Below are 57,671 nucleotides of genomic sequence, written 5' to 3'. Positions count from 1 at the left end.
TACATTTTTTGTGGATGGTTGTTTATTACCACTTGCACTTGCAAAATTCCCAAAAGGAATAAACCCAATGAACATTGTCAAAACGATCATTTGAGCTACTATTTTCTTAAGCAAATTTATTTCCTCCTATAATTTATTGACTTTAAAACCTTTTCAATTCTACATTTTATTACTTAAAAGTAAAAATGCCGAACTGTTTATAATAAATAACACATTTAGGAAATAAATATACCAAAAGACTCATATGTGCCCCTAAAGGAACCCCCCGTGGGACTTGCTCTCAAGCGATTTAGGTGTCCATTGTTCAATTAAACTGCTCCGTTAAAAGTTCAATAAGATCATTGGGTTGCATATGCAACTCAATGATCTTCAAATTGGAATGGCAGCAGATTTAGACAACTTTTATAAGGTGGTTAGGGATATTCGTAGTTTAACTATCTTCTTCACGAATAGTCACTTTATTTTTACCTGTTCTTTTAGAGATATACATACGTTCATCCGCCAATTTAATAGTATCTAGCTCTAATCTTGGACGATACACCTTCGAAATTTCCTCCGAATTGGCAACACCTAAACTCATTGTGACTCCCACTTCTTTTTCTACGGCTGCTCGGAATTGTTCAGTTAATTTTGCTGTATCTTCTAAATTCGCCATAACGACACCCACAACTTCTTCTCCACCATATCGGAATGCTGTACCTTGTTTTTTCTTTAATACGTTTTTGAAAACGGATGCCACTTTGATTAACACTTCGTCACCATACTCATGGCCTTTTGTATCATTTAAATTTTTGAAGTTATCAATGTCACCAAAGATAACAGAGACTGGTTGCTTTTCTACAAGTTGAGCGGATTTTTTCAATAAGTAGCCTTTGTTAAAGAGTTTCGTTAGCGGGTCGGTCATTGAGTAAGTACCCACATTTTTTAATAAACCAATTAATCGGTCCATATAGCGTAGCATTTCATAGAGCATTAAACATAGTAATGCTAACGAATAAATCATAGCGAATGCACTAGTTTTAAAAAGCTGTAATTTTGATTTACTGCTCAATTTGCATGAAGTAAGTAAACATTACCACTTGAAGATGATAACTGACGAAGACACAATTCCTTGTACAAGAATTGCGCCCGATTGTTGAAAATCAAATATCATTAGTTTTCTCGTTCACGATCTTTCATAGAAAGGAATATTCGATCTCAAAATATAAAGTTTTTTTACTGATATTAAACAGAATTTCATTAATAAAGATCATCATACTTTGAACAGAATCTTTCTATCTGCTTATCCGATAGCTTAAAGAATGTATTCTGAGATACCTCTAAAACTAATGATTGTTCTTTTGTTAAACCTAGATATAAACCTCTTATTATTCTTCCAGTAAGTCCATGTGACATCACTATTACTTTTTCTTTATTTCGTATAGAATGTAGCCATCCTGATACTCTCTCTATAACTGCATCATAACTTTCTCCATTAGGAGAATTAAAATACCAGTTGTAATTATTAGTGTTTTTCATGAGTTCTGGCCAATACTTTTCAATTTCTTTTATGGTTAAACCAGCCCATTTACCCACAGAGACTTCTTTTAATCTGTTGTCCGTAATTACTTTACTTTTATCGAAACCTAAAATTCCACATATTATATCTGTACTTTGTTGTGCTCTTCCTAATGGACTGGAAATAAACTCCCACTCCCTAGGGTTGTCTATAAGCATTTTTAGGATTTTAGCATTATTTTCTACTTGTTCAATGCCGTTGGAAGTTAGTGTTGAATCAAGTTCTCCCTGATAACACCCTTTTACATTTAATTCGGTTTCTCCATGTCTAAGTAAATAAATGGTTTGTTTCAAGGGCCTAACCTCCAAAGATTTAGAATCTGATTCCTATTCTTAAATAAATTAAACAACCACTAGTCTAATATTAAACTAAAGCCCACCTGTAAAATTGCAATTTTGCCAATAACTAACTCGGTCTCATAAGGATCGAGTGTTAGGGGGTTATCCGTTAAGGGGCAAAAAAAAGTGAAATTTTCTTAGTTCAAATTCTGCTTATTTTGGCTGTTAAGCTATCCGTTACTTGTACATTTCTTAAAATATATTAGCATATAACATAAATGTTTGCTCCAAAATCTGGCTCTATAATTGAATAAAGCACTTTTCTTATTTCCGTAGTGTTTTATTAATAAATTAGTTAATAATAAAACACTACATACTTTACGCGAAAGTGTATAAAAAATAATTATTATTTAGTATTTTGGAGAACTTAGAGCAAAACCAATATAATAAAATGATTAGTTGTGGACTGTTATAAAACTTTATACAACAATCGGGCCATATTGTTGGTGCGACACGTTCTTAGCTTAAATGAGATGTGGTTAACACAATCTCGGTAAAGGCTAGGCAATTTATATTAAATTGAAGGATATTATCAAGGAGTCGAATGATGAGGTAACGCTCTGAAAGGCTCCCCTTGCGTCGAATAGCACGCTGTTTAGTAAGGAAAAGTGTGTTATAAGCTCGGCTAATAGGCGCAAGAATTTACCGTAACAGTTTGGCTGACGAAATCCTACCCGATGGGGTGGTGTAAATCATAGTGCTTGGGTTGAACGAATAAGGTGAGAATGCAACATAATAGGATAATAAACTACTTTGCTGACGAACCTCTGAATGTACGGGTCTAGAATGGCAATACATAGAAATGTGTATATCACTAAATGTGAGGTTAGCTATGGATGAGTAAGAATCAACAATATAAAAGTCCATCTTGTGTTACAGGCACATGCAATGCTAACAGGCTCATAGGAGGCACCTAAGCTTGTTCCATAATAGTTAATATTCAACGTGGTAAGCTGATAACGTGGAGAGCTTACTCTCGATGAAACGTTGGAAAGGAAAATAATCGTGAGATTAGCGAATATATAACTTTCCTTTATATCAGTGAAAGTGGTGGCACAGTACCGTTGAAGCGTGTAATGAACGTGGAGGGATCGCCACTAGATTAATACAAGATTTATTCACCATGAAAGGCAGTTCTTCAACGATTAATAAGGTTCTTGTGAGACTAATAGAGGTTCAGCTCCAAAAGGAGCCACCGACTTGTTAAAACGAAAGAAACTGAGACATAACGAGTACTATGACATGCAAAAACAATTTGATATGTTATATGCTCGCAGTGTTGATGGTCAAAATTTTTATGATTTATTAGATATAATACAATCACGTGAAAACATTCAATTAGCGTACCGTAATATCAAGAAAAATACGGGTAGTAAAACGGCTGGGTTTGATGGCCAAACAATTGAAGATATTAAGCAATTACAAATATGTGAAGTTGTATCAACGATACAGAAGATGTTTGCACTCTATCGCCCCCAAGCAGTACGACGTGTATTTATTCCGAAGGCAAATGGGAAAACACGTCCACTAGGTATCCCGACAATCTGGGATAGGTTATTTCAACAGTGTATTTTACAAGTATTAGAGCCAATTTGTGAGGCAAGATTCTATAAACATAGCTATGGTTTCAGACCAAATCGCAGTACACATCATGCTAAGGCACGTTTCGAAACATTGATAAATCGAGCGTGTCTATATCATTGTGTAGACGTTGATATTAAAGGATTTTTTGACAATGTTAATCATTCAAAACTGCTTAAACAATTGTGGACAATGGGTATTCGGGATAAAGCTCTTCTTTCCATTATTTCTCGCCTTTTAAAAGCAGAAATCTTAGCTGAAGGTTTTCCAACAAAAGGAACGCCTCAAGGCGGAATACTATCACCACTCCTATCGAACATTGTACTAAATGAACTTGATTGGTGGGTTAGTAATCAATGGGAAAACTTTGAAACAAAGAAGGCTTATAAAAACAAGGCGAATATGAATCAGGCATTAAAGAAATCGAACTTAAAACATTGCTATATTGTGAGGTATGCTGATGATTTTAAAATCATCTGTCGTACACGTTCACAAGCAATACGAATGTTTTATGCAGTTAAAGATTTTCTCTCTACACGTTTGCATTTAGAAATTAGCGAAGAGAAATCGAAAGTTGTGAATCTGAAGAAAAATTCTTCCGAATTTCTAGGCTTTCGTATAAAAGCTCATCCTAAGAAAACAACGAAGCGTAACCTATATGTTGCGCATTCACATATGACCAAGAAGGCTCTAAACAATGCACAAATAAAATTGAAAAAAGCCGCAAAGACAATACAAAAACATCAATGTATTGAAAATGTTTGGCGATTTAATACAGTTGTCATGGGTATTCAAAACTATTACGCCGCAGCGTCACACATAACAGATGATCTAACTGAGCTGAACTACCGTATCCATAGAACGCTACACAATCGTTTAAAAGGCATTAGAAAAGAAGCGACGTCTCAAGACCTCACGAAATCTTTACGAAAAAGGTATAACGGATATGAATGCAAGTTTTACAAAATTAAAGAAATGGCACTCGCTCCAATTCATGCCCAACGTTGCCGAATAAACCTAAACTTCTCACAAACCATCTGTAACTATACTACCGAAGGTAGAAATAAGATTCATCATGATTTAAGAGCTATTAATAAACACACTCTTACTGCCGTGATGAAACAATTTATTCCTCAACGCTCCATTGAATATAATGATAATCGTATCAGTCGATTTATTGCGCAATATGGAAAGTGTGCAGTAACTGGTACTGTACTTAGCTTTAATGACTGGCACTGCCATCACAAAACACCATATTATTTATCGCAGGATGATTCCTATGGTAACTTAACCATTGTACATGAATCAGTTCATAGACTAATTCACCTTAAAGACCTCGAGAAAATTCAAGTACTCATGAAAGTACTTCAACTAGATAAAAAGCAACTAATGAAAGTAAATGAATTGCGTGAGCAATGTCTGAACGAAGCAATCTAATTCCACATTACATCTTGTCCTTACATAAAAATCGAATGAATTGAATTAATTGGAACGCCGTATGCTGGGAAACTCGCACGTACGGTGTGAAGTGGGGGAAAAGCTGGAGATAACGTCAAAGGCTTACCTATCACTATTATAACATTTTTCTGGGGGATTGTTAGAACGGGTGCAGATTTATAAAGTTATGCGATTTGCTATACAAGTTTTTATGCAAATTAAAGAACAACCCCAGCAAGTATAAATGCTGCTGTATCAATTTGTTGCACCATTTGTATAAAAGGCTGTATAACCAATATTCCTCGCAAAAAGAGACAAACGTTGATTTATGAACTGCACCCCGTCAAGTAGACAGTCGAAATAATAAAAATTCATCAAGCGGCTTGAGACCTGAATTCCTTAGGACTTAAGCCGTTTAATGTTTCTTGATATCGTTCGTTGTTATAGAATTTTATGTACGTATCAATCGCATTTTTTAACTCTTCATACGTCTCAAATTTATGTAAATAATACTTCTCTACTTTTAGAGTTCCCCAAAACGCTTCTATCGGTCCATTATCAATACAGCGGCCGACTCTCGACATACTATGTGTCAGATTGGCTTTCTCCATGATTCGTTTAAATTCTTTTGATGTATATTGATATCCTCGATCACTATGTAGGATAGGAAATTCCTGTTTATTTAATTGGCGTATAGCTGGTTTAAGCGTCTTGAAAACTAAATCATTGTTATTTAATTGTCCAAATTTGTAACTCACAATAGATTTGTCATAAAGATCAATAATCGCACTTAAATAAGCCTTTTTACCGTTTCCATACTGGAATTCAGTTACGTCTGTACACCATTTTTGATTTGGCTTTTCGGCCGTGAATTCACGTGCTAATACGTTCTCAGCTGTGTAATCTGGTGTTACCTTACGGTACTTTTTGGGACGACGTCGAATAACTGCCTGCAATTCGGAAATCTGCATAAGACGATAAATACGTTTTTTATTTACTTTATTTAAGCCATTCTTTTTTCGTTGGCGATTGATTGTCATCGTGATTCTACGATAACCGTAAATACCATTTACTTGCTTATATAAATGTTCAATCGATTCGATTAACTGCTTGTTTTCTAGTTCATGTGATGTCGGTTGGCGGTTTAACCATTTATAATAAGCTGCTCGTGAAACATTCACTAATTTACAAAGTAATAGAATCGGAAATTTTTCTTTTTCTGCCAGTTCTTTAATAGCTAGATAATGACTTTGCGTACGAAGTTTACTTAACGAAGCCTCCTTTCGATTTCCTCTAACTTTTTTAAAAGTAAATTTTCAGCACGTAATCTTTCATTTTCACGTTCTATTTTTTTGATTTTTATACGTAATTTTTCTTCTGGTGTACGTTCATCTGCTGATTTCATTCGCCCACGGCGATCTTCAAGAGATGCTTCGCCACCATCTTCAAACTTACGCACCCACTGATATACTTGTTGATAAGTCACATCATATTGAACCGCTGTTGTTTTATAATCCTTTTCATTTGTTAAGCAAGCTTTCACGATTTCAATTCGTTCTTCAAAAGTAGTTTTTCTTCCTTTAGTCATAGTTTGGCTCATCCTTTGATTCGAGTCTTTTAATTCACTATGACTATTATATTTTTTTAACCAGCTATTGAATACTTTTCGACCACTGATTCCATATTTAATCATGATCTCATACTTTGAATAATTGCCTGTTAGGTAATCTTCAACGGCGTTTTTTTTCAATTCTTTAGGGTATCTTTTATTTTTAACGGGACGAAGTAATGCATCTGTGCCCCCGAATTGATATTTAGCGCGCCATTCATATAAGCGATTTGGATTCAAATTAAACATCTTGCAAATTTCTCTTGCAGAATAACGACCTTCCTCTAGGTATTTAAGAGCTGAAATCTTCGTCTCTAATGAAAATGTTTTATTAGACAAAAAAATGCCCTCCATTCGATAAACAGATTTTATTTTTTAATCTGTCTACCTAATGGGGAGCATATCATTTAATAACATTTGTCCCTTTTCACAGTGTAACCAAACTTGAACTGCACCCCATTTGTTAGACACATCTAACAAGGAGGTGCGTTTTTTCTATGGCTAAAATGAGTCCAGAAGATAAATTAGCAGCGGTTCAAAGATATATAAATGGAAAAGAAAGTTCAAGGAAAGTAGCGGCAGATATAGGGGTATCCCATCGTTACCTATTAACTTGGGTGAAACAATATGAACATAACGGTGTAGAGGCCTTTGTAAAACGATATACAAATTATACGAAGCAGTTTAAACTAGACGTACTTAACTACATGACTGAACACGGTACGTCCTTATACGAAACCGCTGCCATTTTTAAAATAGCGGCTGCTTCTACGATACGAAATTGGAAAAAACAATTCGAAGTACAAGGAAAGGATGCCCTTCAGCCAAAGAAAAAGGGGCGTCTATTCATGAAAAAAGAAACGGCTAAACAATCTAAGAAAATAGCAGTAGAAGGCTCTACTCAAGCACTCCAAGCTCGTATTAAACAGCTTGAAATGGAAAACGAATATCTAAAAAAGTTGAATGCCTTAGTTCAAGCCAAAGAAAAATCACCACGAAAGACAAAGTAAAAGTTATTTGTGAATTAAGGCATAAATATTCGGTGAAAGCACTTGTGGCATTCGCAGAAATTAAACGCAGTACGTATTACGATATAGTGAAGAAGATGAATCGACTAGATCCAAACGCTGATTTAAAGGTCGAAATCCAAGCGATTTACGATGAACATGAAGGTCGTTATGGTTATCGTCGTATTCGTGACGAGTTAGCGAATCGTGGGCGAAAAGTGAATCATAAGAAGGTTCAACGCATCATGAAAGAGCTAGGCTTAAAGTGCTTAGTACGTATGAAAAAATATAAATCATATAAAGGTAAAGTCGGTAAAATTGCGCCAAATATTTTAGATCGTAACTTTCTAGCAGAAGCACCAAATCAGAAATGGGTAACTGATATTACTGAATTTAAATTATTTGGAGAAAAGCTTTATTTATCGCCTGTTTTAGATTTATTTAATGGTGAAATTATTACGTATAAAATTGGATCAAGGCCAACCTTTTCCCTAGTTTCAGACATGTTAGAAAAGGCGTTAGAATGCTTACCAGAAGACCACCAGCTATTAATACATTCGGATCAAGGCTGGCATTATCAAATGAAACAATATCGCCACAGTCTTGAAACAAGAGGCATTGTGCAAAGTATGTCCCGTAAAGGTAACTGTTACGATAACTCCGTGATGGAGAATTTCTTTGGCATCATGAAATCTGAATTCCTCTATTTAAAGGAATTTGAAAATATCGAGCAATTCAAAAGAGAACTAGAAAAATATATCAACTACTACAATAAAAAACGGATTAAGCCAAAATTAAAAGGTATGAGCCCGGTACAATATCGAACTCATGCCCAAATGGTTGCCTGAAATTACCGTGTCTAACTTTTAGGGGTCACTTCAACTTCGATTTGGGAACGTTTATTGAATTTGTAATCAGTTATCCAAAGTAATTATCAAAACACCTAACAAAAAAATACATACTCCCTATCCCCCAAATAGTGACGCCACATATCCACCAAATTACAGCTTTAGCTTTTGATGAATTTCCCTCGTCTTCCGGATTTGCTTTTATAAAAGCGACCTTACTTTCCATACTTTTTTTCATAGAAGCGAGAACAACAAATCCGATTATTATGAAACCGATAGTTATCCAAAGTAATAGATCCACTTTTACTCCCCTTTTATATAATTGAATTTTGCAGCAATTTATTATAATAATTATATTCGACAAAGATAAAAACAACCCTTGTGTTAATTCAGATTCGTTTTAGTATATAAAATACCCTGTGAAAATAATAATCAATACGTATTAAAATGCTAAAAATTAACCTTCCCAAAGCGGGATTGGACGCTTTTATTTAAAATAAAAATCCCAAAATTTTGAAACTATTATATTTGTTATTTCGTACTATATTTAAAGAATATTATAAATTTTAAAGGAGAATTATGGATATCTTTAAAAAAATAATTGAGTTACTTAACAAAATGAAAAAATTTGATATTTGGGGAGACAAAGATGTGGAATTAACTGAGGAACAAATGAAGCATATTCGAATTCAAAATCCGTATGGTATGATAGCGGTTGTACTTAGTATATTGGCATTCCTTTTCCCGCAATACGGTCTATCCATAATTACTCTGATTTTTTGTATACTAACCTACTTTACATTTGATAAGGAAAAAGAAGATAACCCTTGGCCCTTTTATATTGGTATCTTAATTTCATTGATGAGATTAATGATGTTTTTTACAGGCGAAGTTCACAAAATTGTAGTTTGAATTTGGGATAATAGCTTATACACCTCATAATTAAATAATGTTCCCTAATGAAACTTAGGGAATATTCGAACTAGCAGCTACTACTTAGTTGCTTAGTGGGATAATAAATTGCTTCTTCTAAAGGTCTCCAATACCCTTTTGTTTCTGTATAAGAAATAACATGATCATAATTTCCGACAGTTAATATACCGATAGCATTTAACTGATTTCTTATGTCTTCTATAAATATTTCTGGTAATAAAACTTCTCCTTTCACTGTGGTGATATTCATAAAGCTCCTTCTTCCATTAAGTTACGTTTCATTTAAAATAATTACTTTTAAAATAAATGATATAACTTATATAAAATGATATTATATCTAATTTTAAAAGCTACCAAAACTTCATTTACTCCACAATCTTACCCTATAACGCAAAAAAAGAGACTTTCGTTATTCAAAAAGGTAGCTCCCCGATTGTTGAGTGTTGCAACTACTAAAATCCACAATAGATAATAATCCTTCGGGGGTTATTTCTTATTATTTTTAATATCACGAATAATCCATTGTGCTGCCTCTTTTAAATTTGGACACACTGCATCTGCTATTGGGTCACTCTCACCAATAAAAACTGTTTTTGTACCTGCTTTTTTACCTGCCTGAATATCCGTATCAGTATCTCCAACCATATATGATTTTTCAAGATCAATTTTGTATTTTTCTCCTAAATCTATGATCATTTTGCTATTTGGTTTTCTACATTTACATCCAGCCTTTGGTTTATGCGGACAATAGGCAACCTCATGAATCGTTGCTCCTTTTTTCTCCAGTTCAGCCACCATATAGTCATGAACTTTATGTAATTGCTTTTCCTTCATATAACCTAACCCAATTCCACCTTGATTCGTTACGACAAACACATAATCAATATACTCATTTAATCTTTTAATTGCTTCTTCTACCCCAGGTAAAAAATAAAATTGATTCGGTTTATTTACAAATTTCACTCGATCAGTTAGCACTTCATTTATTACTCCATCTCGATCTAAAAAAACTGCCCTTCTCAAGCCAATCACACCTTTAACTTTTATCATTACTTTTATTATGTTAAAAATTATTAGTTTTAAGCATGCATGTATCTTTTTTTCCATTGTCTCAATAAGTGCAAATAACCATACAAATAGAAGAATAATTATAATTCAGATATCTACTAGAGCCTCCGTTAGTTTAACAACCTAAGCTCTTAAAAAACCTCCTTCTGAGTTAATTATTTGTCCAGTAATCCATTGTGCCTCTTTACTGGCAAGGAACGATACTAACCTTGCTGCATCTTCAGGTAATCCAACTCTCCCTGACAAGAACTTACTTGTTAAATGAGTTTTTATCTCATCTGTCATCCAGCCTGTATCAGTAGGACCTGGATTTATTGCGTTTACAGTAATACCTAATGGTGCCAATTCTGCCGATAAAGAAAGTGTGAAAGCTGATATAGCTCCCTTTGTTGCGACATAAGCTAATTCACCCGTCATCGGTCCAAGTGCTTGTCCTGATGTCATATTGATAATTCTGCCCATCAATTTATTTTGTAGCTTTAAGCGACGAGCAAATTCAACACTCAGAAGAAAAGTTGCTCTCATATTTACTGCATAATGATCATCAAGTGTTTTTGAATCTAACTTCAAATATCCATCTCTGGTGGAGTGTGCTGCATTATTAACTAATATTGTTGGTAAGCCCAATTGGTTAGTAACCGTATCAAGTAGTTTAAATGGGGAGTTTGGTTCGGACAAGTCTATTTGTAAGTTCCCACATCTGACTCCGTTTTCTCGTATAATTTCATCTTGGAAATTTACTGCCCAATCATCATTTGAACCCCAATGTGTAAAAAATATATCTGCTCCTTCTTTTGCTAAGTTACGACAAATAGCTGTTCCAATTCCTTGATTATGGCTTGCACCAGTCACTATTGCTATAGACCCATCTAATTTCATAATCTCTCTCCCCTCATTTAACAAAACTTTAACTATTATTTCTCGTTTCGTTATAAACAAACAAGAATCTTCATTCTCCCAAGTATCTAAATATCTTTTTATCCAAATAGAGATGGAGCAGCGAGTATTAAAGTATACTTCTCTTTCTTCATCACCATTCCCTTGTACAATAAAGGAATTTGTTCGAAAAAAATATCATCACGATAGCTTCTCAAAAATTCTTTTAAGAACCCAAATTCCTCCTTTTAGAACTAAGCTGCTGCGTTAATTACTCACATGGGAAAGTAACAAAGCGTTCTTCTAACTATTCATATTTTAAAAAAACTCACAAAAAACATTTACAAATAATAACAAGTCAGGTATACTTACACAGTAATCAAAAAATTCTTAAGGAGGTCGAATAAAATGATCGTAATCAATAAATTAATGTCACTTGTAGTTACAACTTCAACAGTCACACATTCGACCAAATTGGAATGGATCGCTTAACTTTTTTTATAATTAAGTATACCCATACCGCAGGGAGAAGTGTGCCCTACGGTATTTTTGTGTCTTTTTTTACCGTAGGGAGAGTCTCTCTACGGTTTTTTTCATTTTTCAGGGGAATTTAAGGAGGTGATAATCCATGATATTAAATATTTTTTCTCTTACGATAGCTATTACAAAACGTGAGCGTGAGATCTCTATTGAGAAAGCACCTCATGATGAAAATGCGAAAAAAATCTTTGAAGAGAACCAAAGAAAAGTAGAAAATTTTGTTCGTCTTCGTCAATATTAATTTTGTTAATTCAAAAATATGAAAGGTGGGAATTGAAATGATTTATATGATTAAAAGACGTTATGCAGTTTTATGGGTGGAGAAAGATTCCACTTAGCTAACAGATGAAGTAATCTAAAGTAGTTAATTTAAAAAATCTCCGTAAAGCGAAGGGGTTGTGTGAAAAGTAAGTACTTTTCACACAACCCCACATCAAGTTTTTAATTAACTGCGTTTGTCATGGTAGTAGGAGTATAGGAACGAATGCTAAAAACTTAACATCCTGTGACAACGCTTTCGTGACCATCATCGTGTCTGCCTCCACCATCCTTGGCACAATGAACATCGCTTTGGGAAGGTTTTATATTTTTACTCCGAGTAGAATAGTACAAGCAGAAAGAATGGTTTATAATTGAATTAATGTTAATTCGAGGAGTGGTTTATTTTGCATAAATCAACGATAAAGGAATTATTAGACTGGGTTAAGTCTACAGTGATAACTTGTGTTTTTGTTATCGCTACGATGACATTTATTGTTTCCCCAACTAGAGTAGGTGGTGCTTCAATGATGCCAACATATGAAGATGGAGACTTCGTTTTAGTAAATAAAATTGGTAAGAAAATTTCTGGTATTGAAAGATTTGATGTTATCGTATTCAAAACCCCTAATGATGAGCTTTATATTAAACGTGTCATAGGATTACCAGGAGACAATATTGCTTATAAAAATGACACCCTTTATATAAACGATGAAGCCTTGGAAGAACCATATTTAGATTTGCATAAAAAACAGCTACTAGAAACTGGTACACTAACACAAGATTTCACTTTACAGTCTTTAACAGATAATTCAACGATACCATAAGGCTACTTATTTGTATTAGGTGATAACAGGAGAAATAGTATTGATAGTAGATATTCTAGTGTGGGATTAGTACCAATGGAAAAGGTATTTGGAAAAACCTCTATTAGATTTTATCCACTTGATAGTATCGGTATTGTTAAATAACCGCATTTTTCAGAGCCGATAAGTTAGATGGTTAGTGTTACAAGGATTAATAAAACATACAAAACAAAATCAAATAACTTTCTCAAATAAAAACTTTCTTTCCACTAAAAAAGGTTATGGCACGTCATTTGAATTTGTACCATAACCTTTTACTATTTACTTAGTAGGGATTTTCACAATCACTATTGTCTCTTTTTCGTTTATTGTATCAAGTGTAATCGTTCCATTGTATTTATTAATTGTTTCTTTAACAATAAACAAACCTTGTCCTCTAACTCTTCCTTTCTCTACTTTTTTCGTTGAGTAGCCTTGTTTAAAAATTTGATTTTTGTCAGGTAGCTTTCGCCCAGCGTTCGTAATCGAGAACGTATAATATAACTCGTCTGCTTTACAGCTAACTGTAATTTTACGTTGCTCCTCTGGCAACTCCATTGTCGCTTCTATCGCATTATCAATAATGTTAGATAATATATTGATTAAATCAATCGTTTTTATGTTATCAAATGGATTATCATCAACGGTTATCTGTATATCAATTTGTTGATTTTGACATGTTAATTTTTTTGTTTGCAATAATATCGCTAATCCCGGGTGATCAAAATTTAATTTAATGGTTTCAATTGCCTGTATGTCTTTAGACAAAGAATCGACATACTTTGTCGCTTGATCTACCTCACCTATATGCAGAAATCCATGTAAAACTTGGATATGATTAATATAATCGTGCCTTAATGATGAGACAGAAGCCATTAACGTTTTAATTTCCTTTTGATAAGTATACTCAGTAGTTCCAACTTCTTTTTGATACCACTTTTGTAAAAGGAAGAAAGAAATAATAACAATAATAACAAAAAGTCCACTGAGTACTAATAAAACAATATTACTATTAATAACTGTTTCTTTAATCCCGTCAAGTGTATCCGTACTAATATCAATGCTAAGGTAGCTAATGATTTCCCCTTTTCCATTCATAATAGGCGTCCCAACAGTTATATAATGATGACCATATTTCGTATCTTCTAGTATCTCTGTTACAAATTGCTTTCCTTCCTCATACGCTAATTTCACTTGGGCTTTGGGTACAGTACAAGCTTCACCTATTAGAAAATCATTTGGATTATCCTTGTTTTCAGGATAACCTACAATTAAAACTTCCGATGTAGTAGGATTGTCTATTTCCAAAGTATAGACGTATAATACACCTAGTTTTTCACGGGCATCATTCAAATAATGTCGTATTGTCCAATAATCTTCATCACGATTTTGTTTTTTTAAAAATCGCTCATACGTTTCCAGATCAATTGCCTTTGCAATGGATTTGGCAGCTTCAAGATTTTGGTTAGCAATCGCCTCTTCCACTGTATCTTCAATCTTTATATAGGAAGTATACATACTTATTCCAATAAAGAATATGACTAATACTATAGATAACACTATTATTAGTTTTAATTTAAAACGTTTCATATCAAAACAATACTTCCTTACTATTAAATACATATTTTGCTAAATTATTTCCCCAAAAATGAAATAGCCCATCCCACCGACTGATGAAATAAGGGCTATTTCATTTAATTTCTTTATTCTTTGTACCAATTAAAAACACTTTAATACTATTAAGTCCTTACCTTTAAATTAGTAATCTGTTATAAACTCTATATTTATTAATATTAATTCGATCTTTAAGGAACAAAAATCAGTATAAATGTTCTAAATCCTTTTGTCCAAAAAAAACTTCAATATTACCAATTAATAGAAGAATTTATTTTTTCCGCAAAGTTAATCCAATTTTTTTAGAATACTGCTAATTAATCTATATAATTGACAATAGATAAAGTCAAGGAAAAACCCCCTGGCTTTCACTTTTTTATATTCTCAAACATATGGTTGGTAACCTTTCATAAATAAAAATTTACAACAATAGCACCCAATTATATTTAAAATTTTTCAGCTAAAACCATTGTAATTGAAGTATAGGAACGATAAAAAGCTTTATGAATTAATATTTAAAGGAAAATCCAAGAAACGTTGGTTTAACAGCATTTCTTGGATTTCAGTTTCTTTCCAAACTGGCATTTGGGATTGTTATTTTGTTTAGACCTGTATAAAGTTATTTTTTAAAGTATTAGTTGTACATTATAACATTGAAATAGATATACTTTTATTTTCCTGATCCTCTTCTTGATTACAATATTCATCATAAATTAGTTTCATGGCATCAATAAGTATTTCATCTGCTAATTTCTCTTTAAATCGACTTGGTAATTCCTTTGCCCCCAAAACAAATAATAATGGATTTTTGGAGAACTCACCGAGCATCCCAATATCGACTACAACATTATCTAATCCACCAGTCATATGATTTAAAAAATGGCTCGGTATGCCATCTATATCACTTCGTTGCCTAACTAAACCATTTATAACTGAGATCCATAGTTCAGGATTAATTTTGTACCCTTGATAGATTAATTGTAAAAGTTCTAACAGCTCATTCAATTCACCCTTATTATCTAAATCTCTGGGGTTCTGAGTAATATTTATGTTTGTAAAATAGGATTTTAATTTTTGGTTAAACAAATCCCATCCTCCACAAAATTGAACAATCCTGTCCGCTACAAAGCTATCGTGACAGGCTACCATTACTTCCACTGCATCTCGAAGTTCCAAGTTTTCTCTATTTTGAAATTGAGGATAAATTACTTTACTATCCTCTTTTGGATTTAAAGTTATATCTTCAACAATGTCAGTCCATTTATAGTGTCTTTCATCGATCAATTTTGCGACACAAAAGGCAATTGCAACTTTTGCTGCAGAAGCAAGAGGTACTAATAAACCTGTATTTAATGATAAAACTATTTCTTGTTTTACTTGAGAAAAAATAATAATTCCAACTTCGCCAGACTCTATTTCCTTTAATTTTTCAAGAACTTTTTCCAATTTTCAACCCCACTTCACCATATTCTTTATTTCATTATTCTCTATGTATAATATTTTACAATTCTGCAGTATACAAACCTTACCTTTGCTATATATTATAATATAATTTACCATTTTTCTTTGAAATTTTTTATAGAAATAGGTAAGATTTGTCTGCCACTTCAACTCCACAGCAATAGCCATTTTATTTAATTAATTTTTTTCACAAGGGAAAATCCTTCTCCACTAAACTACTGCGATAGTTAAATAACCAGCCTTCCCAGAGCATCAATTGGGTGATTGTACAATTCCACTTCAAGAAATGTGCTCGATTGTGACCCATATTCAATAATGTTATAGGTGCTGTTGAGGTAGCTTAGATGACGGGCTTTACTCTGCTAGGTATTTAAATAATTCGCTCTGTTAAATTTCCATGTTGAAAATCATTATAAAAAATAGAACTTCTTTAATTAATCGGAAGTTCTATTTTTTATTTGCATACTACTATTAAGCTTGAATTATTTGATAAAGGTAAAACATCTCATCTTCTTTCACAATTTTCGGTACAGGATATAATGGGTTCGCTTCTTGTAATGCGCGATCTACCATTAAGGGTACATCACGGTTGACAATCCCCTCCACCTTTGTCGGAATCGCCATATGTTCATTCATTTTTTCAATTGCTTCAATAAATAATTGTGCTTTTTTTTCATCACTATCGCTAAAATTTCCGATTCCTACTAAATTAGCTAGCTCTGCTAATGGCTTGGCTGCATGATCCCCATAAAAACGTAGAACATGCGGTAAAATGATAGCATTCGCATAACCGTGCGGCACTTGGTAAAAGCCACCTAAAGTATGTGCTATCGCATGGACATAGCCGACATATGCTCGTGTAAAGGCTAAGCCTGCTAAGTATGAAGCACGTTGCATTTGCTTTCGAGCCTCGACATCTTGCCCATCGTCATATGCACGCTGTAAATATTTAAAAATTAACTTTACTGCTTCACGAGAATATTTGCGTGTTTCTTCAGTATTACTTCTTCCGATATATGCTTCTACTGCATGTGTTAAAGCATCCATCCCCGTTGTCGATGTAATATGCTTTGGTAAATTTACGGTTAATAGTGGATCTAACACTGCGTAATGTGGGATTAAAACCGGGTCACTAATTGCAAATTTTTCATGCGTATTACTATTTGTAACGACGGCTGCAACTGTTCCTTCACTTCCAGTACCCGCTGTTGTCGGTACTGCAAATAATGTAGGAATTTCTTTTCGGACTTTAAACAATCCTTTTAGCTGAGGAATCTCTTTCTCAGGACGCGCAACTCTTGCTGCTACTACCTTTGCACAATCCATAGGAGAACCACCACCAAAGGCAATAATAGCTTCACAATGATTTGTATAATAAAGTTGAAGTGCCTCTTCGATATTTGTAAACGTCGGATTAGGAATGGTCTTATCGTATATGACATAATTGATTTCCAGTGCCTGTAACTCGGCTAATAATGGATCCATCAAATTCAATTTGGCGATTCCTTCATCCGTCACGATTAATAGTTGTTTATAATGTAAACTTTTAATCAATTCTGGAAGCCTTAATAAACTATTTTCACCTTCTAGAAGCTGTGGTTTTCGCCAATTCATAAATTTCATACCTAATTTTAATGATTCTTGAAAAGTGCGACAATACGCTGTATACATCATAACACTCCGTTTCTGCAAAATAAGTAATCTATCTATATAGTAGAATAATTCGACATTATGCATGGTTTCCCTTTTTAAATACAAAAAAACGAACCCGCAAAGGATTCGTTAATGACAATTATAAACATACATTTCCATTTTTCCCCAATCATTCATTTGCAAAAAATACTTTATCGGCAAACGTAATCGGCTGTACTTCAAAGTCAATTTCACTCATCGCAATTACTGAAACATCAATATTGAGTGCTCTTAACGTATGTGTGACATCCTGTTGAATTAAATCATTAAAATCTGTAAATTGATTGTCAGTTATAATCATTAAATCCCGTTGATTGTTAATGGGATCGTTCTTAAATAGTTGGAGCGCTTTAGTCAATACAGGGACAATTGCCGCTTCTCCACCATGCTCCCCATTTAAAAAGGAATCAAATGTAGGAGTGTCCATTATGCCATTTTTAAAGTGTAATGGTGCTTTCGTTTCCTTACCAAATGGTAAAATGATTATATCGCGTCTTTGAAGTGCACATAAATTAAACAACGGTAAAATGATGCCTTTACAAAACGTATCAAACTCCTCCATCGTATTCGATTGTTGGAGAGCAATAATCATTGGCGAATAAATATGATCAAGTTCGTCAAATGGTACATAATAAACATTACCATTAACAACCATCCGTTCTTTTAAAACTTCCTTTTGTTCTTGTTGAGACAATAAAAAATCTCTATCTTGGATTTTTGGCATCGTTGCTTCAACTTCTGTAATCGTTTCTTCTAATGCGATCGATATTTCGATTATTTCTTTAAAAACATCATCCGTTTGAAAACGGAGTAAAAATTGCTGCTGTTCTTCTTCAGATAGTCCTTGAAATGAAGCTTTGCTATATAAAAAATGAAGAATTTCATCGTTTAAAAGTGTCCTGCTATCATTTGTCATGTGAAAACCCTCCATCAAAATATAAATGAATATCGTTAGTATAGCGAAAATCGTCTTGAAAAAGTAGTAATTCAAACTGTAGCGGGAAGAAATTTAAAAGGAAATGTCCCCATAAAAAAACGACACCCGAAAGCTCGGATGCCGTACCATACATATTGTATGTAATTACAGTTTTTCAGTTAAACCGTGTAAAGTATCTTTTAACTCACGGTCATGGCCAGATAGCTCGATTAAGTTTTCTAAACGTTCATGTAGGATTGGGCGCTCAATAACTAATTGCTCATCTAATACTTGAACAAATAATTCGATTAACATACGGTTTTGGATTAATAATGCTTCTTCTACACGCTCAGGAGCGATTGTATATTCTTTCTTCTTTTTCGCCATTTAAAAACAGCCTCCCTTTTGTTGATACATCGTTATTTTAGCACAGGCATGTTCAATTTTGTGAAATTATTTCACATTCTCACGTACAATCCATTATTTTTTTTATTTATTCTCTTGATTTTAGGAAGCATTTATACTTCATTATTTCATATAAGTTACAAATTCTTCTACTGGTTTACGATATCCTCTTAAATTTCGACTACTTTCTTTTTCTTTGCCAATTGTAATCATTAAGACAATCTCATCGGAACTAGGTATATCTAATATGTTACGAATTTTTTCAGGATCAAAGCCATTCATTGGGCACGTATCTAGGCCACGGTTTTTAGCAGCAAGCATAAACATCATTGCTGACAACGAGCCATTTCGAATCGCATCTTCCTTCATAAAATCTTCCCCGCGCTGCTCATAAAAATTTGTATTTTCTTGGACCATTTGCTCCAATTGCGAATCCGTCATAATTCCCAAATTTAGCATCCCTTGATTTAAACAAGCTGTATCTTTATAGGCATAACGGTTAGCCGTAACAATAATAACTCCCGCAGCTGTATGTACTTTGTATTGTCCAAAGGCGGCTTCTCGAATCTGCTCCTTTTTTTCTTCATCGAGCACTACATAATAGTTTGTATGTTGTAAATTAAATGTTGAAGGAGCTAGTTTTACATCGTCGAACACAGGTTTTAAATCGGCTTCCGTAATTACGACACCTTCAAGAAAATTATTTGCTGAACGTCTTTTTTCGATTAATTTTACAAATTCCACGATTATTCCTCCATACTTATTAATCTCGAATTCAAATATATTGAATTAAAGATAATTTTACCATAATTAATTTTTGATTTCAATTCAACGTGTGAAAGTATATGTTATAATAAATAATACCTATTTAATATAATTAAAAATAAATCTAAAAGGTTCATTTTGTAGAAAGGTTGATAGGATTTGTCCCCAGATATTATGCAAGAGGAATATGAAATTAGACTAGTCCAATATTTACTAGCCAATCGTTTTTTACGTCAATCTAACGGAAAGTTAGTTACATCACGTACAATTGCAGATGATACAATTGGCTTCGAAACAGAGGATAGTTTGTGTCGGGAATGGTTGTTATCTATATATGAAAGTTATTCATTTTATGAAGGCTTCGATACAATGGAGGACTGCATTCATTTTATAGAATCAAGTTACTACGACAATCATTTATATCGAATTGTACAATTTTCAACTATGTTCTACGCTATTATTTATGAAAACACACAATATCAACAAGTTATAGGGAAAGAAATCGCTTACTTTACACGTAATAATTTATTTTTATGTACAAAACGTCCACCATCTAATTTAACATTTAAAGAGCGTATTAAAATGCCCCCAATTCCACTAATTTATTATGAATTACATGCATTTGATCCCCATATGAAAGTTTTTAAATTGGATTCAGACACTTCTGATTCGTTTCAGGAAGTGCCAATACTTGATGCGATCGAGTATGCTGTCCTATTAGGTGTAACGTTTAAGGATATTTGGTATAGCTGTGATACGCCCCACGCAATTGCTCATAATCGCGCTATTCTAAATTTATATTTTAATCCAGGTCATAACCTTACATTATTCGGAAAATATTCAAAGGCACTTGCGATCAACCCTTTTCAACGCCTTGTCACTTTAGCAAAAGGGCGTGTTGCCCAATTTCAAATGGATGCAGACGATTTACGGGCTCAACCGCGTCTTTTACCTTACCGAGATGTCCGCCGTTACCATGAAAACATTCGAACACGCCCTGAAAACATTGAATTAGAGAGTGTAAGCGATTAATTCATCTCCTAATACATAAAAGCAACCTTCTAATATTCAGAAGATTGCTTTTTACTTTATATTTGTAATTGCTTTACTTTACCAATTATTTTTTCATATAGCGGTATCATATGGAGCTCTGAACACTTCTCCGCTATTTCTGTTATAGCAATCCAACTTACTGCACTGTTTTCATCCGCCTTTACTTGGAGCTGGGCATCATCTTGTACTTCAAATAAATAAGTTGCATTAAAGTGTAAATGTGGAGCGACATATTTACCGTTTTTCTTATGTCCGATTACTGGCAAAATATCAAGAGAAATCATCTCTTCTTGAATTGCCTTTACTTCTGTTAAGCCTGCTTCTTCCATTAGCTCTTTTTTCGCCACTTTAAATAAATCTGGCTCCCCGTCCGCATGTCCACCTGTCCAACTCCATGAATTGTAAATATTATGGTACACCATTAATACATGTGTACGACTTGGATTTAATACGATTGCTGAAGCTGTAAAGTGTAATATTTCATTATTGCGCGTTAACACATCAGATAATGTGCCCATAGCACGCAAAATCAAATCACGATCTTTTGTTTCTTGCTCGTTTGTAGGATTATACAATTCAATTTGATCATGTAAATTCATAATTATCCTCCTATGTAGCATTTGTCATCGGATAAAAACAAACCTTACATGCATCATGCAAGGATTGTCTTTATCAGCATTAAGAAATTAAAGATTTAACTGCTTTTGAAATTGCTGCACCGTCTGCTTTACCATCAAGTAGAGGCTTCGCAATTTTCATTGCTTCCCCCATATTCATTCCAGAAGTAATCCCTGCTGCTCGAAGCTCTGCAATAATTTCTTCTTCGGATAATTGCTTTGGAAGGAAGCTTTTTAAAATCGTTAATTTTGCTTCTTCTTTTTCAATTAAATCGTCACGTCCAGCCGTTTTTGCGCCATCTAGTGATTGATTAGTTTGCTTAATTTCACGGTTAATTATCGCAATTTCTTCCTGTGGTGTTAGCTCTGCACCCTTTTCTTTTTCTGCAGAATCAAGTGCTGATTTGACAAGTGTTAAAACACCTTTTGCTAATGTGTCTTTATTTTTCATTGCTTGCTTTAATTGATCAAATACAATTGTTTTTAACATTTTGTTTACTCCTTTGCTATTGGCATAAGTTAGGCGTTAACTTACACACTTATTACTACTCATTCACATTGTAGCACGTTCGTAAACTAGGAAGAAGTTACTTTGTTTTATTTTTATCCAAAATTTGTTCTAATTCACTCGTTTTTACTTGTGTCAGTTGTGTAAAGTTGTCTTCACCAAAGGGCATGATATAAAATCTTCGTTGCGATGTTTTCCAAATTTTATAGGAAGTTATTTTCGTATGCACAATGTAATAAGGTAAATCGCTATATATTCTAATCAATGAATTTGCTTCCCATTTCGCTGATTTTAACAGTTCTTCTAATCGCAAGCTATCTTCTATATTTAATGTTACCTCTTCTATATTGTTTCCATCTGATTGTCGTTGTAAAACTTCAATACTATCAGGCAATGCTAGCATAACGATTTCCCCGTTACTTTCCTCTGTATTCCAGCCTGACGCATTTAACTTCACATAGTCTCCAACTTGTAAGGAAACACTTTCATCATTAATAATCCACGCATTTAATGAGCCGTTATTTGTACTGCTTGTCGTCTGAAATTGCTCGAGTGGTATTTCATCAAGCTCTTGCGCAACTTTATTTTGCATAAAGTAAAACACATTGTCATTTACGGCCGCAACAACACCTGTTTTTGGTAATGATGTAAATGATGAAGAAGGTAAAGTCTTAATTTGTTGCTGCTCCTTAAAATACGCTAGTTGTTTCTCGTATTGCTCCTCCATATATACTATAGCTTTCCGGTTACTATAAAATTGTGCGATCGAATCGGTCATAACTGGAAACGTTTCATACCATTTGTTTTTTAATAGATTTTGATAAATTGCTTTTTCCTGTAGAATTGGTAGCACATTATTCTTATATTCCTTTTTTGAAAGCGACTCAAATGGAAATACTTCATAACTGTCCTCTATAAATTGTAATGATTCTTTTAAATCAGCATAATCTTCATCTGTCGCTTTTAACCCAATACTTTTCGCATATTCAATTATTCCTAACGTCTGTAGCATCTCCATGTAGGCATCGTAACGATATTGTTCATCTGTTCCGTCGTTCCAACTAAGTTTTTGAAATTCCATATAATAGGAGTAAAGTGATTCATTAATTGAGTTTTGTGCACTCAATTGATCAAATCCTTTAGGCACCGCCCAAAATGCAATGCCGATTGTTAAAATGATTATTACGATTGTAGGAACAATTAATAATGGCATTTTTCTTTTACGCTTTTTATTATAAAGTACAGCATTTTTTACAGCTCGTTCACTTTCCGACATATCTCCAGCCACATCGTGTAACGCCTTTTTTAGTTCATTCATGAGATAGCACCTCCCATTCGCCTTCTAACACTGGTCTTAGCTGGTCGCGTCCTCGCTTCAATCTTGTTTTTACGGTGTTTTCTGGGAGCTGTAAAATGCTAGCTACTTGCCCTACTGACATTTCTTCATAATAATACAGCAGTATTGGTTCACGGTATTTTAGTGGTAACTTTAAAATGGCCGCACCAATTTGTGAACGTTCCTCCAGCTGTACTAAATGATCTCGATCCGATGTTTTCATCCACCATTTCGATTCAAGCTGTATTTTTTTATACGCCCAGCTTTTCAAGTAATCTTTACTACGGTTGACTGTCATTGTTGTTAAATAAGCTCTTAATTGACCTCGCTCTTCGTAATCTGAGCTTGCAAACTTAATAAATACTTCCTGTACAATATCTTCAGCAGCATGGCGGTTTTTCGTATAAAAGTATGCAAGACGCAATAAATGCCCACTAAACTCATGCATGATGCTCTCAAGTTGTTCCTGCAAGTACGTCCAGCCTCCTTTCTTACACTGTAAACGACTCTCAATGTAAAAGCGTTTCAAAAAAACAAAAAAAGTATAAGGGGGTGCTCCCCTTATACTCATTGTACTAGTTATTTAATTCATAATGCTTCCCTTTTACTAAATAAAACAAGTGCTCTGCAATATTGGTTGCATGGTCTGCTGCTCGTTCAATATGCCGACAGATGAATGATAGATTTGTTACTTGTGCGACATGCTCATTAGACACATTGAGCTTCATTAAATTTCCTATTGTATTGCCATATAAAGCATCTACTTCATCATCAAGCTGGGCAATTTCCTTTGCCTTAACCGTATTTTCTTCCATATATGCTTCCACAATTTGTCGAAGCATTGATGCTGTTTTATGAAACATCTCCTCGATTGGTTCAATACTCGTGACAAAGGGCTCTTTCCCTATACGAATCGTCTCTTTTGCAATATTCACTGCATAATCACCGATTCGTTCCATATCTGCTGCCGTTTTAATCACAACAATTAGTCGGCGTAAATCGGTTGCTACCGGCTGTTGCTTTGCAATTAATAAGATTACGCGATCATTTATCATTTCCTCTAAACGATTGATCATTAAATCTGTATCGATGACATGTAACGCGATATCTATATCTTTCTTCAAAAAGGCATTGAAGGCCAACTCCAGTGAATCAATACTTTTATCACAGAGCTCCATTAAATCTTGTTGTAAAGAAACTAAATCATGTTCAAATCGTTCTCGCATCATGTTCATATTGCCCCTCTTCTTTTATCCAAATCGACCTGAAATATAATCTTCTGTACGCTGATCGCTCGGCGTAGAAAAAATAGTATCGGTATTATCATATTCTATAACTTCACCATTTAAGAAGAAGGCTGTTTTATCAGAAATACGTGCCGCTTGTTGCATGTTATGTGTCACAATGACAATCGAGTATTGCTGTTTTATTTGTTGGACTAATTCTTCTACCTTTAACGTAGATATTGGATCTAAGGCACTTGTTGGCTCATCCATTAAAATGACATCTGGCTCGATTGCTAAGCAACGGGCGATACAAATACGTTGCTGCTGACCACCCGATAATCCGTAAGCATTTTGATTGAGGCGGTCCTTTACTTCATCCCAAATTGCCGCGCCACGGAGCGATTTTTCAACGATTTCATCTAAGATTTTTTTGTTTTTAATACCGTGAATACGTGGACCATATGCAATATTATCATAAATCGATTTTGGGAATGGGTTTGGCTTTTGGAAGACCATCCCTACCTTTGTTCGTAGCTCCTCCACTTCGTAACCAGCATCAAAAATATTCCGACCTCGGTAGTTAATTTCCCCTGTCGTTTTGACGATTGGTACAAGTTCGACCATACGATTCAGCGCTTTAATATACGTGGACTTTCCACAGCCAGATGGACCAATAATAGCTGTTACTTCATTTTCCTTCATATCTAAGTTAATATCCTTTAAGGCATGGTGCTCCCCATACCATAAGTTAAATCCTTTTGAAGCCATTACTGTTGGGTTACTATTTGATGAATGGTCAAGTGTTTTTTTACCTTGCGTTTCTTTAATTTGAATCAATGAATCCCACTCCTAATATCGTTTTTGGAATTTGTTTCGAATATAAATCGCTACTGAGTTCATCGAGATGAGCACAAGCATGAGTACGATAATGCCTGCTGAAGCGACATATTGGAACTCTTCTTGTGGACGTTTCGCCCAGTCAAAAATTTGCATTGGTAAAGCCGTAAATGTATCTAGATAGCCTGTTGGTAAAAATTGTAGAATGACTGGTATACCAATGACAACTAGTGGTGCTGTTTCTCCAATAGCACGCGATAGCGCTAAAATACTGCCTGTTAAAACACCTGGAATTGCTGCTGGGAGCACGACACGGACAATTGTTTGCCATTTCGTTGCACCCATACCATAAGAGGCTTCCCGCTGCTCATTTGGGACAGCACGAATGGCCTCCTGCGAAGCAACGATAATTACTGGTAAGATTAATAGGCTCATTGTAAAGCCAGCTGCTAAAATACTTTTATCTAACCCTAATAAACGAACGAAAATGGTTAATCCTAGTAAACCAAACACAATCGAAGGAACACCTGCTAAGTTTGCAATATTCATACGAATGAAGTCATTTAGCCTATTTTTCTTTGCATATTCTTCTAAATAGATGGCTGTGCTGACACCTAATATAATTGAAACAGGTGCGACAACAGACATTAACCAAAGCGATCCGATTAACGCTGCTTTAATCCCTGCATTAGCTGGAATGCGCGATGCAAAGCTTGTTAGAAAGCCCCAATCTAAATATCCTAAGCCTTGTGATAATATCCGATAAAGTAGCATTCCTAGTGAAATTAGAGCAAAGCTAGTTGCAACAATGAAAACTATTTTCCAAACTTTATTTGAAACGAGGCGCTTGTTCATTCGTTTCATCACTTGGTCGTGTTGTAAGTAGCGCATATTAATACTCCTCTCGGAAGCGTTTTGAAATGTAAGAGGCTAGTAAATTCATCATTAATGTAAAGATAAATAACGTAAAGCCAACCGCATAAATTGAATAGTATATGGTCGTACCGTACCCAGCATCTCCTGTTGTTACTTGTACGATGTAAGCTGTCATCGTTTGAATAGAGTCTGTGAAGCCAAAATCAAATCTCGGTGTCGATCCTCCGGCAAGAGAAACGATCATTGTTTCACCAATCGCACGGGAGACACCAAGTACGACAGATGCCACAATACCAGATAATGCTGCAGGTAGCACGACCTTAATTGCTACCTCGAACTTCGTGGCGCCAAGTCCTAGTGCACCTTCACGAATAGTACGTGGGACAGAACTCATCGCATCCTCTGACATAGATGTAATCATTGGTAAAATCATAATTCCTACAACAATCCCTGGACTAATCGCATTAAAGATTTTTAAGTTCGGAATGATCGCTTGTAAAATCGGTGTTATGAAAGTGAGCGCAAAAAATCCGTATACAATTGTTGGAACACCTGCTAGTACTTCTAAAATTGGTTTAACTGTTTTACGAACTCGCTCTGAAGCATATTCACTTAAATAAATTGCTGCCCCTAAGCCAAATGGAACTGCAACCAATATAGCAATTAATGTTACTTTAAAGGTTCCAAGTATTAACGGTAAAATACCGTATAACGGCTCTTTTCCTGAAAACGGTAGCCATTCTTTTCCGAAAATATAATCAGTAATTGATACACGGGTAAAAAATTCGATTGTCTCAAAAATGAGTGTAAATACAATCCCAAACGTCGTAAGCACCGAAATTGTTGCAGCTAAAAAAAGTCCTGCTGGTACGATCCTTTCGATGACTTTCTTTCCTTTGCGATTGCGGGACTTTGCAATGAGTGCCTGAACAGATACTGGTTCATGTTGCTTTGTCGTCATGAACGGTATTCCCCTTCCAAATTCATATCCATCTTCTACTTTCTGTTGAAATAAAAATGTGAGGGGCAGGACGCCACCCCACATTCATTTTTATTCGCTTATTTTAATCCTTCTAATACTTCTAAGCTGGCATTGTACTTTTCTTCAGGTAGCTTTACATACCCGACAACTTCAGCCATTTCACCAGCATTTTCTAAAGTAAATTTGATAAAGTCGAATGCTGCTTCGCTATCTTTTACTGCGCTATTTTTCACGTATACAAATAATGGACGTGATAATGGAGAATATTCCCCTGATTCAATTGTTTCGTTTGTTGGCTCAACACCATTAACCGTAACAACTTGAAGCTTGTCCTTATTTTCTAGATAGTAAGCATAGCCGAAGTAGCCAATTGCGTTTTTATCTGCTGTTACACCTTGTACAAGTACATTATCATCTTCAGATAAAGTAGCCGTTTTTACGATGTCTTCACCATCTAAAATCACTTCATCGAAGTAGTCATACGTTCCAGAATCGGCTCCTGGAGAATAGAATACGATTTTTTCCGCTGGCCATGAAGGGTCTATATCTGACCATTTCTTTTCTGTACCATCTTCAATCCAAATTTGTTTTAACTGCTCTACTGTTAAATTTTTAGCCCATGTATTTTCTGGGTGAACTACTACTGATAAACCATCGTAAGCTAATTCAAACTCTGTAAAGTCAATGCCTGCTGCTGCTAGCTCTTCTTTTTCTGAATCTTTAATTGGGCGAGATGCATTTGAGAAGTCTGTTTCACCATTGATGAATTTTTCGAAGCCGCCGCCTGTACCAGACACACCAACAGATACACGAACGTCTTTTTGTACGGCTGCATATTCTTCAACTAATGCTTCTGTGATTGGAGCTACCGTTGAAGAACCATCTCCCGCTACGTTACCTGTTAATTGTGCATTGCCTGATTCAGCTTGTTTCGCTGCATTCTCAGTTGATGAAGCCTCTTCTGAACTTTCAGCTGATGAAGAAGTGCCATCTTCGTCACTTCCACATGCGCCTAAAAATAATGCTGAACCTAGTAATGCTGTTGATGTTAAGTACTGCCACTTTTTCATTTGTAATTCCTCCGCTTGTTATTAAAATGTTTTTTCTTACAATTCATACTATAAAGATAGTTTGTTGAGAGAATATTTTTCGCTCGTTAATTAAAAGTAAATGATTGTAAATAAAAAAAGACATTTTGCATGTTTTTTTGCAAAATGTCTCATTTTCGACTTATTGAAGCTTTTTAACAGACTTAATGTTAATAAGTTTAACTTCATGTTCTGTAATTGTTGCTGGCGCCTTCTTTGTTTTAACGGTCTGCGTATGTAATAGAATCGTTTTCGCGTCCTTTGGATGGGCATAGCCTTCAAAAGTTGTATTGTAAAGGGTTGTCCCATCTCGTAGCGTGACAGTTGCCTTCTTCGCATCAACAAGCTCATGTAAAAATGGATAGACCTTTACATTTCTCTCTCGTTCGGCTCGCACTAACCGAGGCTCTAACACTAAAAGTAGCCCTTCAAAAATGACAACATAAATAACTGACATTAATACAATAAGCCAAATGGGCATGTCCATCATGGCTAAAATCACCGCATTACTTAATGCTCCAACAATGACTACAGTATGTAAAAGTTTTTTACGCATCGCATGTTCTCCTTACTTTCCACTAATATGTACTTTTATAAGTTAGATTTTTATTTCTTAAAAAAATCCCGTAGCGTAACACTACGGGATTTCAATTTATTCGTTAACCGTTTCCTCATCTTCATCTTCATTTAATGTTTCAGTAGAAGATTTAATAATTGGTTTTTCGACTTTGCTCGATGAAAGGCCATCTTCTACATATTTCTTTTTCAAATCAAAATAAGCGTCCAATAACTCACGAGCTGTCTCATTTCCTTGTGGTAAATAAATATCAAAGTTCGTTGTTGCCCAAGGGTATATAATTGCATACGCAATTTCTGGATCTTCAAATGGTGCATAGCCTACATGTACGATATTAATCGTATCGGTACCATATTTCTCCTTCTGAGGTCCGTAGTAAACTACTTGGGCAGTACCTGTTTTACCAGCTGCTGTAAAATTAGCATCTCTAAATCTACTTGCTGCTGATCCATTGGCACCGAAATAAACACGACGTAACCCTTCTTGCACTTGGGCAATTTCTTTTTCACTATTTTCAATACGGTTTAAAATAGTCGGTGTTACTTCGTTAACAATTTGCCCTAAATTTTCTCCATCCTTTGAAGGATTACGAATTTCTTTTAGCATGCGTGGTTGAATACGGTAGCCACCATTGGCAATTGTTGAAATATATTGGGCTAGTTGTAATGTTGTATACGTATCAAACTGACCAATAGCTAAGTTCAGCATTTTTACATCTGTATCCGGATCAGCCTGATAACCAATTGTTTCTCCTGGTAAATCCACACCTGTTGGTACACCTAAACCAAATTGGGCATATTCATTACGCATTTTTTGCAATGTGCCATCTGCTAAACTGAAGCGCATCCCAGGGGTATATGTTCTACCACCTACACCCATCGCAATTTTAAACATGTAAATGTTGGATGATCGTTCAAGTGCCGTTAAATCATCTAGCATGACACTACCATATTTATTAAATAATGAGTTTAACGTAATATTACCAATATGCATTGGAGAATCGAGCATTACTTGACCTGGTTTAATGATGCCTTCATTATAACCCATCAATACTGTCGCTGCTTTTACAGCCGACCCTGCTTCATAGGCTGTTGTAAACGTTCCATAGGAATAATCGATGACATAACGTTCATTCGTTTCCTCATCATACTCGAGTTTCTTCCCAACTACGGATAGTAGCTCTCCTGTTTTCGGATTCATCGCCACTAAAAAGGCACGATCTAAAAGCTCGGCAGAACTACCATATGATTTTAATTCTAATAGCTTCTGTTCCAAAATCGCATCAGCCTTTTGTTGTAGCTCTAGGTCGAGGGTTGTGACTAAATCTTTACCTGGCTCTCCATCAAAGGTTGTAACGGTCTCAACAACTTGCCCCTTTTTGTTTGTTAAGTTTTTAACGACTGATTTCTCACCTTGTAAAATTTCCTCATATTCGGCTTCAAAATAACTTTCTCCTACTCGGTCATTTCGTGAGTAGTCTCGTGCTAAATAGAAATTCAGCTTTGATTTTGGTACACCTTTACTTGGAACGGTTGTACGGCCTAATACTGCTAACGAGGACAATCGAACACGCTTCCAGTCCGTTGTCGTGTTGACCCCAGGTAAATCAGTTAAATTTTCAGATACTCGCGCAAATTCATCAGCAGTTACGTTTTCACCTTTAATAATTTGTGGTGATAAACTGTAGCCTGTCATCATTTCTCGGTAAATGGCTAACACTTCTAAATCATTATCCGTTAATTGAGCGAGTTCTTCATCTGTAATTCGTTCTCGAATACGACGGTCGTATTCTGCATTAAACGCTTTTGTTTCTAATTCTTCGTTTTGCTCACGGAACTCATTCATTTCCTCTTGTGTAACTTTTTCCTTCGCATCATCCGGATTTAATAAAATCCAAAAATCTAGCTTATCACGCTGTGTAATTTTATCGGTTGGCTGTTCAATTAAATGTGCTAGCTTTTTAGCAATGTCAAGCATTTCAGAGGACTTGGTTGTCTGCATTTTTGTATATGTAATCGCATTTTCAGGCTGATTATCTACTAAAATTCTTCCGTAACGGTCAAAAATACGACCTCGTGGTACACTCGTATTTACCCGTACTTCCTCTTTACGCTCTAGTTCTAGAACATAATCCTCACCTTTTACTATTTGTAAGTATCCTAAACGGAAAATTAATACCGAAAATAGAACAAATATTGAAAAGAAAAGGACATTCATCCGAAAAGTTAAGCTCGCGCGCTGCTTTGCCTTTGGATTTGGTGTGCGATTTTGTGGTAATTTTCGCAAATGAGATTCCCCTTTCTTAAATATGTGAATAATACATTTTAAATCATAGATTTAAGTATAACACCCCTTTATCAATGAAAAAAGAGTGGACTTCACTTTCCTTTATCTTTTAGACGGTCCAGAAAAAATAAAGGTTTCCATTTTTAAAGATTCCATTCAAAATAAATGCAAGAACGATTTTTGAGGTGATAGCATGACCTATTTTGCAGTCGGGATTGGTGGCTCGCTTGGTGCTGTTTTACGCTACTGGATAAGCAGCTTAATTTCTATAACAGATTTTCCTATAGCAACTTTATGTATAAATTGGGGTGGAAGCTTTTTATTAGCATATTTAATAGGAAGGCAGTCTTTTAAGTATCATCCTACTTTAAGAATTGGAATTACAACTGGGCTTTTAGGAGGCTTTACTACGTTTTCAACATTTAGCTTAGATGCATTTCAACTGTTGCAGCTTGGTCATATATTCTTTGCCATGCTTTATATTTTTAGTACTGCTGTAGGTTGTCTCCTACTAAGTGCACTCGGATTCTTAATGGGTAAAAAGGAGTGAAATGAATGTTTTTAGTAGCACTTGGTGGTTTTTTTGGTGCAATGGCTCGTTATAGCATAACCCAATTATGTAATAAACTAACAAACATATCAAATATTATGGCTACTTTTTTTGTAAATAGTTTAGGCTCCTTTTTATTAGGAGTTACGTTTGGAATACAAGTTAGTGAAGGCTGGTACTCATTGTTAGCAATTGGTTTTTTAGGTGCTTTTACAACGTTTTCAACTTTTTCCTTTGAAGTGTTTCAGCTCATTGAACAACGAAAATATCCAATTGCATTTAGTTATTTAACAAGTACTATTTTGCTTGGGATTGGACTTGCCCTAGCTGGCTACTACATTAGTTATACAGCATAAAAAATAGGAACTGCACATACATCTCCGTACAGCAGTTCCTTAATTGACAAAAGCTTTGTAAGTTTTCACCTACAAAGCTGTCTTAAAAAATTAGTAAGTTGTCCATCCTGCATCTGCAGTAATTATTTGACCATTAATGAAGCTTGAATCTTCAGAGCCTAAAAATACTGCTAAGTTAGCGATTTCTTCTGGCTTACCAACACGTGGAATTAATGCAGAACCTTTTTGCTGTTGACCTGCGCCATATTGGCTAACATTTGTCATCGATTGTTGAATGTTTGTCATAACTGCACCTGGGGCAATACCATTGCAGCGAATACCACTTTGTGAGTACATGAATGCTGTATTTTTAGTTAGCCCAACAACAGCATGTTTAGAAGCTGTATAAGCCGCTCCTGCGCGACCACCGTTTAAGCCACCCGCAGAAATATTGTTAATAATTACACCGTGACCTTGCTTTAAAAATAGGTCAGTAGCAATACGCATTGATTTCATGACTGATGTTGTGTTTACCGCGAAAATTAAATCCCAACGATCGTCTTTGATTTCATTTACTGGCTCAAAACCATCCATAATTCCTGCATTATTTACTAAAATGTCTAATTGACCAAATTGTTCGATTGTTGTATCGAATAGTTTTGTTAAATCTTCGTCTTTTGCTACGTTTGTCGCGATTGCAAATGCTTGACCTCCGTTAGCAATAATTTCATCTGCTACTGTTTTAGCACCTGCTTCGTTTAAATCTGAAACGACTACCTTTGCTCCTTCTTTCGCGTAAGCTTCAGCGATCGCTTTCCCCATACCAGATGCAGAGCCCGTTACGATCGCTACTTTATCTTTTAATTTCATAATAAATACTCCCTTTCAGAAACAAGATATTGTACAACTGTTCAATAAAAATTATAATCAAAACAAAATAAATGTACAAACAACAGAAAATGTACTTTTCGTTCAATAATCAACACTTTTTAAGAGATGTGTTCAAAAAAGGAGAATTTATTTATGGATTTACGTGTCAAAAAGACTCATGAAAGCTTGCAACGTGCTTTGCTTATCCTATTAAAAAACAAATCTTTAGAAAATATATCGGTAGCGGAGCTTTGCCGTATTGCAGAAATAAACCGCGGCACATTTTATTTACATTACAAAAATGTCCACGGTGTATTTGAACGCTATTTCACTGAAATCGTCAAAGATTTAAAGCTATCCTATGAGTTTCCCTACGATGTGACGCAAGATAATATTTCACAGCTAACGCCTGAAATGATTCAAATTTTCCATCATGTTAAAAAGTATGAGTCATTTTATCGCATCGTATTCGATGAAAAAATTCCAATGATTTATTATCAAAAGCTTTTTGCAACAATTCGATCATTTATTTTGTCCTTTCACAATGAGCATGTCCAACAAATGCCCGAAAAACAAATCGATTATTTTGTTAGTTATACGGCCAATGCAATTATCGGCATTATTTTGCAGTGGCATCATAATAACTACGAAGAGACACCCGAACAAATTAATCAATATTTAGTAAATTTCATTCGCTTTAAAGATATGAGCTTTTAACCTTTTAAATGCGTTTTCTCGTAAAGCTCAATCCATTGATTGATCGTCATCTTTTGGCAAAGCTGTGCGATTAAGTTATATGGAATATGCTTCGTCGAAGTCCAGCGAATACAGCTTTTACCCATGTTGAGCTTTGTAGGTACAGTTTTTTCGTATTCTTGCTTAAACCATGCTAATAATGTTGAATCTGCATACATCCCCAAATGATAGAGTGCTAAATGCCTTTTTTGTGGGGCAATACTCAAAAATGGTAGTGGTGTATTTGGTGTGACATGATAACCCTTTGGATAGGCTTCAAGCGGTACACTATAGGCAATCATATTACCTGTTAGCGTCTTTTCAAAGCCTGACGGTATATTTTCATCTACCGTTAGCATCAGCTGTACAAATGCAGCATGCCATTTTTCATCAATCTGTGCGATAAATTCATCAAACATATACTTCACTCCAAACTTTCCTAATTAAAGAAATCTTACCGAATCACACAAAAAATGTCATGAAAAAACGCATGAAAAGTATTGAAACTTCTCATGCGTTTTGAGTATGCAATATATGGCGACTAAATAAACTTATTTAGCTGCTTGGAATTTAGCTTCTACTACGTCCCAGTTCACTACGTTCCAGAAAGCACCGATGTAGTCTGGACGACGGTTTTGGTAGTTTAAGTAGTAAGCGTGCTCCCAAACGTCTAAGCCTAGGATTGGCGTTTTACCTTCCATTACTGGAGAGTCTTGGTTTGGAGTTGATGTTACAGCAACAGAGTCACCGTCAACGATTAACCAAGCCCAACCTGAACCGAAACGAGTTGTTGCAGCTTTAGCAAACTCTTCTTTGAAAGCGTCAAATGAACCAAATTTTGCGTCGATCGCAGCAGCTACTTCGCCAACTGGTGTGTTAGAACCGCCTGGAGCGATTACTTCCCAGAATAATGAGTGGTTTGCGTGACCGCCACCGTTGTTACGAACTGCAGTTTGAATGTTAGCTGGTAATGCATCAATATCAGCGATTAGTTCGTTAATATCTTTGTCTGCATATTCAGTACCTTCTACAGCAGCGTTTAAGTTTGTTACGTAAGTATTGTGGTGTTTAGAATGGTGGATCTCCATTGTTTTTGCATCGATATGTGGTTCTAATGCATCATAAGCGTAAGTTAATTCTGGTAATTTGTAAGCCATTTTGTATTCCTCCCTGGAACAATGTTTTAATGTTGATTACAGTACTAGGTTATCAAAAATAAGCGCTACCTTCAACGAAAAAAATAGTAAATTGTACATTTCAGCCTTTTGACGGAAATATTGGTTTGCTTCCTAGCACATCCCTTTGTAATCATTTCCAAAACTAGTGTACGACAAATGGCTGTATAAATTCAATTAATACACTAGCCTAAATTGCAATAAAAAATAAAACAATCATAACCGCCTGTACAATCCCCTTTGTAACAACTGAAGTTAAAAATCCAATGACCGATCCAACACCCACTTTCACGGCCTGATTAATGGATTTTCGCTCTACTAAAAGTTCTCCTATAATTGCACCGATAAACGGGCCAGCTATAATCCCTGCAAATGGGATGACAAACGGTCCAATAAGTAGACCAATGGTACTCCCCCACATACCAGCTTTAGAGCCACCAAACTTTTTCACACCGACTAAGTTTGAGATAGTGTCCGCTGCAAATAGCAATGCAACGAACAAAATTTCAATAACCCAGAACCACCATGGAAAATGACTAAAACTAAAAAATAGACCGTACGCGATAAACCCTCCGAGTAAAAATAATACAGACGGAATTATCGGATAAACAAGCCCAACAAACGCGATGATAAATAACGCGATAATAATAACCCACGCGACGATTTCCATTTACTACACATCCTTTAAAAACACTTTTTTTATCGTTTATTATTTAAATCACTTCTAGACCAACTATACGTAAAAAATGAAGAAAAGTTTCAATTTCCTTCTAGCCAATGTTAATGGAGAATATTTCATGTTAAACTACTGCAAAAGGAGACAAAATACATATGAAAATTTCTCACATGCAATTATTAATTGATAGTTTAACAAATCCTAAAAAGCTAGGCGCCTATCGAATATTATCCATTGGTAAAGTAATGCAATATGCCTTTTTAATGATCGCGTTACTGACAGCATTTTCATTTGGTCAGTTTTTAAATAATGGTACAAATGAAATATTTGGCTATTCAGAAATCGAACAATATGCGAAAAGTATACAATGGATTGTGTATCCGATTGCGCTTGTCATGTTATTTGTCATGAACACCGTCGTGTACTTTGTTAAAGTTAGCTTGTATGCCCTTGCTGGACAACTTTTTATCAATCCAATGAAGCGACGCGGGGAATATCGTCAAGTTTGGCGATCAGCAGTTTTTGCATGTACATGGGCAACATTTATAACGATGTTCGGTAGCCTATTCCCTATTTCACCAACTATTATGACGCTTGTTAGTGTATTTATAACAATGTTGTTTATTATTCTTGCATTAACTAAATATCCTTTAGCAAAATAAAGAATGAATCCTTCTCGTAAACATATAATTCAGTAAGAACTTTTACTAGTAAATTATATGATAAACGGGGGGATTTTTTTGCGCTTTCTCATAGCTTCGATTATTATTCTGATACTTGCCTTCGTTATTAAAGTTGATATACAAGAAGGTACACTTCCAATGACTTCTTTTTATGCTGCACCTGCTCCCTGTGTGGAAAAGGATGAATATTCTTATGTGACCGTTACAATAATGGAAGGCGATACCATTTACAGTCTATTTTCCGCAACACCTTCTCCTACGAAAATGACCTTTCCTGAAAGATTAGCAAAGTTTTACGAACTAAATCCGCACTTACAATTACAAACGCTCGTACAAGGTGATACAGTATTAATTCCGATTCACGTAAAAACGGAAGAAATGTGCTCAAAATGAAATCGTAGCGTTTCTTCCTTGTCCTTCGAATCATACACTGATAAAATAAAGTTCAGTGACGGCTTACATATATATTAATCGAATCATTCGATTAGACATTTAAAAGCCTGAGAAGGAGAGAATTTTCATGAGTGAAATCGTTCACCGTACGAAAACGCGTCCTGTACGTGTCGGTAATTTAACAATTGGTGGCAATAATGAAGTCGTAATTCAAAGTATGTGTACGACAAAAACACACGATGTTGAAGCGACAGTTGCTGAAATTAAACGTTTAGAAGAAGCAGGATGTCAAATTGTACGTGTCGCTGTTCCTGATGAACGTGCAGCAAATGCGATTCCAGAAATTAAAAAACAAATTAATATCCCATTAGTTGCGGATATTCACTTTGATTACAAGTTAGCATTAAAAGCAATTGAAGGCGGTATTGATAAAGTACGTATTAACCCAGGTAATATCGGACGCCGTGAAAAAGTTGAGGCAGTTGTTAATGCCGCTAAAGCAAAAGGTATTCCAATTCGTATCGGTGTAAACGCTGGTTCTTTAGAGCGCCACATCCTTGAAAAATATGGCTACCCTACTGCAGACGGAATGGTTGAGTCTGCATTACATCACATAAAAATATTAGAAGACCTAGACTTCCACGATATTATCGTTTCTATGAAGGCTTCTGACGTTAACCTTGCAATTGAAGCGTATGAAAAGGCGGCAAAAGCATTTGATTACCCACTTCACCTTGGTATTACAGAATCAGGTACATTATTTGCTGGTACTGTAAAATCAGCTGCTGGTTTAGGCGCAATTCTTTCTAAGGGGATTGGGAATACATTACGTATTTCCTTATCAGCTGACCCAGTGGAAGAAATTAAAGTAGCTCGCGAACTATTAAAATCATTCGGGCTTGCATCCAATATGGCTACATTAATTTCATGCCCAACATGTGGCCGTATTGAAATTGACTTAATTTCAATTGCCAATGAGGTAGAAGAATATATTTCTAAATTAAATGTCCCATTAAAGGTAGCTGTACTAGGCTGTGCGGTTAACGGTCCTGGTGAGGCGCGTGAGGCTGATATCGGTATTGCAGGTGCACGTGGAGAAGGCCTACTATTTATGAAGGGCAAAACAGTGCGTAAAGTACCAGAAGAAACAATGGTAGAAGAACTGAAAAAAGAGATTGATAAATTAGCTGCTGAAATGGCTGAAAAACGTGAAGCAGAAGCAAACGCGAACGCATAAAGAGGAGTATATTGAAATGGTTGCTGGAAAACATCGATTTGGAATTGATATTGATGGGACGGTTACTTGTCCTGCTACGTTACTTCCTCACATTAATCGACAATATAATATTAATATGACGATTGCTGATGTAACGGAATACGATTTTTTAAGTGGCTTTCCACATCCTGTTGATCGTCAACAATTCAATTTATGGTTTAAAGAAAATGAGCCATACATGTATCAAGTGAGTGAGCTTGCAGCGGATGCCCAAGCGATCTTAACAGAGTGGCAAAAAAAATATGAGCTCTATTATATATCCGCGCGTGGTACAAATGTGTTTGATGTTACGAAAAACTGGTTCGCTGAATTTAATGTGCCCTATGATCACATTGAGTTAATCGGTAGTCATAACAAGCTTGAGGTTGCAAAAAAGCATCAAGTGGAAGCATTCTTTGAAGATAAGCATGACAATGCTGTTCAAATTGCAGAGGAGCTAAGCATTCCAGTTGTTTTATTCGATACACCGTACAATCAAAAGCCAGTACCAACTAACGTAATTCGCGTATCCAATTGGCTCGAAGCGAACGAATGGATTTGTAAAAACTTTTAAGCAATACATTATAAAAGGTGATGGATAGAAAAACTGAACTGAACCCTATTTTGTAGACAGTTTAATAAAAAACAAGATAGCCATTTAATTAGGCTGCGATTAGATGACTTCGGTAACTCGCCGGAGTCATCTTTTTTAATGTCCATTGCTTTCTTGTGTGGTTGTAATGCGTGATATAGTCAATGACTTGTGTATGTAGCTCCGTGAAACTTTCAGCTTCATGATAATCGACTTCATCTTTAAAATGACCAAAGAACGATTCCATTGGCGCATTATCTAGACAGTTTCCTCGACGTGACATGGATTGTTTTAACCCCATGTCTTTCACAAGCTTCTGAAATCCTGGATGTGTATAATGAAACCCCTGATCCGAATGAATCATTGCTTCCGGATGAAGATTCCCATCCAAATGATGTTTTAATTGTTCAAGTGTTTCATAAACAATCGACAATTTAAGAGTAGTAGCTAGTTTATACGCAACGATTTCTCTCGTTGCGACATCTTTTACACATGATAAATAAGCCGTACGGCCACCCTTATATTGGAGATAGGTAATGTCTGTTAAGAAGACTTTTCCTGGCTCGTCTTGTTTGAATGCCCGATTTAAGTAATTTGGAATTTGACGATGTGCTTCATTCGCTTTTTCTATAAGTCGATAAGGATTGGCACGACGAACCTTCGCATACAAATTAAATTTACGCATCAATCGAAGAATTTTTTTATGGTTCATCGGTTTCCCTAATTGGTCCACCAGTTCCATATAAAACCCTCGATAACCAATTTTGCCTTTTGCTTCATCATAGATTACTTTTAGTAAAAGATAATCTTGATAATCAGCTTCTTCACGTAATGAATGTTTCTCCATATTTTGTCGCCATTTATAGTAACCACTCGAGCTGACATTTGCTACTTCACAAAGATACCGTGTCATATTTTTGAGTTGAAATAATCGAATCGTTTCACTGATTGCTTGATATTTTTCTTTGGGTGTTAAAAACGATTCTTCTTCGCCTGCCTTTCCATTTCGTCGAGCTTTTTTAAGAGCGCTAGCTCTGCTTCCAATAGACGAATACGAGCTTCTGCTTTCTCTAACTTTTTATCAGCTGATAATTTTTCGGCACGTGGGCGACCTGTACTGCCTTTTCCACGACGCTCTTGTGTAAAACCATCCTCACCGTATGTTTGATAAATTTTCTTCCACCTATGAACAGCACTTTGAACTTTTTTAATCCCGATGATTTCTAAATCAAAGCCTGCAGCTTTGAAGATTTCGGTAGGCCCTTTGCCTTTTAGATTTTCTTGAACAGCTTTTAATTTGAAAGCTACTGTATATTGAATAGATCGATCGGTTATCAAAACGACATTTGGATTCTGTTCAATTTGTCGACGTTGATGTTCGTTAAAAATTATTTTACTCATGATGTTCTCCCGTTCTTAAATCGTATGGTCAGTATAACGGGGATTTCTAGGAATGAAAATAGAAAAAACCCCGAATAGGTCACTTTTTTCTAAAGTGTCTACTATTCGGGGTTCAGTTCAAACTTCTACTCATCACCTTTTTCTGTTGCTTTTCTTTTAAAATATACTCCCAATCCCCGTAATGGTCGTCGCTAAATCTTCTCGATAGTTTTCATCCTGTGGATTTAAACTATTAATATTTACTTCATTACCACCTAACGAAGAATGAATATAGTGTTGGCCACCAATATACATTGCCACATGACCTGGGAAGAAAATTAAATCCCCTCGCTTCATAGCATCTTGTGTAATTTCGCGTAAAGGGAAACCCTCTACAATATTTGCATCCCGATAAATATATGCACCATTTAACATATATGCCATGGAGCAAAGCCCTGAACAGTCAATGCCTAAAGGTGATTTACCTCCCCAACGATACGGTGTACCTAAATAACGAAACGCTGTTTGCACAACCTGCTGACGGAATAACTCCTCATTTAATGTATATACTTTTATACGATCTTGCACCCATTCAGTTCGCACATAACCGGTTTCACCTGAGACTAATTGAACTTTAGACCATTCTTGTGGTAACCCTTCTTCATCAATTTGTTGAAGAAAGGCACCACGTGTCAACGAAATAAGTGTTGTACTTTGTATTTTAGGTGCAGCAAGTACATCAGCAAAGCTTTGTATGACGACGCTATTTGCTGTTGTAATCCATGCTGAAACCTGCTCATTGCCAATAATTAAATTTTCCTTTAATACATAGCCCTCATAGCGATAAAAAGTACGGATCTTTACCCAGCTTTCATCAATTTCTTCTATAATTTCGACTGGCATTCCGTATAATGCCTCGTCGGCTACTTCTGCTAAAAGATTAGGCTCTAAAAACAATGTGGCTATACGAACATTAACAATTGCATTCACCCTTTCTCCCTCCTTACGTTCTATATGTGTCATAAACGATTTTCGAAATGGCCCCGATTAGCTGCTTCGCTTCGTCATTATTCGTTACTTCGGTCACAAATACCCCAATAAAATAATCACCAATGTCACTAAACACAATGCCAACATCATGATCGACCGTATCAAGTCCACCAGTTTTATGTGCGATTTTCACATTGTCACCTATATAGCGTTTTAATGATTCCGAGCTACGTTGACGACTTAAAATATCAACGGCGATTTGGTTCCAATTTTGTTCTAAAAGCTCACCCTCATATATTTTTTTAAATAATCGTTGCATATCTGCAGCTGTTGTTTCATTATCAAAGCCTTGCTGTTGACGTTCGAAGTCCATCATTTTCCGCTGAACTTTCGTTGCCTTTAAATCAAATGCCCTAAAATAGTGATGGAACTGCTCCATCCCTACAAAATCAATACATACATTTGTAGCGGTATTATCACTCGTTATGATCATCCAAAGTAATAGCTCGTATAATGTAGCGGACTTCACTTTTTGCTCGGTTAATACACTGAAATCTACAATATTCTCCTCGGCAATTGGAAATGTTTCGTAAAGGTCCCCACCGGTTTGTTGTAATTTCTGTAGCACCGCTATTAATATTGGTACTTTAATAACACTAGCACTTGAAAACACTTCGTCTTCTCGAACACCTATTGGCGGTATTTTTTCTTTATAGTCCTCCACCACCACATGTACTTTAAATGGACTTTGTTCAATTAATTCGTGAATTTTCGCTTCCATGGAATCACCCAATAACACGAAGCGATTTATTTGTTGCATCCATTGCCACCGTTTTTCCTAATGGTAAGGACATCGTCGGCAGAACATGCCCACACGTAACATTCATTAAAATTGGAATTCGAAGCGGTGTTAAAATTTCATCAAAAATCGTTTCGAGGCGTAGGCTATTTTCTGGTTGTTTCGGATTTGGTGGTCCACAATCTGTCCAAGCACCTAAAATAATTCCTGCTAATCCATCAAGCTTGCCCGTTAATTGTAACTGCGTTAGCATACGATCAATGCGTTGCTCGTTTTCATCAATGTCTTCTAAAAATAAGATTTTTCCCTGTAAATCAATTTCATAAGGTGTACCTAAAGAAGCAACAACAAGTGTTAAATTGCCCCCTGTTAATACACCCGTTGCAGTACCTTCAACGACCGTTGTCATTTCTTCTCCTGCAACATTTTCTAGCAAGTAATTATTCCAAGCAGTATTTGTCACACTGTTAATAAAATAGCGCCATGTATAATCATCCATCTGTTCTTTTATAAACTCAGTTGATGGCATCGGTGTATGGTACGTGACAAAGCCACATTGCTGATTGAAGACGATATGTAAAGCCGTCACATCACTATAACCTGCAAACACTTTCGGGTTATTTTTTATCATTTCTAGATCGAGCTTAGGTAAAATTTTCGTCGCACCATAGCCACCACGAATACAAAATATCCCATCAATATCAGGGTTGGCGAACATCGCATTCAACTCTGCTGCACGCAATTCATCCGAGCCCGCTAAATAGCCATGACGTGCCGTACAGGTTTCACCGACAATCACGTTGAAGCCAAGCTTTTCAACAGCTTCAATTGCTGGCTGTAGCCTCTCAGAGGGCGTTGCGCCAGAAGCACTGATTAATGCTACCGTATCGCCTTTTTTCAATGCTTTTGGAATGGTTAAAGTCATGACGTTACTCCTCTCGCCTCAATTTGGGCTTTATATTGTGCCTGTTCTTCTTTATTAGCTAACACAAAATGACCTTCCTCAATTTCAACAAATTCAGGTGGATCCATCTCATATTGATGTACGGATGGGTCATATACTTGAAGCTTTTTTTGACGCTCCTTATAAGGATTTGGCTCTGGAACTGCCGCAAGAAGTGCCTTCGTATAAGGATGCAATGGATTATTAAATAATTTTTCTGTTTCTCCTAGCTCAACAATTTTCCCTTTATAAATAACGGCCGTACGATCCGTAATAAAGCGAACAATTGATAAATCATGGGCAATAAATAAATAGGTTAAGTCACGTTGTTCTTGAAGGCTTGATAATAAGTTTAATACTTGTGCTCGGATCGAAACGTCTAGTGCTGAAATCGGTTCATCTGCAACGATAAACTCCGGTTCCATCACAAGTGCACGAGCAATCCCAATACGTTGACGCTGCCCCCCAGAGAATTCATGAGGGAAGCGAGAAGCGAATTCTGGTAAAAGGCCCACTTCAAGAAGTGCCTTCTTCACTTTGTCGATTCGTTCCTGCTCATTACGATATTTTTTATTGCTAATTAAGCCCTCTGAAATAATGTAGTCAACTTTCGCACGTTCATTTAGAGATGCCCCTGGGTCTTGGAAAATCATTTGAATGCGCTGCGTAATTTCCTTATCCCACCCACGGCTTATTCGGCCATTAATTTTTTGTCCATGAAATAAAATTTCACCGTTCGTTACAGGATTAATACGCATAATGGCCCGACCGATTGTTGTTTTACCTGATCCTGATTCGCCTACTAGCCCAAATGTTTCTCCCTTGTAAATATCAAAACTTACATTATCTACTGCTTTAAATTGCTTTTTACCAGCTCCAAAAATAATATCAATATTTTTCACTTCAATAATTTTTTCACGCTCTTTATTCGTCATATGCATAACGTCTCCCTTCTTCAAAAAATGCTTGTAACACTTCTGGAGGGTCGACTTTTGGTGCTTTTGGATCTAACAGCCAAGTGCGTGCATAGTGGGTAGCTGATATTTTAAAGAACGGTGGTCGCTCAACAAAATCAATTTTTAATGCATATTGATTACGCGGTGCAAATGCATCCCCTTTTATTTCCTTAAATAAGTTTGGTGGGGTTCCTTTAATTGAATAAAGCTCCTCACCTTTCACGCCTAACTGAGGTAACGAAGAAATTAAAGCCCACGTATATGGGTGCTTGGCGTCAAAGAACACTTCATTCGTTTTACCAACCTCAATAATATCGCCTGCATACATAACGGCAATCCGGTCTGCTACTTTCGCTACAACACCAAGGTCATGCGTAATATAAATCGTAGATAAACCATACTTCTCTTGTAAGTTTGTTAATAGCTGCAATATTTGCGCTTGAATCGTTACATCAAGTGCTGTCGTGGGCTCATCACAAATTAAAATTTGCGGGTCACATGCAATAGCAATAGCAATAACAATACGCTGCCTCATTCCGCCTGAAAACTCGTGTGGGAATTGCTTATAACGACGTTCTACATCATGAATCCCAACATCTCGTAATAGCTGTAATGTTTTCTCGTATGCTTGCTTCCCTTTTACACCTTGATGAAGAACGACACTTTCTTCAATTTGCTTACCAATTGTCTTTAATGGATTTAAACTCGTCATCGGATCTTGCGTAACCATGGCGATTTTTTTTCCACGCACCTTTAACCAGTCTTTTTCTGCTTTAAACTGGGTTAAATTATGTCCATCATATAAAATTCTTCCTGAATCAATAAAGCCATTCTTATCGAGTAAGCCCATAATGGATTTCACTAAAACAGACTTACCAGAGCCGGATTCCCCAACAATTGCAAGGCTTTCTCCTTTATATAAATCTAGAGAAATATCACGAATGGCTGTTAATGTTTGACCACGCAATTTAAACTTAATAATTAAATTTTCAATTGATAATATTTTTTCTCGTTCCATATAACGCCATCCTCCTTACACGTGATTTTTCGGATCAGCTGCATCCGCAAATGAATTCCCGATAATATAAAAGGCAATTGTAATCACACTTAAAACAATACTTGGGAAAATTAATTGATAACGTAAATCTGGTGACATCATTAATACACGACCTTCATTAATTAAGTTTCCTAAAGATGGCACACTTACTGGAAGCCCTAAGCCGATGTACGTTAAAAATACTTCTGCGCCGATCGCAAATGGTACCGCTAAGCTCATGCGTAGCATAATAACTGAAATTAAATAAGGTAATAGATTTTTAATAATAATACGGTAGCTTGGTGTTCCCAATGTCTTCGAAGCTAAGTTGTACTCCCGATCTCGTAAAATAACAATTTGATTTCGCAGGAAACGAGCCATCTCCACCCAGCCAGTAATACACATTGCAATTATGATAGTAGAGACACTCGGTCTTAAAATATAGGACATCAAAATTAACACAATCGTCGTCGGAATATTATCTACGATGTTATAAAGCTGTGTAAACGGCATTTCGAGCTTACGAGAGAAGCCCCATAAAGCACCAATTGTAAAACCGATAATAACCTCGATAACAGCGACACTAAAGCCGATAAATAACGACGTACGAGTCCCTTCCCAAATACGAGACCATAAATCTTGACCAATTGAGTTCGTACCAAACCAATACTCATCGTTCGGGGAAACATTTCGGTCTTGCATACCTGTATCTGGATTAATATAAATTTCTGTCGGTGATTTTTGATCTGGTAAATATGGTTGAATAAATGTAAAAGCAATTAAAAATACAACAAGAAAGAGTAAAAATACGGCGATTTTATTTTTTAAGAATGAACGGAATGTTGAACGCCAATAAGAATAATTTGAATAGGCCGTCTCTTCCGCTTTTTTCTCATCTGCTACTGCAAATTCGAAAAGCTGTTCATTTGATTTATCCGAAATACTCTGAATCTCTTTTGAATATAGGCCCATTAGCGTACACTATCTCCTTTCCCTAGCTTAATTCGAGGATCGACAATCGCCATTAATAAGTCCCCTAAAATTAATCCAATAATCCCCAGTGAAGAAAAGACAAGAACTAATCCTTGTACGACATTATTATCTTGACGCTGAATGGCATCTACTAATAATCCACCCATACCAGGAATTGAATATAACGATTCAATATAAATTGAACCCGTTATCGTAAATAAAATGGTCGCCGGTAAATATTGTGCCATTGGAATAAAGGCGTTACGTAATACGTGTTGGAACATAATTTTGCGCTCTGTTACCCCTTTTGCACGAGCAAGTTTTATATAATCTTTGTTTAACTCATCTACCATATAGCGACGCATCCACATGGCATAAGAAGCGATTGGGGCTAGTGCCATTGAAATTAATGGTAAAATAAAGCTATTTGGATTATATTCATCAAACAACATCGGTAGTTTCAACCAATCTGTAATATACATTTGAATCATTAAGAAATACACCATTGCTGGTACAGCAACGACAAATACAATATAGCCTGTACCTAAACGATCTAGCCAGCGCCCTTTTAACTGGGCCATTAAAATACCGAGGGGTACTCCTACCAATAACGATAAGATAACTGCCCCTAGACCGAACAGGATGGAATACATCATTTTATCTTGGATAATATCCACTACCGGTACATCTGTACGGTATGTTATGGATTTTCCTAAATCTCCTCGGAATAAATCTGCATAAAAGTTCCCTAGCTGTACAATTAATGGATCTCGCAATCCTAAGTTTGTTAAGTATACTTCTTGTTGTTCTACCGACATTTTTTCTGCTGCAGCACCTAAATAGCCTTCATCAGGCATTAGTCGTAACAGGGAGAAAACAATCGTAATAATAATAAATAACGTGAAAACCGATTGTGCCAATCGTTTTCCAATATATTTGAGCATAGGTGCATCCTCCTCAGTACATTCTCTTAATTAGAACCATTTTTAATAAAATAAGAAAGGAGATGCAGAAAAAATTCTGTCATCCCCTGACCTAACATAAACTAAAAGCGCGAATCTATTCCTTTGAAGCATTTGCTAAAGCTTCTGCACGTTCTTTTTCCCATGCTTCTTTAGCAGACTTGTATTCTTCATTGCTCATTGGCTTTTCTAGGAGTGACTGCCCTTTAAATTTCTCAGATGTTACACCAAATGGAGAATATTGTGATTCGAATGGATTTAATTTTGACGCAACATAACCTGCACCGCCAACAGCGTAAGGAATTACAAATGCTTCTTCAATTAAGAACGCCTCTGCTTGTGCGAATAATTCATAACGTTTTGCAGGCTCTACTTCTGCTTTCGCTGCATCAACTAATTTTTGGTATTCACCATTGTACCCTTCAGCTAGCTCCGGTTTGTTATAAGTTCCACCTTCAGTGAATGGATCTGTGTAAGTTGATGGATCAGCAAAGTCAGGACCCCAGTTTGCTTCGATCATTGAGAATTTACCTGGACGACGAACTTCGCCTAAGAATCCAGTCGCAGGACCCGCATATAATTCAACATCGATATAATCTACACCTAATAATTTTTCTAATTGTTGTTCTACAACTTGTGATCTGTTTGCCCACTCTGGTGATCCAGAGTTATATGGTAAGACAACTTTTACTGGGAATGTTGCTTTCCCTGTTAATGCGGCTACAGCTGCTTCTTTATGTTGAATCGCTAAGTCAGCATTGAATGATTCGTTTTCAGTAATTGCTTTTAAAGGTTCTAGTAATGTGTAATCAACACCTTCAACGTCTACGAAGTTTTTCGGTGTAATTGTATTTGAAATTAAATCTTGCGGATTGTATGGCTCAACCGTTAACATCGCAGATACTCGGTCAAGTGCATGGTACAACGATTTACGGAAGTCCTTATTATTGACAGCCACTTTCCAGTTTTCTGGCGCATACTCTGCATCAAATTGCGGATTGAAATTTAGTGCATAGAAATACGTATAGAAGTTGTTTGTATTTTGACGTACTAGATCTTTTTTCTCTTCGTCTTTTAACCATTGATCTAAAATTGATGTCGGAATTGTTGCGCCATCAATTTCACCACGTAAGAACATTTCAGGTGCTACAGAAGCAGCTTCTTTATTGTATTTGTAACGGATGCGATCAATTTTCACAGCGTCTTTATCCCAGTATTTACTGTTTTTTACAAGTACACGTTCATTTTGTGGTTCGAACTTATCTAAAATGTACGCACCATTATATAAGAAGTTTTCACGAGTTGTCCCGAAGCTTTCCCCTTTTTCAGCTAAAAACGCACCGTTTACAGGGAAGAAACATACATAGTTTAACATCGATAAGAAGTATGGCGTTGACCCTTCTAATGTGTATTCTAATGTTGTTTCATCAATTGCTTTTACTCCAACTTCCGTGAAGTCAGTAATTTCACCGTTATAGAATGCATCACCGTTTTTTACAACAGTTGCAATCCAAGCCGTAGAAGACTCGTTTTTCGCGTCAAGTACGTAATTTAAACCATCTACGAAATCTTGTGCAACGACATCTGCTACTTCTTTTCCTTCATGATCTACCCATTTTACGCCTTCACGTAATTTAAATGTCCAAACGGTTGCATCTGCGTTTGGCTCCCAGCTTTCTGCTAAACCAGGTTTTACAACACCGTACTCATCATATTCAATAAGTCCATCAACTAAGTTTGCAGCAACTGCGAATTCATTTGTTTCAGAAGTTTTTAAGTAGTTTAAAGTTTTAATTTCACCAGAATATACAGTTCTGTATTCTACTGGCTTACTTGAATCTTTCGCTCCGTCAGATCCAGATGAATCATCGCCACAAGCGGCTAAAACAAGTGCAAACATACATGTTAAAGCAAGTAAATACTTTTTCACGTCATTTCCCCCATTTTCTTTTTTGGTTTTGGTGTCCATATGCGCTTATCTTTCGTTCGCACAATGAAGCAACCTATAGTAAAAATCCTAATCCTGGCTTTTCAATCATTTGAATACTTTCGCCTTCAAATATTGGTCCACCTTCAATCGGATCTTTAACACAAAGACTCGGTCCATCTAAATCGACCATTGTGATGTTTTTATTTGCAGCTGCAAAATGAGCAGCAGCGCTTACACTTATTTTTGTTTCCAACATACAGCCAATCATGCATTGGATACCACTTGCCTCTGCAATATGACAAATTTGCTGAGCTTTTGAAATGCCGCCCGTTTTCATCAATTTAATATTGATCAAATCTGCTGCACGTCTTTCAATGAGTTCAAATGCTTCCTTTGGTGAAAAGACACTTTCATCAGCCAAAATATTTGTTTGCGTATAATTCGTTACATATTGCATGCCACTTATATCGCTGTAATGAACAGGTTGTTCGACAAGTTCAATTTGTGCGTCCTTATCTTCTAGCTGTCCGATAATTCGTACCGCCTCTTTAGGTGTCCAGCCTTGGTTGGCATCAACTCGTAAAACCACTTCATTTCCAACAGCTTTACGAATAGCAATGACTCGGTCAACATCCCCTTTTGGATCTTTCCCAACCTTTATTTTTAATATTGAAAAGCCACGATTTACTGCTTCTAGGCTATCCTTTACCATTTCTTCACTGTCATTCACACTAATGGTAATGTCTGTTGTTAACTTGTCTCGATAGCCACCAAGTATTTTATATAAGGGTGCATCATATTTTTTTGCCCATAAATCATACAAAGCCATCTCTACAGCCGCTTTTGCACTCGTGTTTTTATATAGACATTGGTCAATGCGCTCACATAATAAAGCAATTTCATCAATTTCAATGCCGCTAATAACAGGGGCAATAACTTGCTCAATTGCGTATTGAATGGAGCTAACTGTTTCTCCGGTTATGACTTGGGTTGGTGCAGCTTCCCCTATGCCAACTTGACCATCATCTGTCGTAATGTACACAGCTATATTTTGAATATTATGTACAGTTCGTAATGCCGTTTTAAAAGGCGTAATAAGTGGTGCTTCTACTATTCCTACTTTTACTTGAGCTATTTTCATATCATCACCTACTGTTACGTTAAAAATTGTAAAATGCGTAGTACTTCGAAATAATCAGTTGTTTCAAATTGAACGGTATTATGCGGTTTGAATTTTGCACCCGGATAAAATGAATTACGATAAGCCCTCATATGATCTTTGTAAATAATTTCTACGTTAAAATGTTCAGGCAACGTTACTTGAATTTTATTGCGATCTACTTTCATTGCTTCTTCAACAAGGCGCTTTGTTTCTTTCAATGTCTTTTGTGGGCTTACATTAATTGTTGCTGATCCTACGCCTTCCTTCGTTGCGAATGTCACAATATTATCGTTATAACGCGCAATATGTTCTGTTAATGCTTGATCACCGCTCACAAAGGCAACTGGAACTTGATGAAGGGCTGCAGCATATGTGTTAATTAAAAATTCACTTGCATATTCTCCATTAATTTTGACATCTGCTAATAAGCTTAACGTGTGGGCTAATGGATTGCGTTCACTCCCCCCCTCGCTGTGGTAGCCGATAAATATTGCACGATCGAAGCTTTCGTCTAGCCCTGCGACCATACACATGGGCTCATTTGTCCAACCTCTAATTATTTTTACATTTTCAGGAATATCCTCTAATAATAGATTACGTGCTGAATCATGGGCGTCCTTTAATAAAATTTCTGTTGCTCCACCAGCTATTGCCCCTTCAATTGCGGCGAGTACTTCCTTTGTCATTTGCTGTTGAAACTGTATATAATCCGGTAAATTTAATTCAGTTTCACTCCATGTTGTTGTTCCTGTAATCCCTTCTATATCTGCACTAATGTATACTTTCATTTGAAATAATACTCCTTTAGTTCATTTTGTTTAATTGTTGCATGTATAGGCCCGTAAATCGCCTGCTTTAAGCCCGATTTTCTTGCCCAAGTAACATTGCCAAAATCATAATGCCACCATTCTTCCTCATAATTTTTGAAACCAGCTAATGACATACTATTAAATAATAGTCTTCGATTTTGCAAAGCTACTAGATTTTCTTGAGGATAAGACTCAAAGTAAGCAGTTGCTGATTGGGCCGTAGTTTCATCAAAAGCAGTGCCCATATCTAGTGGGTTCCCATCAGCATCACCTATTGTTAAGTCAATAGCTCCTCCCGTTAAATGCGGTGCAGGATAACCATCTTCAATACTCGGAAACGCCACATATTTTAATGTTTCTGATTGAATCTCCTCCACTGACCAGTTTGGATTTTTCTTCCTAATTTTCTGTTTTATTTGCTCAAATAAAAACTGCTGTACTTGAAGAGGGCGAAAGCCATCATAAAGTATGAAGCTATATTGAGCAGGTAAATAAGAGAGCGCAACGAACAATTGCTTCGCAGTTTGCTCACGTAAATAAACTTTTTTCAAACTATTCGGAATATTATGTTCGTAATAACTTGCATAAATGAAAAGTCGATGCATAATCGGTTTGATCTGCACTAACGGCTCTTTGTTTTCTTTTATGATCGGTTTAATAGTCGTAGGAATCACCATTTCTATAGGCTGAAATAATTTTTCTTTAATTGTGTAACACCTCTATTATGTAATAAATATTCATACATAAAATATTATAAAATTTAGATTATTCTGTTATTAATTAATAAAATACCATATATATTTCGATTATGGAAGTTTTTTTCTTGATTAATAAACCAATATTAAAAATATTAGAAATGTTTAAATAATAGTAATAAAGTAAAACTTTAATATTATATTCAGCCCAATTAAATATGTTACATCATATAAAATTCGTTCATCTATTTTAGGAAAAAAATTAAAAATGATACGCCTCGACGATATTTCCGTTTCTGCCTTTTGTTGTTTTTGCCTGGGACAATGAATTCATAATTGCTTCTTCGGTTACTTCCGCCGCCGCAGCAAATAGTTCATTCATAACCGGGTGGTCCTCTCGTATTTGTTGGCGTGATTCCATATAATTGCTTTCGTTATGATTAATTTGATGAGCGGTTGTAAAACCAATAACAATATCCCCACTACCGTGTGAAAAATGACTACCTGTTCGTCCAAGTCCTACGCCACATCGTTTTACAACGCGTGTTAGTTGGCTACTACTTAATGGAATGTCTGTCGCAAGAATTATAATAATCGAACCATCCGTAGGAGGAATTGTTGACTGCTGTTGCTCATTACTTCCCTTGTATCGGTCCTTTTGCATTTCATGACTTGCGCCAAAATTGGTTAATACTAAACATCCAACTGTATATGAATCCGCCGAACCCTTTACGTCTACAATACGAGAAGACGTACCGATTCCCCCTTTATAACCAAAGCAAACCATTCCCTTTCCCGCGCCGACTGCTCCCTCATCGGCCTTTTGACCTGTGGCATTTTCAATTGCTTGTATCGCGTGCTCCGGGGTAACGAATAAATGTCGAATAGAATTCAAATGACTATCGTTACATTCTCCAACAACTACATTCACTGTTCCAGTTGTGACACCAATTTCTTCATTTTCTTTGAGTAAATATTGAAGTGTTCCGTGTGTCACAGCAGGTACACTAAAAGTATTTGTCAGCATAATTGGAGATTCAATTAAACCAAGTTCATTTACTTGAATAAGTCCTGTCGTTTTACCAAACCCATTTATTACATAGCTCGCAGCAGTTACTTTTTGTTGAAATATATTTCCCCCATGAGGCAAGATAGCAGTTACTCCCGTGCATGCTACATCCCCTTCATCATTAATTGGCTGATCAATTGTGACGTGACCTACATGAACTCCTTGTACATCTGTAATGCAATTGTTTTTGCCTGTTGGCATATGACCAATTTGAATACCTCGATCGCGTATTTTCATATAAATACTCCTTTTCATATTATTTACAAACTATGCCTCCATCCTAACGTAACTTTATCCATTTAGAAAGAAAAAAAGGAAAACAATTGAGTATCCTCAACTGTTTTCCTTACGTATCATGTAATGGTCTCAAAATATTGTAAAACCTCATCTTTATATTCAATAAGCATTCATATTTATAAATCAATGATTCCTCTTGTCCAGCGGTCGACAAAACTTTCGAATGTTATCCCGTAGCGATTATACACCTCATGATAAACGAAATAAACGCCAAGTTTATCCAATAACTCGTCATTAATTCTCAACGTACTTTACCCTCTTTCATCTTTATTCACCGATGTTGCCATACTATCCATTCCACTTAAAACACTTCTACTTATTACATTCCCACAATTGACACTGTTTATACGGATTTTTAATGTGACGATAAAAATTTAATCTTTCTATATAATCCAGTTGGTTGTTACAAATATTTCACAATCAAGTGCGAATTTGGCATGTTTCAAGAAATACAATTTAGTAAGATGGAAATAACGATATAAACGATGGAGGGACTCTAATGGAGAAACTGCTATTACTCATTTTTACAATATTAATACTTGTAGGCTGTAGTGATATTAAAGAAGCCGTATCTGGCATTTCAACTAGAGCAGACGACGCAGCTTCTGCTATTTCAATAGAAGTGCATAACATTCGTGCTATAGAGCTTCAACACGAAAACGAAAATTTTACAATAAACGACCTTTTTAAAACTACTTTACGCGATGTACAGTGGAATTATGATGAACAAGCCCAACAATTAAAAGTTACAGGTTCATGGAAAGATAACGGATTATTTTCGGATCAAGATTTTCAAGGAATCGAAAAAAAACAGTTACTTGAAAACGGTGAAATCGAAGTATTACTTTTAATAAAGGATGGCTTAATAATAGAAGATGAAACAGTAGTTAAACTGTTGTTTCATGGGAATACTTTAATTGAGCAAAAAGGGCTTGACGCATTACAACAGTTTTATAACGTATACATAGCGCAATAATATAGAGCAACTACAAATTTATACTTCTTAAATCGTATATTTTTAAATAATATGAGACAATTAATTTAAAAGTTACTATTTCATAAAGAAAAATAGACGAACCTACTTTCCAAATACATTCCCTTCATTACGAGGAGAATGTTTTTTTATACGTAAAAAGCTATTCTCTCATACTTAAGTCATGGTAAATACGAATTTTTCAAACAATTCTATATTTTCACTTTCATTTACTGGGAATTTTGTTATACTTTAATTGTTAAATATACCTAGTAAAAAGGGGTGTTTTCGATGCTAATTAAACAATTAATTCCCCCATCCAATGACCAATTATTAATTTGGTTAAAAACTTTAAGTAACCAACTTTCAAAAGGGACGGTCATCATTAATTACCAGGATTCAAACTTACCAATCTTACATGCGAACGATGATTTTCTAAAACTAACCAATTATAAACTAGAAAACTTAGTCGGACAAAGCTTAACAATCTTAAATGGGCATCGAACAAATTTAGACACTTATCAGGAGTTGCACCATCATTTGAAAAATGGGCTAGCCAAAGAATTCACGTTAGTACATTATACAATGGACGGTTCTGCATTTTGGCATAAAATCACAATCCATCCGATTAAAAATGAACACCAAACGACTCAGCTCCTATTATTAACTTGTGAGGATAATACAGAATTAGCTTTGAATAAAATGCTTTCAAAGCTTGAACATGAAGTATATGAAGCAATTGATGTAGATCATAATTTACAATCGATATTATCATTAATTACTAAAAAGATTGAAAAATATTATATTCGTGATGTTTATTGTACAATACACCTTTTTGATAATGAATTAACATTAAATTCTATAGGCTCTAATACACTACCAATTGAAATTATAAACGAGCTCGAGTTATTAAAAATTACACCGAATATTGGGTTTAATGATTCCGCAATTTACCTTAAAGAATTTATTCTTACAAAACAGCAAGAACAGTTATTGTGTACCAATCAGTTAAATTACCTATATAGCTCTTGGACAAAACCAATCATTGTTTCACAAAAAAACATGATGGGCATTCTTACATTGTTTAACCAAGATAATATTGAATTAAAGCAGGCAGATATCAATTATTTAAATCGACTTACTTTACTTATACAGCTAGCGATTAAGTATGCAATTCAAAAAAATGAACTGCGAAGGTTAGCCTTTTATGATGTAGAAACACATTTGCCAAATGCACATTACTTTAAATCAAAATTAAGTCAATGGCTAACTGAAGGGAAAAGTGGCTTTACTGCATTAATTCACCCAACCGAATACAATAAAATTGTTGATTTATATGGACGTAATGCTGGATCAGAGCTATTAAGTCAAATTGTAAAACGCATGTACCAGCTTACGGCACCCCATGATTTTTTTATTGCGCGTTTTTCAAATTCAATAATTGTTGGAACTAAAACAGATTCATTGGATTGGTCTATTTATAAACTGCTCATTGATTCGTTAACGAAAAAGCCCTTTATCCTTAACGGTATTGAAAATTATATTACATTAAAAATCGGCGTAACGACATTCAATCAGCAGAAAACGATCGAACAATGTATTCATGAAGTTGATATCGCATTATCTAAAGCAAGAAAAATTAATGGTACAAGTGTGGCAGAATATGAAGAGAATAGTAATAAGCCACTTGCCGTTGAAATGGAAATTTTCAATCAGCTTACGTATGGAATACAAAATAGTGAATTCTACGTACATTTACAACCAAAAATAAATATTAAAACATTAGAAGTAGAAGGGTTCGAGGCATTATCTCGCTGGCATTCACATGTACTCGGAAATGTTTCCCCAGCTCAGTTCATTCCAATCGCTGAAAAATCAGGGAAAATTAAAGAAATAGATTTATTAAACTTTAAAACGATATTAACATGGCTACAAAATTTACTTAATCAAGGCAAAAAGGTGTTACCTGTCGCTTTAAATGTATCGCCTGATCATTTTTATGAACCCAAATTTTTAGATAATATTATTAAACTATTTAAACAATACAATGTTCCAGCAAAATATATTAAATTTGAAGTAACAGAAAGCATAGAACTTGAGGATCTTACAAAAGCAAAAGAAATTTTAATGAAGTTAAATGAACTGGGTATTGAAAGCTCCATAGATGATTTTGGCGTTGGCTATTCATCCTTAAGCTATTTACCGAAACTGCCATTTTCTGAAATTAAAATTGACCGAAGCTTTATCAATGCAATGAATGAACCAGGTATGTATGCAGTAGTCCAAACTATCATACAGCTTGCTGAAAATATTCATATGCGCGCCATTGCTGAAGGAATCGAAACTGAGGAACAGCTAATAATGCTACAGGAGCTAGGCTGTCCGGCTGGACAAGGCTTTTACTTCTATAAGCCAATGTCTATTGAGGAAGCAGAAAATTTGATTACTGAATAAACTAGAAAGGGGTACATGATTATATACTATCATGTACCCCTTTCTAATATTAATTTAATGTTGTCTTTAAATCTTCTGCTATGAAAGCTATTAAATCTTGTAAATTTTGTTCGCACACACCATGGCCAACTGGGTATGTTTTAAACGTTACTTTTGTTCCGTAATCATTAAAAAAGCGTACTGCATGCTCCGCCCAAACAAATGGGAAATCATAATCATATTCACCATGTGAAATGAAAATTTTCGATTCATCCATCGTTTTTTTGCTGTATTCTAACGCAGCAAATTCAGGTAAATAGCCACTTAATGCTACTGTCCCTCGCAATGCATTCCCCATCACCATCGCTAACGATTGGGCAATAGCTGCTCCTTGGTTGAATCCAACAACATAAAGCTGTTTTGGATCTAAATTGTACTCTTCAACTGCTTCTAAAATAAAGCTTTCTGTAGCTTTTAATACTTTATCAAAAATCTCACGATGTGGTTTACCCTCTTCTTCAAATGTGTAAAAAGCAAACCCTGGTCGATGCTTAATGGGTCCTTGTAAGCTAAAAATGTGGCATTGTGACGAGAACGAGTCAACTAGTTGCAATAAATCGTTTTCATCACTACCTAGACCGTGTAATAAAAAGATAGCTGGCTTTTTTTGTCCATCATTTTGTGGAGCTTTGTGTAAAAAAATATATGGTGATTTCATTGTATTTCTCCTTTAAGAAAGCGTCATTTGATTGACGATTTGATCTGCATGATAAGCTATGTAGCCTTCTATTATTTTCAATGTCTCATCAATATCGCCCTTACATAAAATATCAGCATTGGTTACTGTTACATGCGTTAAAAAATCAATGCGTAATGTATGTTCTACCGATGCATAGGCATAATCGTAAATGACATCTTCATCCGTCACTTTTAACGCCGCATACTGCTTATGAAATGCACTCGTATAGTCGTCCATTTTTTCGCCAACGTCTTGACGGATTCGCATTTGTTGCGCCATTAGTTCATTTTCGAGATAACTCATTTTTGGAACTTGTCCAGCGCCATATGTCATACGAATTAATTGGGACCATGCTGTTTTATTCTCTACAAAATACGCAATATTTAACATTAATCGATCGTAAAAATCTTCTTTAGACGATGAGGATTCACGTTTTTGCGAAACATTTTGTTGAATCACTTGTTCAAAGCTTTCCATATCTGCTTTATTTGTTAGTAAAAATAATTGCTGTTCAATGTATTTTGTAATGTCATTTTGTATTTGGTCAGTTGTCATGATATTTTCACTTCCTCACATAGTACCTAGCTTTTTTCCAACCTTTATCGTACCATTCCTTGCCGATTTAAGCACGTTTTCAATTGAAATTTTATATAAAAAATTCGGCCGGGACAAAATATAAAAAACAGGATTTTTCTCTTTAGAAAAATCCTGTTTTTTTGCTATGGAAGGAATTGACTTCCGTTCCGGGTACGCTTTCCGCGGGCACGGCCTGAGCCTGTAGTCTCAGGCGTCGTGCTGTTCCCGCGGGAGTCGACCCTGCACTCCAATCAATTCAATAACTATCAAATTTCCACTAATCGGAAACCTAATTTTCTTCTAAAAATATAGTTTTGTCCGAAGCACATTTGCTATACGTATTAAAGTGCTTTTACTTTCGCTACTACGTTTTCTACTGTAAAACCGTATTTCTCCATAACTAATTCACCTGGAGCTGATGCACCGAACTTGTCAATTGCAAGTACATCGCCATCAAAGCCTACATATTTATGCCAGCCCAATGATGCACCCATCTCGATTGCTAAACGTTTTGTTACAGCTTTTGGTAAAACTGTTTCTTTGTATTCT

General features: G+C 35.6%; 60 protein-coding genes and 1 pseudogene (2 of these 61 running past the window's edge). 15 read left to right on the top strand and 46 right to left on the bottom strand.

Translation table 11 applies throughout. The features are described 5' to 3' along the window. From MKZ17_RS07375 to MKZ17_RS07365, 3 genes are all read right to left on the bottom strand, one after another. A protein-coding gene (locus MKZ17_RS07375) for a DNRLRE domain-containing protein (RefSeq protein WP_340723104.1) crosses the window boundary here: on the bottom strand, positions 1-114 show its 5' portion. 4,707 nt of this gene lie to the left of the window's left edge; only the first 114 of its 4,821 coding nucleotides appear in the window; the start codon lies at positions 112-114; its stop codon lies off the left edge, out of view. A 316-nt stretch (positions 115-430) separates the two neighbouring features. After that, positions 431-1,003, bottom strand: coding sequence for a GGDEF domain-containing protein (locus tag MKZ17_RS07370; protein ID WP_340723103.1), 573 nt, complete (start codon positions 1,001-1,003; stop codon positions 431-433). 236 nt (positions 1,004-1,239) lie between these two features. Further along, the gene (locus tag MKZ17_RS07365; RefSeq protein ID WP_340723102.1) at positions 1,240-1,851 is read right to left on the bottom strand and encodes a histidine phosphatase family protein; all 612 of its coding nucleotides are present in this window, start codon (positions 1,849-1,851) and stop codon (positions 1,240-1,242) included. A 1,287-nt stretch (positions 1,852-3,138) separates the two neighbouring features. Here MKZ17_RS07365 and ltrA point away from each other — a divergent pair. Then, on the top strand, positions 3,139-4,914 hold the full coding sequence (gene ltrA, locus MKZ17_RS07360; protein ID WP_340723101.1) for a group II intron reverse transcriptase/maturase: 1,776 nt from the start codon (positions 3,139-3,141) through the stop codon (positions 4,912-4,914). Between the two features lie 374 nt (positions 4,915-5,288). On the opposite strand, the gene MKZ17_RS07355 is transcribed toward ltrA, so the two are convergent. Continuing rightward, positions 5,289-6,862, bottom strand: a protein-coding gene (locus MKZ17_RS07355) for an IS3 family transposase (protein ID WP_340723839.1) whose coding sequence is annotated in 2 segments (ribosomal slippage) — positions 5,289-6,223 and positions 6,223-6,862 — 1,575 coding nt in all. Because the reading frame shifts where the segments join, the coding sequence is not laid out codon by codon here. A 158-nt stretch (positions 6,863-7,020) separates the two neighbouring features. Between MKZ17_RS07355 and MKZ17_RS07350 the strand changes: the two genes are divergently transcribed. Next, positions 7,021-8,378 (top strand): IS3 family transposase gene (locus MKZ17_RS07350; protein WP_340723100.1). Its coding sequence is split into 2 segments (ribosomal slippage): positions 7,021-7,474 and positions 7,474-8,378, totalling 1,359 coding nucleotides; the frame shifts between segments, so codons are not numbered across the junction. A gap of 70 nt (positions 8,379-8,448) precedes the next feature. Here MKZ17_RS07350 and MKZ17_RS07345 read toward each other — a convergent pair. Next, the gene (locus MKZ17_RS07345; RefSeq protein WP_340723099.1) at positions 8,449-8,679 is read right to left on the bottom strand and encodes a hypothetical protein; all 231 of its coding nucleotides are present in this window, start codon (positions 8,677-8,679) and stop codon (positions 8,449-8,451) included. Positions 8,680-8,957: 278 nt separating this feature from the next. Between MKZ17_RS07345 and MKZ17_RS07340 the strand changes: the two genes are divergently transcribed. Continuing rightward, positions 8,958-9,290: a cell division protein FtsK gene (locus MKZ17_RS07340; protein ID WP_340723098.1), complete on the top strand. Its 333-nt coding sequence runs from the start codon at positions 8,958-8,960 to the stop codon at positions 9,288-9,290. 70 nt (positions 9,291-9,360) lie between these two features. On the opposite strand, the gene MKZ17_RS07335 is transcribed toward MKZ17_RS07340, so the two are convergent. From MKZ17_RS07335 to MKZ17_RS07325, 3 genes are all read right to left on the bottom strand, one after another. Then, on the bottom strand, positions 9,361-9,561 hold the full coding sequence (locus tag MKZ17_RS07335; protein ID WP_340723097.1) for a hypothetical protein: 201 nt from the start codon (positions 9,559-9,561) through the stop codon (positions 9,361-9,363). A 236-nt stretch (positions 9,562-9,797) separates the two neighbouring features. Next, the gene (locus MKZ17_RS07330; protein ID WP_340723096.1) at positions 9,798-10,334 is read right to left on the bottom strand and encodes a D-glycero-alpha-D-manno-heptose-1,7-bisphosphate 7-phosphatase; all 537 of its coding nucleotides are present in this window, start codon (positions 10,332-10,334) and stop codon (positions 9,798-9,800) included. A 168-nt stretch (positions 10,335-10,502) separates the two neighbouring features. Then, positions 10,503-11,258: an SDR family oxidoreductase gene (locus MKZ17_RS07325; protein ID WP_340723095.1), complete on the bottom strand. Its 756-nt coding sequence runs from the start codon at positions 11,256-11,258 to the stop codon at positions 10,503-10,505. Between the two features lie 625 nt (positions 11,259-11,883). Between MKZ17_RS07325 and MKZ17_RS07320 the strand changes: the two genes are divergently transcribed. Both MKZ17_RS07320 and lepB read left to right on the top strand, forming a co-directional pair. Further along, complete coding sequence (locus MKZ17_RS07320; protein WP_340723094.1) at positions 11,884-12,036, top strand: YrzI family small protein; 153 nt, start codon at positions 11,884-11,886, stop codon at positions 12,034-12,036. A gap of 424 nt (positions 12,037-12,460) precedes the next feature. Continuing rightward, positions 12,461-13,024, top strand: a pseudogene (gene lepB, locus MKZ17_RS07315) (signal peptidase I). A gap of 156 nt (positions 13,025-13,180) precedes the next feature. Here the strand turns inward: lepB and MKZ17_RS07310 are convergent. The 6 genes from MKZ17_RS07310 to MKZ17_RS07285 all read right to left on the bottom strand — a co-directional run bounded on the left by MKZ17_RS07310 (position 13,181) and on the right by MKZ17_RS07285 (position 19,730). Then, positions 13,181-14,488 (bottom strand): sensor histidine kinase, encoded by a 1,308-nt coding sequence (locus MKZ17_RS07310; protein ID WP_340723093.1) that lies wholly within the window; start codon positions 14,486-14,488, stop codon positions 13,181-13,183. A gap of 669 nt (positions 14,489-15,157) precedes the next feature. After that, positions 15,158-15,958, bottom strand: a complete 801-nt coding sequence (locus tag MKZ17_RS07305) for a serine hydrolase (protein ID WP_340723092.1) — start codon at positions 15,956-15,958, stop codon at positions 15,158-15,160. A gap of 486 nt (positions 15,959-16,444) precedes the next feature. Continuing rightward, entirely contained in the window at positions 16,445-17,644 is a 1,200-nt protein-coding gene (locus tag MKZ17_RS07300) for an iron-containing alcohol dehydrogenase (protein WP_340723091.1), read from the bottom strand. 151 nt (positions 17,645-17,795) lie between these two features. Continuing rightward, entirely contained in the window at positions 17,796-18,581 is a 786-nt protein-coding gene (locus tag MKZ17_RS07295) for a hypothetical protein (protein WP_340723090.1), read from the bottom strand. 165 nt (positions 18,582-18,746) lie between these two features. Next, positions 18,747-18,968: a phosphate-starvation-inducible protein PsiE gene (locus MKZ17_RS07290; RefSeq protein WP_340723089.1), complete on the bottom strand. Its 222-nt coding sequence runs from the start codon at positions 18,966-18,968 to the stop codon at positions 18,747-18,749. Positions 18,969-19,109: 141 nt separating this feature from the next. Beyond that, positions 19,110-19,730, bottom strand: coding sequence for a nitroreductase family protein (locus MKZ17_RS07285; RefSeq protein ID WP_340723088.1), 621 nt, complete (start codon positions 19,728-19,730; stop codon positions 19,110-19,112). A gap of 180 nt (positions 19,731-19,910) precedes the next feature. Here MKZ17_RS07285 and MKZ17_RS07280 point away from each other — a divergent pair, with 180 nt between their 5' ends. Further along, the gene (locus tag MKZ17_RS07280; RefSeq protein WP_340723087.1) at positions 19,911-20,783 is read left to right on the top strand and encodes a hypothetical protein; all 873 of its coding nucleotides are present in this window, start codon (positions 19,911-19,913) and stop codon (positions 20,781-20,783) included. Between the two features lie 56 nt (positions 20,784-20,839). Here MKZ17_RS07280 and MKZ17_RS07275 read toward each other — a convergent pair whose 3' ends face one another. The 11 genes from MKZ17_RS07275 to MKZ17_RS07225 form a co-directional block, all read right to left on the bottom strand. Beyond that, positions 20,840-21,403, bottom strand: a complete 564-nt coding sequence (locus MKZ17_RS07275) for an NUDIX hydrolase (RefSeq protein WP_340723086.1) — start codon at positions 21,401-21,403, stop codon at positions 20,840-20,842. 79 nt (positions 21,404-21,482) lie between these two features. Then, entirely contained in the window at positions 21,483-21,911 is a 429-nt protein-coding gene (locus MKZ17_RS07270; protein ID WP_340723085.1) for a GatB/YqeY domain-containing protein, read from the bottom strand. Positions 21,912-22,008: 97 nt separating this feature from the next. Then, on the bottom strand, positions 22,009-23,247 hold the full coding sequence (locus MKZ17_RS07265; RefSeq protein WP_340723084.1) for a hypothetical protein: 1,239 nt from the start codon (positions 23,245-23,247) through the stop codon (positions 22,009-22,011). Beyond that, a complete protein-coding gene (locus MKZ17_RS07260; RefSeq protein ID WP_340723083.1) occupies positions 23,240-23,737 on the bottom strand; it encodes a sigma-70 family RNA polymerase sigma factor in 498 nt (165 codons plus the stop codon). The genes MKZ17_RS07265 and MKZ17_RS07260 overlap by 8 nt, the downstream gene beginning before the upstream one ends. A 103-nt stretch (positions 23,738-23,840) precedes the next feature. Beyond that, positions 23,841-24,494, bottom strand: coding sequence for a phosphate signaling complex protein PhoU (gene phoU / locus MKZ17_RS07255; protein WP_340725516.1), 654 nt, complete (start codon positions 24,492-24,494; stop codon positions 23,841-23,843). A 21-nt stretch (positions 24,495-24,515) separates the two neighbouring features. Continuing rightward, the gene (pstB, locus tag MKZ17_RS07250; protein WP_340725515.1) at positions 24,516-25,259 is read right to left on the bottom strand and encodes a phosphate ABC transporter ATP-binding protein PstB; all 744 of its coding nucleotides are present in this window, start codon (positions 25,257-25,259) and stop codon (positions 24,516-24,518) included. Positions 25,260-25,340: 81 nt separating this feature from the next. Then, positions 25,341-26,219, bottom strand: coding sequence for a phosphate ABC transporter permease PstA (gene pstA, locus MKZ17_RS07245; RefSeq protein ID WP_340723082.1), 879 nt, complete (start codon positions 26,217-26,219; stop codon positions 25,341-25,343). A gap of 1 nt (position 26,220) precedes the next feature. After that, on the bottom strand, positions 26,221-27,165 hold the full coding sequence (gene pstC, locus MKZ17_RS07240) for a phosphate ABC transporter permease subunit PstC (RefSeq protein WP_340723081.1): 945 nt from the start codon (positions 27,163-27,165) through the stop codon (positions 26,221-26,223). Between the two features lie 98 nt (positions 27,166-27,263). Continuing rightward, a complete protein-coding gene (locus MKZ17_RS07235; protein WP_340723080.1) occupies positions 27,264-28,256 on the bottom strand; it encodes a PstS family phosphate ABC transporter substrate-binding protein in 993 nt (330 codons plus the stop codon). A 160-nt stretch (positions 28,257-28,416) separates the two neighbouring features. Further along, positions 28,417-28,830 (bottom strand): response regulator, encoded by a 414-nt coding sequence (locus MKZ17_RS07230; RefSeq protein WP_340723079.1) that lies wholly within the window; start codon positions 28,828-28,830, stop codon positions 28,417-28,419. Between the two features lie 96 nt (positions 28,831-28,926). Next, a complete protein-coding gene (locus MKZ17_RS07225; RefSeq protein WP_340723078.1) occupies positions 28,927-31,137 on the bottom strand; it encodes a peptidoglycan D,D-transpeptidase FtsI family protein in 2,211 nt (736 codons plus the stop codon). Positions 31,138-31,330: 193 nt separating this feature from the next. Here MKZ17_RS07225 and crcB point away from each other — a divergent pair, with 193 nt between their 5' ends. After that, positions 31,331-31,687 (top strand): fluoride efflux transporter CrcB, encoded by a 357-nt coding sequence (gene crcB, locus MKZ17_RS07220; RefSeq protein ID WP_340723077.1) that lies wholly within the window; start codon positions 31,331-31,333, stop codon positions 31,685-31,687. A gap of 5 nt (positions 31,688-31,692) precedes the next feature. After that, positions 31,693-32,043, top strand: coding sequence for a fluoride efflux transporter FluC (locus tag MKZ17_RS07215; protein ID WP_340723076.1), 351 nt, complete (start codon positions 31,693-31,695; stop codon positions 32,041-32,043). Between the two features lie 90 nt (positions 32,044-32,133). Here the strand turns inward: MKZ17_RS07215 and MKZ17_RS07210 are convergent, their stop codons facing one another. Further along, complete coding sequence (locus tag MKZ17_RS07210; protein WP_340723075.1) at positions 32,134-32,892, bottom strand: SDR family oxidoreductase; 759 nt, start codon at positions 32,890-32,892, stop codon at positions 32,134-32,136. Positions 32,893-33,045: 153 nt separating this feature from the next. On the opposite strand from MKZ17_RS07210, the gene MKZ17_RS07205 reads away from it, so the two are divergent. Beyond that, positions 33,046-33,609 carry a TetR/AcrR family transcriptional regulator gene (locus MKZ17_RS07205; RefSeq protein ID WP_340723074.1) on the top strand — a complete coding sequence of 188 codons (564 nt, stop codon included), beginning with the start codon at positions 33,046-33,048 and terminating at the stop codon, positions 33,607-33,609. Here the strand turns inward: MKZ17_RS07205 and MKZ17_RS07200 are convergent. The 3 genes from MKZ17_RS07200 to MKZ17_RS07190 all read right to left on the bottom strand — a co-directional run bounded on the left by MKZ17_RS07200 (position 33,606) and on the right by MKZ17_RS07190 (position 35,472). Continuing rightward, positions 33,606-34,046 carry a DUF1801 domain-containing protein gene (locus MKZ17_RS07200; protein ID WP_340723073.1) on the bottom strand — a complete coding sequence of 147 codons (441 nt, stop codon included), beginning with the start codon at positions 34,044-34,046 and terminating at the stop codon, positions 33,606-33,608. The two genes, MKZ17_RS07205 and MKZ17_RS07200, sit on opposite strands and share 4 nt — an antisense overlap. Before the next feature lie 132 nt (positions 34,047-34,178). Then, on the bottom strand, positions 34,179-34,784 hold the full coding sequence (locus MKZ17_RS07195) for a superoxide dismutase (RefSeq protein ID WP_340723072.1): 606 nt from the start codon (positions 34,782-34,784) through the stop codon (positions 34,179-34,181). Between the two features lie 208 nt (positions 34,785-34,992). After that, positions 34,993-35,472 (bottom strand): DUF456 domain-containing protein, encoded by a 480-nt coding sequence (locus MKZ17_RS07190; RefSeq protein ID WP_340723071.1) that lies wholly within the window; start codon positions 35,470-35,472, stop codon positions 34,993-34,995. A gap of 161 nt (positions 35,473-35,633) precedes the next feature. Here MKZ17_RS07190 and MKZ17_RS07185 point away from each other — a divergent pair, with 161 nt between their 5' ends. The 4 genes from MKZ17_RS07185 (at position 35,634) to MKZ17_RS07170 (ending at position 38,383) form a co-directional block, all read left to right on the top strand. Beyond that, positions 35,634-36,140 (top strand): DUF1189 family protein, encoded by a 507-nt coding sequence (locus tag MKZ17_RS07185; RefSeq protein WP_340723070.1) that lies wholly within the window; start codon positions 35,634-35,636, stop codon positions 36,138-36,140. A 78-nt stretch (positions 36,141-36,218) separates the two neighbouring features. Continuing rightward, entirely contained in the window at positions 36,219-36,554 is a 336-nt protein-coding gene (locus MKZ17_RS07180; RefSeq protein WP_340723069.1) for a hypothetical protein, read from the top strand. Positions 36,555-36,681: 127 nt separating this feature from the next. Then, on the top strand, positions 36,682-37,791 hold the full coding sequence (gene ispG, locus MKZ17_RS07175; RefSeq protein ID WP_340723068.1) for a flavodoxin-dependent (E)-4-hydroxy-3-methylbut-2-enyl-diphosphate synthase: 1,110 nt from the start codon (positions 36,682-36,684) through the stop codon (positions 37,789-37,791). A 16-nt stretch (positions 37,792-37,807) separates the two neighbouring features. Beyond that, positions 37,808-38,383 carry a hypothetical protein gene (locus tag MKZ17_RS07170; RefSeq protein ID WP_340723067.1) on the top strand — a complete coding sequence of 192 codons (576 nt, stop codon included), beginning with the start codon at positions 37,808-37,810 and terminating at the stop codon, positions 38,381-38,383. 88 nt (positions 38,384-38,471) lie between these two features. Here the strand turns inward: MKZ17_RS07170 and MKZ17_RS07165 are convergent. The 14 genes from MKZ17_RS07165 to MKZ17_RS07100 form a co-directional block, all read right to left on the bottom strand. Next, a protein-coding gene (locus tag MKZ17_RS07165; protein WP_340722276.1) for an IS3 family transposase occupies positions 38,472-39,802 on the bottom strand; the annotation gives its coding sequence in 2 pieces (ribosomal slippage) (positions 38,472-39,427 and positions 39,427-39,802; 1,332 coding nt in all). A 156-nt stretch (positions 39,803-39,958) separates the two neighbouring features. Next, positions 39,959-40,771, bottom strand: a complete 813-nt coding sequence (locus MKZ17_RS07160) for a C40 family peptidase (RefSeq protein WP_340723066.1) — start codon at positions 40,769-40,771, stop codon at positions 39,959-39,961. Between the two features lie 13 nt (positions 40,772-40,784). After that, entirely contained in the window at positions 40,785-41,591 is an 807-nt protein-coding gene (locus MKZ17_RS07155; protein ID WP_340723065.1) for a serine hydrolase, read from the bottom strand. Further along, positions 41,557-42,495 (bottom strand): S66 peptidase family protein, encoded by a 939-nt coding sequence (locus tag MKZ17_RS07150; RefSeq protein ID WP_340723064.1) that lies wholly within the window; start codon positions 42,493-42,495, stop codon positions 41,557-41,559. Before MKZ17_RS07150 ends, MKZ17_RS07155 begins: the two co-directional genes overlap by 35 nt. Further along, the gene (locus MKZ17_RS07145; protein ID WP_340723063.1) at positions 42,492-43,448 is read right to left on the bottom strand and encodes an oligopeptide/dipeptide ABC transporter ATP-binding protein; all 957 of its coding nucleotides are present in this window, start codon (positions 43,446-43,448) and stop codon (positions 42,492-42,494) included. Before MKZ17_RS07145 ends, MKZ17_RS07150 begins: the two co-directional genes overlap by 4 nt. Beyond that, the gene (locus MKZ17_RS07140; RefSeq protein ID WP_340723062.1) at positions 43,438-44,487 is read right to left on the bottom strand and encodes an ABC transporter ATP-binding protein; all 1,050 of its coding nucleotides are present in this window, start codon (positions 44,485-44,487) and stop codon (positions 43,438-43,440) included. Before MKZ17_RS07140 ends, MKZ17_RS07145 begins: the two co-directional genes overlap by 11 nt. 15 nt (positions 44,488-44,502) lie before the next feature. Further along, a complete protein-coding gene (locus tag MKZ17_RS07135) occupies positions 44,503-45,477 on the bottom strand; it encodes an ABC transporter permease (protein WP_340723061.1) in 975 nt (324 codons plus the stop codon). After that, on the bottom strand, positions 45,477-46,421 hold the full coding sequence (locus MKZ17_RS07130) for an ABC transporter permease (protein WP_340723060.1): 945 nt from the start codon (positions 46,419-46,421) through the stop codon (positions 45,477-45,479). Before MKZ17_RS07130 ends, MKZ17_RS07135 begins: the two co-directional genes overlap by 1 nt. Before the next feature lie 115 nt (positions 46,422-46,536). Beyond that, positions 46,537-48,369, bottom strand: coding sequence for a peptide ABC transporter substrate-binding protein (locus MKZ17_RS07125; RefSeq protein ID WP_340723059.1), 1,833 nt, complete (start codon positions 48,367-48,369; stop codon positions 46,537-46,539). A 73-nt stretch (positions 48,370-48,442) separates the two neighbouring features. Further along, entirely contained in the window at positions 48,443-49,510 is a 1,068-nt protein-coding gene (locus MKZ17_RS07120; protein ID WP_340723058.1) for a dipeptide epimerase, read from the bottom strand. A 14-nt stretch (positions 49,511-49,524) separates the two neighbouring features. Continuing rightward, positions 49,525-50,319: a M55 family metallopeptidase gene (locus tag MKZ17_RS07115; RefSeq protein ID WP_340723057.1), complete on the bottom strand. Its 795-nt coding sequence runs from the start codon at positions 50,317-50,319 to the stop codon at positions 49,525-49,527. Continuing rightward, the gene (locus MKZ17_RS07110; protein WP_340723056.1) at positions 50,316-50,963 is read right to left on the bottom strand and encodes a M15 family metallopeptidase; all 648 of its coding nucleotides are present in this window, start codon (positions 50,961-50,963) and stop codon (positions 50,316-50,318) included. Before MKZ17_RS07110 ends, MKZ17_RS07115 begins: the two co-directional genes overlap by 4 nt. Positions 50,964-51,297: 334 nt before the next feature. Next, a complete protein-coding gene (locus MKZ17_RS07105; RefSeq protein ID WP_340723055.1) occupies positions 51,298-52,341 on the bottom strand; it encodes a P1 family peptidase in 1,044 nt (347 codons plus the stop codon). A 176-nt stretch (positions 52,342-52,517) separates the two neighbouring features. After that, entirely contained in the window at positions 52,518-52,646 is a 129-nt protein-coding gene (locus MKZ17_RS07100; RefSeq protein WP_340723054.1) for a hypothetical protein, read from the bottom strand. A 254-nt stretch (positions 52,647-52,900) separates the two neighbouring features. Between MKZ17_RS07100 and MKZ17_RS07095 the strand changes: the two genes are divergently transcribed. After that, complete coding sequence (locus tag MKZ17_RS07095) at positions 52,901-53,377, top strand: 23S rRNA methyltransferase (protein WP_340723053.1); 477 nt, start codon at positions 52,901-52,903, stop codon at positions 53,375-53,377. A 288-nt stretch (positions 53,378-53,665) separates the two neighbouring features. Then, complete coding sequence (locus MKZ17_RS07090) at positions 53,666-55,828, top strand: EAL domain-containing protein (RefSeq protein WP_340723052.1); 2,163 nt, start codon at positions 53,666-53,668, stop codon at positions 55,826-55,828. Positions 55,829-55,877: 49 nt separating this feature from the next. Here MKZ17_RS07090 and MKZ17_RS07085 read toward each other — a convergent pair whose 3' ends face one another. The 3 genes from MKZ17_RS07085 to tkt form a co-directional block, all read right to left on the bottom strand. Continuing rightward, positions 55,878-56,525 (bottom strand): alpha/beta hydrolase, encoded by a 648-nt coding sequence (locus MKZ17_RS07085; protein WP_340723051.1) that lies wholly within the window; start codon positions 56,523-56,525, stop codon positions 55,878-55,880. A gap of 12 nt (positions 56,526-56,537) precedes the next feature. Further along, entirely contained in the window at positions 56,538-57,101 is a 564-nt protein-coding gene (locus tag MKZ17_RS07080; protein WP_340723050.1) for a DNA helicase, read from the bottom strand. A 362-nt stretch (positions 57,102-57,463) separates the two neighbouring features. Then, a protein-coding gene (tkt, locus tag MKZ17_RS07075) for a transketolase (protein ID WP_340723049.1) crosses the window boundary here: on the bottom strand, positions 57,464-57,671 show its end. The gene runs 1,787 nt beyond the window's last position; the window shows 208 of its 1,995 coding nt (coding positions 1,788-1,995); its start codon lies beyond the right edge, outside the window — the gene reads right to left on this strand; the stop codon is at positions 57,464-57,466.

This window comes from Solibacillus sp. FSL R7-0682, from assembly GCF_038005985.1.
Lineage (GTDB): Bacteria > Bacillota > Bacilli > Bacillales_A > Planococcaceae > Solibacillus.
Note: the sequence above shows the minus strand (reverse complement) of the source record. Positions and strands in the feature narration are given on the sequence as shown.

Bases quoted from the DNA above. Each gene is read 5' to 3' on its own strand.
- MKZ17_RS07370 (WP_340723103.1), bottom strand. From the start codon at position 1,003: ATGATTTATTCGTTAGCATTACTATGTTTAATGCTCTATGAAATGCTA.
- ltrA (WP_340723101.1), top strand. From the start codon at position 3,139: ATGCAAAAACAATTTGATATGTTATATGCTCGCAGTGTTGATGGTCAA.
- MKZ17_RS07340 (WP_340723098.1), top strand. From the start codon at position 8,958: ATGGATATCTTTAAAAAAATAATTGAGTTACTTAACAAAATGAAAAAA.
- MKZ17_RS07335 (WP_340723097.1), bottom strand. From the start codon at position 9,561: ATGAATATCACCACAGTGAAAGGAGAAGTTTTATTACCAGAAATATTT.
- MKZ17_RS07325 (WP_340723095.1), bottom strand. From the start codon at position 11,258: ATGAAATTAGATGGGTCTATAGCAATAGTGACTGGTGCAAGCCATAAT.
- MKZ17_RS07320 (WP_340723094.1), top strand. From the start codon at position 11,884: ATGATATTAAATATTTTTTCTCTTACGATAGCTATTACAAAACGTGAG.
- MKZ17_RS07310 (WP_340723093.1), bottom strand. From the start codon at position 14,488: ATGAAACGTTTTAAATTAAAACTAATAATAGTGTTATCTATAGTATTA.
- MKZ17_RS07300 (WP_340723091.1), bottom strand. From the start codon at position 17,644: ATGTATACAGCGTATTGTCGCACTTTTCAAGAATCATTAAAATTAGGT.
- MKZ17_RS07295 (WP_340723090.1), bottom strand. From the start codon at position 18,581: ATGACAAATGATAGCAGGACACTTTTAAACGATGAAATTCTTCATTTT.
- MKZ17_RS07290 (WP_340723089.1), bottom strand. From the start codon at position 18,968: ATGGCGAAAAAGAAGAAAGAATATACAATCGCTCCTGAGCGTGTAGAA.
- MKZ17_RS07275 (WP_340723086.1), bottom strand. From the start codon at position 21,403: ATGAATTTACATGATCAAATTGAATTGTATAATCCTACAAACGAGCAA.
- MKZ17_RS07270 (WP_340723085.1), bottom strand. From the start codon at position 21,911: ATGTTAAAAACAATTGTATTTGATCAATTAAAGCAAGCAATGAAAAAT.
- MKZ17_RS07265 (WP_340723084.1), bottom strand. From the start codon at position 23,247: ATGAATGAACTAAAAAAGGCGTTACACGATGTGGCTGGAGATATGTCG.
- phoU (WP_340725516.1), bottom strand. From the start codon at position 24,494: ATGATGCGAGAACGATTTGAACATGATTTAGTTTCTTTACAACAAGAT.
- pstB (WP_340725515.1), bottom strand. From the start codon at position 25,259: ATGGCTTCAAAAGGATTTAACTTATGGTATGGGGAGCACCATGCCTTA.
- pstA (WP_340723082.1), bottom strand. From the start codon at position 26,219: ATGCGCTACTTACAACACGACCAAGTGATGAAACGAATGAACAAGCGC.
- pstC (WP_340723081.1), bottom strand. From the start codon at position 27,165: ATGACGACAAAGCAACATGAACCAGTATCTGTTCAGGCACTCATTGCA.
- MKZ17_RS07235 (WP_340723080.1), bottom strand. From the start codon at position 28,256: ATGAAAAAGTGGCAGTACTTAACATCAACAGCATTACTAGGTTCAGCA.
- MKZ17_RS07230 (WP_340723079.1), bottom strand. From the start codon at position 28,830: ATGCGTAAAAAACTTTTACATACTGTAGTCATTGTTGGAGCATTAAGT.
- crcB (WP_340723077.1), top strand. From the start codon at position 31,331: ATGACCTATTTTGCAGTCGGGATTGGTGGCTCGCTTGGTGCTGTTTTA.
- MKZ17_RS07215 (WP_340723076.1), top strand. From the start codon at position 31,693: ATGTTTTTAGTAGCACTTGGTGGTTTTTTTGGTGCAATGGCTCGTTAT.
- MKZ17_RS07210 (WP_340723075.1), bottom strand. From the start codon at position 32,892: ATGAAATTAAAAGATAAAGTAGCGATCGTAACGGGCTCTGCATCTGGT.
- MKZ17_RS07205 (WP_340723074.1), top strand. From the start codon at position 33,046: ATGGATTTACGTGTCAAAAAGACTCATGAAAGCTTGCAACGTGCTTTG.
- MKZ17_RS07200 (WP_340723073.1), bottom strand. From the start codon at position 34,046: ATGTTTGATGAATTTATCGCACAGATTGATGAAAAATGGCATGCTGCA.
- MKZ17_RS07195 (WP_340723072.1), bottom strand. From the start codon at position 34,784: ATGGCTTACAAATTACCAGAATTAACTTACGCTTATGATGCATTAGAA.
- MKZ17_RS07190 (WP_340723071.1), bottom strand. From the start codon at position 35,472: ATGGAAATCGTCGCGTGGGTTATTATTATCGCGTTATTTATCATCGCG.
- MKZ17_RS07185 (WP_340723070.1), top strand. From the start codon at position 35,634: ATGAAAATTTCTCACATGCAATTATTAATTGATAGTTTAACAAATCCT.
- ispG (WP_340723068.1), top strand. From the start codon at position 36,682: ATGAGTGAAATCGTTCACCGTACGAAAACGCGTCCTGTACGTGTCGGT.
- MKZ17_RS07170 (WP_340723067.1), top strand. From the start codon at position 37,808: ATGGTTGCTGGAAAACATCGATTTGGAATTGATATTGATGGGACGGTT.
- MKZ17_RS07155 (WP_340723065.1), bottom strand. From the start codon at position 41,591: ATGCAACAAATAAATCGCTTCGTGTTATTGGGTGATTCCATGGAAGCG.
- MKZ17_RS07150 (WP_340723064.1), bottom strand. From the start codon at position 42,495: ATGACTTTAACCATTCCAAAAGCATTGAAAAAAGGCGATACGGTAGCA.
- MKZ17_RS07145 (WP_340723063.1), bottom strand. From the start codon at position 43,448: ATGACGAATAAAGAGCGTGAAAAAATTATTGAAGTGAAAAATATTGAT.
- MKZ17_RS07140 (WP_340723062.1), bottom strand. From the start codon at position 44,487: ATGGAACGAGAAAAAATATTATCAATTGAAAATTTAATTATTAAGTTT.
- MKZ17_RS07135 (WP_340723061.1), bottom strand. From the start codon at position 45,477: ATGGGCCTATATTCAAAAGAGATTCAGAGTATTTCGGATAAATCAAAT.
- MKZ17_RS07130 (WP_340723060.1), bottom strand. From the start codon at position 46,421: ATGCTCAAATATATTGGAAAACGATTGGCACAATCGGTTTTCACGTTA.
- MKZ17_RS07120 (WP_340723058.1), bottom strand. From the start codon at position 49,510: ATGAAAATAGCTCAAGTAAAAGTAGGAATAGTAGAAGCACCACTTATT.
- MKZ17_RS07115 (WP_340723057.1), bottom strand. From the start codon at position 50,319: ATGAAAGTATACATTAGTGCAGATATAGAAGGGATTACAGGAACAACA.
- MKZ17_RS07105 (WP_340723055.1), bottom strand. From the start codon at position 52,341: ATGAAAATACGCGATCGAGGTATTCAAATTGGTCATATGCCAACAGGC.
- MKZ17_RS07095 (WP_340723053.1), top strand. From the start codon at position 52,901: ATGGAGAAACTGCTATTACTCATTTTTACAATATTAATACTTGTAGGC.
- MKZ17_RS07090 (WP_340723052.1), top strand. From the start codon at position 53,666: ATGCTAATTAAACAATTAATTCCCCCATCCAATGACCAATTATTAATT.
- MKZ17_RS07085 (WP_340723051.1), bottom strand. From the start codon at position 56,525: ATGAAATCACCATATATTTTTTTACACAAAGCTCCACAAAATGATGGA.
- MKZ17_RS07080 (WP_340723050.1), bottom strand. From the start codon at position 57,101: ATGACAACTGACCAAATACAAAATGACATTACAAAATACATTGAACAG.